Origin of the sequence: Paenibacillus sp. FSL R10-2778 (assembly GCF_038593035.1) — a bacterium.
GTDB lineage: Bacteria > Bacillota > Bacilli > Paenibacillales > Paenibacillaceae > Paenibacillus_AQ > Paenibacillus_AQ odorifer.
On the sequence record NZ_CP151956.1, the window covers coordinates 4088081 to 4145751 of the forward strand.

Sequence of the window (57671 nt, forward strand, 5' to 3'; positions counted from 1 at the left end):
AAAATCAACTCAGAAATAAACCAATTAATAATGCTGCAACAATTTATACAAAAGGTACTAAAAGAGCATGCAGATTATGGCAACATGGAGGGGGAGTATCAAATTAAACATGTGGACAATCGTTATCTGAAAAAGTGGTTGGTGCTAGAGGATAACGAAACAATAACTGCACGAAGTTTATATGAAAAAAAACCGCAGTACCATCATTTATTTGAAACAGATTTGCATTATGTATACGATTCTGAACAAGTAACCTTATGCTTTGAAACCATTGAAACCACTCCCGCCCCTGACATTGTTTTAGAAAAAGGGTGTTATCTCTATAAAGCATTTTTTGTAACAGACGATCAGGATGTAGATCATGAGATTGCCAAGCTGGAACACTTTTTAAATGGGCATCACTACATGGTATTGGGACCAATCATCATTTTGGAGAAATCGTACCTATCCATGTTTAACAACGACAAGCTTCATTATGAGCTTCAAATTCAAATCGAGCATGCCTTAGATGATACCACTAAATGAGTACAAACGAGGTTATCATCGCCCATTACCAGGAACAAGATCGTGAGGCTGTAAGCAGGCTTTTGGTAGATGCATTTCACGGGAAATTCCACTCTCTTCTCTCTCTCGAGGACAATGAAATTGCTGATCTGCTTATAAGACTTTGGGAACAAGATTCTACTTCTTTATCATCCAAACAAATAATCGCTTATGAAAACGGAGAAGTGGTTGGCACTATCTACTTAAAATGGCAGGATACGCTCTCCCTTAAAAAAGGATCAATTAAACCACTGAATCGGGCTCCCTTTTTGCAGCTATTCAAGAAATTTGGATACTTAAATGTTTGTAAGTTAATCCTTGGGTTATATTTTTTGGATTATCAACCTAGAGCAAAAGAGTGTTATGTGGCTCATTTGGCTGTTCGGTCCAGTCACCGCAATAAGGGAATTGGCAAAGAGTTGCTGGGTTGGGCGGCGGATTTTGTAAACAGTCATTCTGAGGTTGAAAAGCTAACGCTACATGTTGCTAACAAGAATAAACGAGCCATTAATATGTACCAGCAGTTGAACTTTGAGATCCATAAATCTGACTATAGCGCGGTAAGACATTTACTTTTTAAAGAGCCTGTTTGGCATTACATGATAAGAAAAACATCGCTAAAATCTGGGGGATCAATGAATGAAAAAGAAAAATAAGCTAACTGTCTGGATGATTACCATTTCGTTGTTGATTGCAGCGGTCCTGTTCGTACTACAGCAACATTCTTTTTCAATGACTGAGCAAAAAATTGAAATAGATACGCCTCAAGGTCAACTAACAGGAACCTTAGTTCTGCCTGAAAGTTACTCTGGAACCGTCGGACTGGTAGTTTTTGTTCATGGGGATGGCCCAGTTAATGATACTTACGATGATGCATATAAACCTTTGTGGGAAAAGCTCGCCTCTGCCGGATATGCTTCCTTATCTCTTAACAAACCGGGTATTGGGGGTTCTTCAGGGAACTGGCTAGAGCAAAGCATGGAGGATAGAGCGCAAGAAACTATATATGCGATTAACTGGGCTAAAGCCTTACCTATGATTGATGATCAAGCTATTGGTTTGTGGGGAGCAAGTCAGGCGGGCTGGGTGATTCCTAAGATTGTTAAAAAAGTGCCTGATCTCGCCTTCAGTATTCTTGTATCCCCCGCCATTCAATGGATTTCTCAAGGACAATACAATACCAGACAAGAGATGATTTTAGAAGGTTTTTCAGAACAGGAGATAAAAAAGAGAGAAGATTATAACGCGCAAATCCTACTGCTACTTAAAGAACAGGCGTCGTATGAAAGTTACTTGCGAATTGCACAATCGGACGATTTAATTTCCAAAGAAAAATGGGGTTTTTTCGCTAAAAATTATCAGTCAGATGCGAGCGGGGATTTAAAAAACTTCACTACACCTGTCCATTTAGTTCTTGGCGGGCAAGATATAAATGTAGATGTTGAGGAAACCGAACGTGTTTACCGTGAAAAAATTCCTGAAAATCTGCTTTCAGTCTTCTTTATTCCTGATGCTGATCACTCTATGCTCTCAAAAAAGAATGCCTCATCACCATTAAGAACATATTTGACCGCTGTCTTTTTTCCACGACATATTGTTGTTGAGCCATATTTAGATGATTTGGTTCACTTTGTAAGCCAGTTTTAATCTGTTTGCCATCCATTATGCACTCTCGCCAGCTGAACTCCCTATGTTCGGACTGTATAGCTCTTATTTGCCAATTATCTTCGTTTTCGCCACGTTATCGGACTCAGCTGCAGTTATTTACTCAAAAACACTCCTCAGATCCACTTTTTCTGCTCATTAAGAGCTATGCAGTCCGAAACTCAGGGAAAATGAGCGAATTAGCTGAAATAGCTGCGTTACGGTCCGCAACCACCACGCGGAAAGTACTTAACAACAGCACAAGCCCATGTAAAGGCTTTGATTTTTTCAGAAACTACGCATTTTATAGAATGCCTACGTCTATCACCAATGATCTCCCTACGTTCGGACTGTATAGTCCTTATTTGCTGAATTTCCTCGTTTTCGCCACGCTATCGGACTCAGTTGTAGCTATTTACTCAAAAACACCCCTCTGATCCACTTTTTCAGCTCATTAAGAGCTATGCAGTCCGAAACTCAGGGGAAATGAGCGAATTAGGCGAAATAGCTGCACTATGGTCCGTAACTCCAATCGCGGGCGTAATTTTTGCTCAAACGGTTGTGAACCTCCATTGCGAGCATACTTACCGGCAATTTCGGCGCCCGTAACCACCACGCCAGCGTACTAACCACCAGCAACAGACTCCGAAAACTCAACGTAAGTAGCAGAAGCAAAGGCATAAACCGGATGTCATTAACTCAGATTATCCCTCTCCTGCTGCATAAACAGCGTTATATGGCGTATTGATTATAGCTGTACGCTTTAGTGATAACGTATAATTTCGGATGATCAAGCTTAGCTTTGGTCAAAATCGATCATATAAGGAGAGGTTTTAATCATTGAGAAAACAACAACGTTTGTTAGCCATGCTCGTAACCTTCCTGCTTTTGTGTTCCTCTTTTCCGTTATCGATGTTTGCAGAGGAAGCACCTGATCCTTATGAAGGAATGATTAACATTCAAAGTGAATGGCAAGGCAGCGTATTTGGTGATGTTGGGGGGCAAGACAAGATTACTGCGGCCAACTTTGGCATTACGGAGAACACGGATGGATCAGCAACACTGCGAAGCTCGAACGATAGAGGTAAAGTATCGGGCAGCATGGAAGGTATCGCTTATTACTTTAAAGAAGTTGATCCAAGTGTTAATTTTGAATTGAAGGCAACGGCTCACGTGGATGCTTGGACAGCCAATAACCAAGTTTCCTTCGGAATAATGCTGCGCGGCAATGTGTGGGATAACCAATTCGGAGCCTACTCTGGAGATTATGTCGCCGTGGGTGCTTTGGATCAAGAAATGAAAGCGTTTCACAAATTGCAAAATACAAGCCTACAGAAACTTGGGTACGTGTTTGATAACGCTAATCGCCCTGCCCAAGGAGAGAATTACGAATTAAGCATCAAAAAGACCGGAAATCTGTATATTGTCCGCATCGGCAATGAAACCAAAACGATCGAAAGCTTTGACGGCTCCATTCAATATGCGGGCCTTTATACCGCTAGAAATACTACGGTTACGTTCCGAAACATTCAATTCAGTCAAGAAGGCCAAATCGAGCTAGGACCTTGGGGCTTCAGCGCCTTCGGAGGCAATACTAGTCCAGCTAAGAACCCCGAACCTATAATTGAAAGTCCAACCTCTGTAACGATAACGACTTACGGCGGCAAAATCTCCAGCAGCGATGAGGGATTATCTTTTTATTCGAAAGAGATTCCTGTGGATGCGAACTTTGAACTGAAAGCGACCGCTTCAGTGATTGCTTTTAATAGCAATAGCACTGTCAGCACACCTAACCAGAAATCCTTCGGTCTTATGCTCCGCGACAGTGTTGGAACAAACGGAGATGCAAGCACAACCACTTCTAACTACGCGGCGGTGGGTGCTTTGGATCAGGTAATGAAAGGTTTTTATAAAAAAGACACCCAAGTGAAGTTAAATCCTTTTAGCGATATCCAGGCCCCGTCCGCAGGAGCTGTATATTCGCTAAGTATTAAAAAATCAGGAGATACTTATCGATTAAGTGTGGGTGATCAGACCGAAATCATAACTCTGGACGATACGTTCACTGATACTCTTTTTGCCGGAATCTATGTAGCTAGAGATGCAACTGTTACTTTCAGTGACATAGACATCCAGCTTGAATCCAAAATCGTAACCAGCATAACCGCTGATACGAGCGCAATGACGAAAACCACTTATCTGGTTGGTGAACCCCTTGATTTGACTGGATTAGTCGTTAAGGCTATTTTTTCTGATGAGAGTGAAGCAGTTTTGTCTTCTACGGATTATATTGTTACAGGCTTTGATAGCAGCAAGGTTGGAGAAAATATCATAACCATTAACTACAACGGTGCTTTCGTGAGCATTCCTTTGCAAATCGTTCCATTAACTATGACCTCATTATCAGTGAAGTATTATCCAGCTAAAACCGTATATTACCCAGGGGATACCTTCGATCCAGAAGGTCTTGTTCTTGTTGCCAATTATAACGACGGCTTCCTGACCAAAGAGCTGACCAGTGATCTTTATTCCCTCTCCATTAACGGACAACCGGTCAGTGATTTGTTACCGTATCTATTTACGCAATCAGGCTCCACAGCGGTATCCGTTACTACAACAGAGGCGCCGGCAATCACAACGACCTTTAATGTGGAAGTAAAAGCAGCGACGTTATCCGCTTTAGAAATTCGAAATGAACCTAAACAAACACTCTACTATATCGGTGACTCCCTCAAACTAGAAGGACTTGTGGTTTATGCTCATTACAGTGATGGTACACAGATTCGGCTGTTGAACAATGAATACAAGGTCTCTCCTCTCGACACCACGACATCTGGGGATAAAAAAATCACAATTACGCATAAAGGCTTAACAACCTCTTTTCAAGTTAAGGTCAACGTTAAAAAACTACTTGGCATCGAAGTCACCAGCTATCCTAAAACTACCTTTTTTATTAACGAAAACTTTGACAGCAAAGATCTCTTCGTATCCAAAGTGTATGATAATTCAGATAGAGAGAAGCTAAACAGCTATACGCTCGACACTTCCAAGTTCAACAATCAGGCAGCTGGAGTGTATGAAATTGGCATACTCCCTACCGATTCTTCTATTATGCCCATTACGTATTCCGTTACAGTAAAAGAAAAGATGGATCCCGTTTGGAAAAGCATTCAATTCGGTCAGTCCACTTCAGCTACTAACAATCAGACGATTGTCAACGAGGATGGATCCGCCCAACTGATCGCTTTGGAAGGCGGCGGTAAAGTCACCGAAGATCATGACGGCATTACCTTCTATTACACCGAGCTAGATGCTGCGGAAGATAATTTCGTGCTGTCTGCGGATATCCAAGTGTTGGCTTTTGCAAAAAATCCATATGACGGGCAAGAATCTTTTGGCATTATGGCACGTGACGTCATCGGCACACAAGGAAATTCTAGCGTCTTTGCATCCAATATAGCTGCCATCGGTGGTTATAGCGGCGGGACGAAAAGCGATCTGGGCACACAGCTTTTTGTCCGTACGGGAGTTGAAAAAACGGATGGGACTGGCAGTAAAGGGATTCAAACCATCATGCTTCAAAAAGAACGTCCTGCACCTGCCAATACTGTTCCAGCAGCACCTTACCATTTAACCTTAGCAAAGACGAATAGTGGTTTTACAGGACAGCTCAATAATGGCCAGCAAGCTATTCATTTCACACCAGACATTCTAAGCGTACAGGATTCAAAAATGTATGTCGGATTCTATGCTGCTCGTTTAGCCACAATTAATGTAAGCAATATTCAATTAACAGTCACTTCAGCAGCTACAGATTCTCCTAAAATAGAACCACCTGCGACTCCCGTCACACCTAGCTTAAATATACTTTCACTAAGTAAAACCTCAGATCCAGCTTACCAAATGATTGTGCGCTCTAATGTCAACGGAACGGTGACGTTGAAGCAAGGTTCTACGATCATCGCTCAGGATATCGAGGCAATAGCTGGTAAACGTCTTTCTATTCCCACGAGACTTCTTGATCAAGGAGATACGAACTTCAGCATTACTTTTTTACCAGATGATACTCAGTATTTGACCTCTTATGAGAAGATCATCAGCAACTTTACCGTCACCCTAAAAAGTTATAACGAAGATGATGAGATCTACGTATCCCCCACCGGATCAAGCTCCGGAGATGGAACAATCAATCTCCCACTTGATATCGATACTGCGATTGATTTCGTTAAACCAGGTCAGCATATTATTGTGCTTGAGGGTCGTTATGTGCGGAAATCACCACTTGAGATTAAAAAGTACAATGATGGCAAAGCCTCCGCCAAAAAGTATATAGAAGCAGCACCAGGAGCAAGACCTATCTTTGATTTTGACAAAAAAACAGAAGGCGTTCTCTTGAGCGGAAACTATTGGCATGTGAAAGGACTTGATTTCACTCGCTCAGCTGGGAATACCAAGGGCTTTACGGTGGGAGGCAATTATAACATCGTTGAAAATAGCCGTTTCTATGCGAATGGTGACACTGGTCTACAAATCAGCCGAACTGATGGTACCGCGATAGAAATCAATGAATGGCCTTCCTACAACTTAATTCTCAACAGTACCTCCTTCGACAACCGTGATCCATCTGACAATAATGCCGATGGCTTTGCGGCAAAATTGACTGCGGGTGTTGGTAATATTTTTAGAGGTTGTCTGGCGCATAACAATATCGACGATGGCTGGGACTTATATACGAAAGCAGGCTCAGGTGCAATAGGTTCAGTGCTGATTGAGCACAGCGCCGCCTTCAACAATGGGTTCTTAACAGACGGAACCGTAGGTGCCGGTGATAAAAATGGCTTCAAGCTTGGTGGCGAAGGCATTCATGTCACACATACCATCCGCGATTCCATCGCCTTTGGTAATGGCGCTTATGGTTTTACAAGCAATAGTAATCCAGGTGTGATCGCCATCAACAACATCGGATTTAACAATACGCGTGGTAATATAAGCTTCACCACTTATGATCACATTACTGCAGACTTTACGATTGACGGTTTCTTATCTTACCGAACTGCCAACATTGCAAAAGACCAATATCCAGCTTCTTTAGCTGCGGACAATAATTTCATGTTTGACGGTACGCGATCGGCGAATAAATCAGGTTTAGAACTGAGTGATTCTAACTTTGTCAGCTTAAATCCTGTAGTCAATTACTCTCGGGATACTGACGGGAATATAATCTGGGGCGATTTCTTGAAGTTCATTCCTTTGGATGGGCCGGAACCAAGTCCGACGGCTTCTCCGAGTCCAACGGCTTCTCCAAGTCCGACGGCTTCTCCGAGTCCGACGGCTTCTCCAAGTCCGACGGCTTCTCCGAGTCCGACTGTTTCTCCGAGCCCAACGGCTTCTCCAAGTCCGACGGCCTCACCGAGTCCGACTGTTTCTCCGAGTCCGACCGCTTCTCCAAGTCCGACGGCTGCCGTGAGTGCAGGCAGTTCCGGAACATCGGTTGGAGATTCGGCCACTACTATACTCCATTTGGACGGTAGCGTAAGGATTGAGATACCTACTACTATGAATGGAGAAAAAGCTAGCGCAATATTGACTGAATCTTCCTTACAAAAGATTATGGCTTTAGCCAAACCTAATTCCGCAGGCCACAAAATCCTAAGAATTCAGCTCGCAGAGGAACAATCGTCAAATGTTGGCTCATTTGAAGTCACTCTCCCTGCCGCAGCATTTCTTGTTGGAGCATCCACATTGCAGCTGGAGATCAATACATCACTAGCTACCTTTGTACTTCCGGATAATCTATTCCCGGCGAAGACACTGGACAATGTGAAGACGGTTACCTTGCTCCTCAAGCCTGTCGATACAACAGGAAGTTTAAAGAAGCAATTGGGTGAAGGTTTGCTTATTGATTACGAGTTACTTTTAGATGGTACAACAGTTCAATTAGAGAGTTTAAATTCGGCCATACAAATTGGGCTTCCTTATCCAGCTGCTGTAGTTCCATTGAACAACGCCTTTATTGTAGTGTGGAACGTCAATGAGCACGGAGTCATCCAACCGGTAGTAGGCGGGAATTATGATTCAGATAAGAAGCAAGCTATTTTCTCAACAACAAATTCTTCTGGACAATACGCCGCCGTTTACAATCACAAAACGTTCAGGGACATAACTGATTCTCATTGGTCGAAGTTTATTGTAGAAGTACTAACATCAAAAGGTGTCATTAATGGTGTAACAGAAACAGAGTTTAGGCCCGACCAGACTGTTACACGTGCAGATTTCGCCCTTTTATTAGTTAGAGCTTTAGGTCTATCTGCAGCAGAAGGAAATAGCTTTGCTGATGTGTCACCTAACGATTATTTTTATGAGGGACTTATGACAGCTCAGAAATTAGGGGTAGTTACGGGCCAAACCGACGGCCTTTACCACCCTCATGACTCCATCTCCAGACAAGAAATGTTTGTTATGGCAGCTAGGGCATTGAAGGCTGCTGAGGTATGGGAATCGAATACGACCGCTTCCTCCCCCTCTGCATTAGACAGCTACACTGACCATAATCAAATTTCTAATTATGCGGCAAATGATATTGCAACGCTGGTATCAGCAGGTCTCATTAAAGGAGACTCTCAGCAGCAGCTTACACCAACTGCCCATTCCACACGTGCCGAAGCCGCCATGCTGATTTACAGAATTATGATGCAAAAATAAAAAAAGAACTCCAAGACCACTATACTCGTGGTTTTGGAGTTCTTTTTATCCTCTTCCTTCCCCCCTTAAGTCTTCTAGTTCATTTCCTTATCAGGCGGATTGGAAACCCGATACCCTTTCGGCGATTGATGGGTGATTTTCTGGAAATTCCGATGAAATGACCGTAAGTTACTATAGCCGCAAAGGTTGGCAACTTCACCAATAGTCAGATTCGAGTTTTTTAATATATAACATGCTTGTGAGATCCGATAGTGATTCAAGTAATCTGTGAAGGGCATTTTCATCAGCTGGACAAATAGCTTTGATAAATACGGGTAATCATATTGCAGATGTTTTGCTACAGCTTTTAATGTGCAATCGGCAGAATAATTTTGTTCTACAAAAAGCAGGATTTTATAGAGCACCTTTGTTTGCGGGGACTGTTTGACCGGAGCAAATGATGTCTGACAGATCAACTGCGCACATACACCATACAGGAAACTTTTCTGGCTATAAATCGAATCCAGCTTTGTACAATCAGGTTCATTCACAGCATGGAGAACATTATCATTTGGTATAAAGCTTTTATAATTCATGTGAAAATCACCTATCAATTCTGTGGAGAAGAGGATTACCATAATCTCCGAAAAATCAATCGTCTCAAATTCATGCATCTGATTAGGAAAAATAAAAACCAGATCATTTTTCTGTACCTGATAGCTTTTCCCATCAATGGAGATAGATAACTGCCCGTCGTTGACATAAATAATCTCAAATGCCCGATGAAAATGAAGTGGAAAATGATAGTTTTTCAATGGAATGAGTTTAAAGTAATCTTTTTCGCTGACACCATGTTTTTCAAAAAAGGGCCACAAGTAGATTCTCCTTCACGGAAACACTAATTTTGTCTTAAAGTGTACTATATAAAGTATAGAACTAACAACGTTATTTCCTATAATATTGGATAAAGTCAACCAAGCGGAGGTTATAGGACAATGGAATATCACGTATCAAAAACTGGTTCAGATCAAGGTCAAGGCACTCAACATAATCCCTTTTTAACCATCAATAAAGCAGCTTCAGTAGCTGTGGCTGGGGATAAGGTTATCGTTCATGAAGGGATATATCGTGAGTGGGTAAAACCAAGATACAAAGGATTAAGCGAACAAAGAAGAATTATTTATCAAGCCGCTGAAGACGAGCAGGTTGTCATAAAAGGCTCTGAGCATATACAAGATTGGCAGCAGGTTGAGAACCAAATATGGAAAGTGATCTTGCCGAACACGTTTTTTGGCAGCTTTAATCCGTATGTTGAGGAAGTGTCTGGCGATTGGCTCGTCACTATAGAGGAGACAAGACACTTAGGCGATGTATATCTAAATGGCATGTCTTTTTATGAGGTCAGTCAGTATGATCAACTGGCAGCTCCTGTCGAAAAGCTGGAGTTCAAGGATCTCTGGACACAAGAGATGGTTCCGGTCCAAAATCCAAAACAGACGACCTACGTTTGGTTTGCCGAAGTAAGCCCTGACCACACCACGATTTACGCTAATTTCCAAGGTGCCAACCCGAACAAAGAACTGGTAGAAATCAATGTACGCAGATCTTGTTTCTACCCTGAAGAAACCGGAATTGATTATATTACTGTAACAGGTTTTGAAATGGCGCATGCGGCAACACCTTGGGCACCTCCAACGGCAGACCAGCCCGGACTGCTGGGCACTAACTGGAGCAAAGGCTGGATTATTGAAAATAATATCATTCACGATGCCAAATGCAGCGCTATCAGTATCGGCAAAGAAGCTTCCACAGGCCATAATTACCGCACCCTTCGAAAAGACAAACCCGGATATCAATATCAGCTTGAATCCGTCTTTACTGCTGAGCGTCAGGGCTGGAGCAAAGAATCGATCGGTTCACATCTTATCCGCCATAATACCATTTATGATTGCGGCCAAAATGCCATCGTCGGCCACTTAGGTTGTATTTTCAGCGAAATTCATCATAACCATATTTACAACATTGCGACAAAACGGGAATTCTGGGGCCACGAAATTGCCGGGATCAAGCTTCACGCACCGATCGATACTCACATCCACCATAACCGGATTCACGATTGTACTTTAGGTTTATGGCTGGATTGGCAGACCCAAGGGACAAGAATCAGCAAAAATCTGTTCTATCAAAATCATCGGGATTTGTTTATAGAAGTAAGCCATGGCCCTTACATTGTTGACCATAATATCTTGACAGCTAAACATGCTTTAGAGAATGTAGCCCAAGGTGGAGCCTATATCAACAATCTGATCGGCGGCAGGATGGTTCATCGAAAGGTACTAAACCGGTCCACGCAATATCATCTTCCGCATAGTACAAAAATTGCCGGTTTCTCACTTATTTATGGTGGGGACGATCGGTTCTATAACAATATCATTGTTGGAAAAGACGGATGGACAGGCGTGGGAACATCACATTTCAATAACTACACCACCTCTTTGGCGGAGTATATCGAGAATGTCCATAAGTTACACGGTGATCTTGAGGAGTTTGAACTCGTTGAACAGCCTATGTTCATTAATAACAACGCTTACTTAAACAGTGCAGAGCCTTTCGAAAAAGAGAATGTAAAGCTGGTTGAAGAAAGCTTTGATCCAGACTTCTTTATTGTAGATCAAGGAGATGAGGGATTCCTTTCCATTGATCTGCCTGATAGCTTCGTTAACTTCTTAGGTGAAGTACATTCAACTGAAACTTTGCCGCGGGTGCGCATCGTGGATGCCGAGTTTGAGAATCCGGATGGCAGCAATATAATTCTGGATACAGATTTTCTGGATAAAAAGAAAGAGAATAAAAGCACTTTGGGACCTCTTACACTTTTGAATAAGGGCAAAAATTATATTAAAGTGTGGTGATCGGTAAAGCAGGTGGCTAGTCCACCTGCTTTTTTCATTGCAATCATTGAGTCTGCTACTTATTGGCCTTAATCTTTTGAATAGATACTTCGTTTTGTTCTATTATGATTTGATATTCAACAATCTCTCCTGCTTTAAATTCTTCGTTAAATTCTTTACTGACCGATCAAAGAATTGATCTGAAGGTCATGGACGATAAATAAAACGAATATAGATAAGTCTTGTGAAAAGTTATCTGAATGATACTCTAATTCAAAATAATAATCCTGCCCGTGATTACACCCTTTTCATCTCTGGAAAATTGAAGTGCCCTAGTTTCTTTATCGTCCGCACTGAAGCTTACGGAATCCGAGTAACCGATTTGCCCTTCCTCAAACATATTTTGGACAAAAAGCTTAACACTCCAGTTATCGTATTCATAATTGAAAGCCCCTTGTTCATCAACACGCACTTCCTTTACAGATTCAGGAATAATCGTGCCGGTGGAGATTTTTTTCTTTATATCCTCTATTTTTTTAATTAGTTCCTTCTCATCATCATCAATAGAGGCAGCTGCATCTATTGAAACCGCTGAATCAATTTTGCTGGCGGCAGAGGGTTCTTTCAACAGCTCCTGTAAATAGCTCTCAGCTTTGACAGGGTCAGCTTTGGTTGGGTCCAGCGGAAGTTCAAATAGAATAGCGGTTCCCTTGTAATCGTTATTAGCGCTAATTTCCCCTGTACTTTCATTATAAGCAAACGCATCTTTGCTGAAAAAAGAACTACCATTACTGACAGCTAGATATACCCCTCGGTCAGCGAATATCTCCACTCCATCACATTCAATCAGCCGGTACATAATTCCATCTATAACAGCCTCGCTATAGCCACCATTCATTGTTGTGATATTAACCTGCCATGGTTTTAGTCCCTTTATAAGCGGTGACACAAAGAATGGATCCTGGCCATACTCCGGTTCACTTGTAGCAGGCATGGGGCCACCGTCTATTCTGGCGATGGATACAACGGCATAGGATCTGTTTGGGTTAATATTCTGATCAGACTTACTCAGTTCTGAAAGACCTTCCCCCGAGACTATTCCATTCAACGTCACGTTATAATCACCAGATATAACCGATTGGTTGATTTCAACAGCATCCCTGCTTTCGAATGCTTTTGCCAGCAGTAGCTGGCCCAGATGCTCAGCAACCTGCTTGGGGCTAAATAGCTGTGTAGCTGCATAAGCCGTTAAAGACATTACAAGCGTGAATATAGCAACCATTAGTCCAATCGAAACTCTTTTTTTATAGGCTGGTTTCATTGGTTTAGTCTCCTTAAACTGTTGGATGATTCTTTCGTTTAATTCCTCTGTCGGCTCTGCTGTAGAAGCTAGCGCTTGCTTTAGCAGTTGATCCAACTTTTCGGAGTTATTCATTGGGATTCAACCTCCAAAATCTTTTTCATCGCCTTGCGGGCTTGGAAAAGTCTGCTTTTAACTGTGCCCGGTGAAATCCTTAGCGCTGAAGCAATCTCATCAACGGTCATTTCTGCGGTATAGTACAGATAGAGCGGTATTTTCAGTTTCTCATTCAGCCGGTCTGCGGCAGCATGAATCATGTGCCGAAGCTCCTGGGACAGCAATGCATCCTCTGGCATAACCTCTCCATCGGAAGTACACGCCAGATCGACCGCTTCATTATAATCTGCTGTAGGTGCAATTCTTTGCCGCCATGCCCATTTTCTGCGTTTGTTTTTGCGTAATGAGATAGCAATCGAGATAAGGAACGCTTTCGGATTTTGGTTCAGGTCCATTTTATGCCGCATTTCCATAGCTTTTAAAAAAGTCTCCTGATAGAGATCGTCCGTATCCACCCTATTCCCCGCAAGCGTAAAACAAAATGCGTAAATTGCTTTGCCATGTAATTTTATTAGGTCACTCAACTCTTCAATTTCCAAGTAGGCTACTCCTTTCTGAATGGCCATTCACCTATATATTGTCGTAACCTTAGAATCGGTTCACTATTTTGCTGTTGACTTTGACCTTAGGGTAAGGTGTTAAGTAGAGCTAGAACCAAACATCGATGTTTTGGCTTGGAAGCTTAATTAAAACGAAAAAAGGAGATGACTTTTTGCTGTCGATTGGAGAATTCTCGAAGATATGCGAAGTTTCTACGAAGACGCTTCGATATTATGATGAGATCGGATTAATTCATCCTGATGAGATTAACCCTGAGAACGGTTATAGGTATTACTCCATTAAACAACTTAAAAAAATGCTTTTTATCAATCGTCTGAAAGGTTATTGTTTCTCGCTGGAAGAAATCAAAGACATTTTACAATGGGAACAGAATCATTCAGAAGAGAAGCTCTACTCAGCCCTTAATCTCAAGAAAAAAGAAATACAGGAGAAAATAAGCGCTTATGAATACACCTTACAACAAATCAATAGTGATGTTTTAAATCTGGAGAAAGGTATTCCCATGATGTCTTACCTGAATGAGATAAAAGTAGAGCTTGTTGAAACTCAGCCTATGAATATTCTTTTTACGCGTCAGATGTTGAGCAGTGATGACTATGCGTTAGGTTATGGACATTATTTTAGCAGGCTATATGAAAAAATCGCCACTGAAAAACTCACTTTGCTCGGTACGCCAATAACGATATATCACAGCCTTGAATATAATCCAGCCGGAAATGATACAGAGTTTGCCCTCCCTATAAAAGAGAGTGTAAAAGGTACAAGAGATTTGCCTGATGCTCTTTGTGCGAGATCTGTTCTTAAAGGCGCCTATTCAGAATTGACCTCGGTCTATGCTCAGCTGAGAGAATGGATAGAAAATGAAGGTTATGAATGGGTGAACTCACCTTATGAAATCTACTTAACGGACCCGACACAGGTTGCTGTGCCTGAGGATCTGGTTACCGAGGTCTATTTTCCAGTAAAGAAAAAAAATTCATAAAGGAGTACCTTTCATGCTCAAAAACAATTATCCAACTTCAGATTGGCAAATCTCAGCCCCCGTAAACTTAGGAATGGATGCTAATATGCTTTCAGAGCTAGAATCAAGGATCAAATCCGAGTATAGCAATATCAACGGGATTGTTGTGGTAAGAAATGGAACTATTGCTTATGAAAAATATTATAATGGCGCTAGCCCGAATGATACACATCATGTGGCCTCTGTAACAAAAAGTATCATATCCGCGCTCATAGGCATTGCCATAGAGGCTGGCTTTATTAACAATGCAGATCAAAAGGTACTGGAGTTTTTCCCGGACTATGTTCCAAACGCTGCTCAAGATCAGCAAAAACAAGAAATCACCTTACGCCATCTCCTTACGATGACCGCACCTTATGCTTTTGCAGATTGGCACGAACCGCTGGAGCAAATGTGTATGCAGCCTGACTGGGTAAAATATACGCTGGATATGCTAGGCCAACAAGGAACAATTGGGGGTTTCAAATATTCAACCGCTGGAGCACATCTGCTTTCTGCCATCATCACGCGCAGCACTGGACAAAGTGCCCGTGAGTTCGCCAACGAACGTTTATTTAAACCTATCGGAATGAATGAAATCCCGGATTATGAGATGAGCTCATTTGGGTTCGATGATTTGTTTGGGGTTAATGTGAAGGGGTGGGTGGAAGACCCAAATCGTATCACCACAGGAGGATGGGGACTTACGTTGTCTCCACGCGATATGGCGCGTTTTGGTTTATTATATTTGAACCATGGACAATGGGAGAATAATCAGATCATTTCGGAGACATGGATTGAGGAATCAACAGCGATGAATCCTAATCATTACGGTTACTTGTGGTGGCTACGCGAAGAAGACGGGGTTTACACCTACTCAGCGTTAGGTGATGGTGGTAATGTCATTTGCTGCATTCCAGAAAAAAAACTTGTCGTAGCCATCGCCTCAGAATTCACACTTCGGCCTCGTGACCGGTGGCCTCTGATTAAGGATTGTATTATTCCGTCTGTTGTAGAGTAAAGAAGATAGAAAACATGCTGGTTGCCACTACTTCATTAACAACTAGGAGAGCAACCAGCTGTCTACACTCTAAATCATTTTGCTTCAAGGAAAAATAATATCGCCTTCGTTGCTGCTTACATCAAAAAATCCTACTTTGTGTTTTATAGCCAACTCCCGCATCGCCGTATAAGCTTCCTCAGCTACAGAATAAGCGAAAGCCGCATAGATGACGGATGAGCCAAGTGAGTAGTCAGTCAACCGGTTATCCGTTCCGGCTTCCTCCATCGCCTCAAAAATCTCGTCCTCTACATTCATATTAGGAAATTGCTCAGACAACTCACTATAAAAGCGTTGCAACGCCTCCGATAAAACTGATGGATCATTATAGGCATGGTCTTCCGACCACTGCACTTGCTGCTCATACCACTCCATAAATGCTGCTCTCTCTTGCGGCGCTTTAGACGTCTCGAATGCCATCAAATCATAGCTCATTTAAAATCCTCCTCTAACCCACCCTAATCGTGCATTTTCAGTTCCTATAAATTGTTGGGCTGTTTTGATTATATATTAAAAATCATCAGACCTATACTATAGAATCATGATACTTCCTCACCCGTTAAATATCATGTGAGCTCCGGTGTATCCACAAAAGTAACCACTGGCTCCATTACGCCATGTAGTTCGAATAAGATTAGCTCGTTATCACCTTGACGTAGAAGCGGCGCTGGTAAGTACAGTGTTTTAGTGGGACCTTGCTCCCAGTAGCGCCCTAAATTAAAGCCGTTTATAAAAACCTGACCTTTACTCCATCCATCCAGCTGCAAAAAAGTATCCTCAGGCTTACTGACTTGAAAGCTCCCCCGGTAAAAAGTGGGCTGCTGACGTTGCTCGCAATCTATCGGTGTGAATGATAATCCCTTAAGATGGGTTAAAGGCAAAGAACGAATCGTCCAATCATGCAGGAATTGATAGCCGAGTCTAACGCCACAGGTTATGCCTTTTGGATCACGAAGCAGCGGGCCATAATTTACACGCCCCATATTCTCCACAAGGATGTCGATCTGCAGTCCCTCCGTTGGAACCTCTAATGGAATTCCTCGCGGATCCCAGCGTTCAACTGTACCGACAAAGGCCCCATTCGCGAATACAAGCGCACGATCACGTACTTCTTGAAGGACGAGCTCCGTACTGCTGCGGGGTCCACTGATCTTCGTCGAATACAAAATGAACCCATAATTCTGATTCAGTTTCTCCATTGGCTCGGGACATGCTCTATGTACTGGGTGAGACAAAACGTCTAACTGAGTGAACAGTGGTGCTGCTTCTGTCATCAACACTTTACCATAAGCTTGTGACTTTATTAACGGCGGTAATTCCAGGGGCGGCAACGTTACGTATTTCTCAATTATTGTCCGAGCTGCATAGAATTTTGCAGTTGGCTTGCCGGATTCGTCCAGCAGCGTATCATAATCGTAGCTGGTTACGATGGGCTCATATTTGTCAAAAAGATTTGCCCCATTCATAAATCCAAAATTCGTCCCCCCATGGAACATATAGAAGTTAACAGAGGCTCCTAAAGCCAGCATTTCATCCAAAGTCTCCGCTACTTCAGATTCGGGGCGTGTATTATGCGGTTTCATCCAGTGGTCAAACCATCCATTCCAGAATTCCATACACATCAACGGTCCCGTAGGCTGATATTCACGTAGTTTAGCAAAGGCTTCCTTTGCCCGTGAACCGAAATTCACGGTGGCGAACACTCCGTCAATCATACCCCCTTGGAGCATATGATCTTCAGCTCCATCTGAAGTAAACAGCAGAACGTCCATGCCGCGGGCGATCATTCCTGCTTTTAGATCATTCAGGTAAGTCTTATCACTACCAAAGCTTCCATATTCGTTCTCTACCTGAAGAGCAAGCACAGGCCCACCGTTAGTGCTTAACAAAGGCCGCAGACGTGGAAGCAACTCATCGAAATAGGCATCCAACTTAGATAAATAGACGTTATCATTACAACGCAGCTGTATGTTATTGTCCGCAAGTAACCAAGCTGGCAATCCACCGAATTCCCATTCCGCACAAATATAAGGACTTGGCCGCAAAATCACGTGCAAACCAAGCTCTCCAGCAAGTCTAACGAAAGCCTCGATGTCAGCAAATCCAGCAAAATTGAAGCTCCCCTCTTCTGGTTCGTGTAAATTCCAAGGAATATAGGTTTCAACAGTATTCAATCCACAAGCCTTCAGCTTCAGCAAACGATCCTGCCAATATTCCGGAACGATCCGGAAATAATGAAGCGCACCAGAAAGCAACCGGATGGGTTGTTCGTCTAATGTAAAATGATCCCCTGATATGGATAACTTCCGCATATAATTTCTCCTCCAACATTGAGATAGACTATTTAATTATAGGTAATAAAAATATCAACCCATATGGACGATTCTAATGAAATATATGGAGAATTCATTGGTTGCTAGAGGCTTTTGTGATGCTATACACTATATTCATAGGGGGTTGTTACGGATGTCAAAAAGAACTCATATTTGGTTAATTACCACAGATCAAATGCGTGCGGACGCACTAGGTATCGAAAACGCTTCCGTACTGACACCTGAGCTTGACAAGCTTGCTTCGGAAGGCACACTCTTCACTGGTGCTTACTGCGCTAGTCCTGTTTGCACGCCTTCACGTTCTTCCATTTTTACAGGCAGGTATCCGCATGTTCACGGTGCCTGGAACATCGGTACCACACTCAGAGAAGACGAACTTACCTTATGCGATCATTTAAAGAAAGCGGATTATAAAACCATCGGTATAGGAAAGATGCATTTCCGCCCTCAGATGAAGGGGGACTTTTCACAAGAATATGAAGAGCCTGCTTATCGTGACCGCGGAAGAGCTTCCGATGGAACGTACTACGGATTTGATGAACATCATATTACGGAAGACAATTGTATCGGGGAATATATGGAGTGGCTTAGAGAGCGCAACCCTGAAGCGGCAGAACGTTTCAGCAAGGACCGTTACAGAGCTTCTAATGCTCAAAACGATGTGTGGGAGAGCGAAATCCCTCCAGAGCTACACCAGTCATACTGGATTGCTGAACGGAGCATCGATGTGATCCTCTCTCACAAAACCGAACAACCGCTATTTTTATGGACCAGTTTCGTCGATCCACATCACCCCTTTGACCCTCCAAAAGCTTATGCGGATATGTACGCTGACACTGACATTCCATCTCCAGCCAGCGAAGCAGACGACGTGCATCTTCGTCCTCCACATCTGCTGCGTCAGAGTCAGGGAGGATATTGGCCTGGTGGCGGTGAGGAGCATTCTCTTGATGAAGCGCATATGAAACGGCTCACCCGAAATTATTATGCGATGATTACCTTCATTGACGAGCAGATCGGACGTATTATAAAAGCTTGGCGTCAAAAAGATATGTACGATGATGTAGTCATCCTCTTCACCAGCGACCACGGAGAACTGCTCGGTGACCATGGGCTGATTTACAAAGGGCCGTGGTTTTATGAAGGGTTAACACGAATCCCGATGATCGTACGCGGTCCTGGGATTGCTTCCGGGCAACGGGTCCCTGCTTTGATGGAACATGTTGATATTGTCCCCACACTGCTTGCAGCCGCAGGTCTCAAAACTTCCTACGGAATTCAAGGTGTGTCACAGATGGAGGTGCTGGCTGGAAGAAAGTCCCATGTGCGTAATTCTGCCCTAACCGCTTATATTGCTCATGATCGCGGCATTAACGCTAAGTGTTTGCGTACAACACGCTATAAGCTGATAATCTTCGCAGGTGAGACCTACGGTGAATTGTATGATTTGAAAGAGGATTCTCATGAGAACTCCAATCGTTTTGAAGATCCCGATTATAGTGATATTCGCCATTCGATGGTTGAATTGCTCGTCCATCGAATGATTCAAGATCAGGACCCTTTGCCTGAACGCCGGAGTAGCTGGTAAATTCACTAACCTTTCTTTCTATCCTTAACAGACTTAGGGCAACCTGAAAGTTCAGGTTGCCCTAAGTTATGATTATTCCCCCAATTGGGATGCCTTTAGAATATGAGAAATTGGGCGTCCGGCAATCCATTCACCGTTGTTTACAAACCCTTCCTCTCGTCCCTCCAGCTCGTGAATAAGACGCTCTCTCCATTCTTTTATGCGCTCGAATTTATCAATACAGCCTATCGCATTAATCTTCTCAGAGGGGTCTGCCGCTAAATCAAAATACTGCTCTTCCCCTGTCTGAGAATACCAAATAAATTTCTCTCTTCCATCCGTTAAGAAGTGGTGGGACTTTTCTCCATAGGCTTGTTCCCCATGAATATAAGATCGCCATAATGTCTGATCTCCCCTGCACAGCGGCAACACACTTTGCCCTTCTACTGTAAATGGTATTTGGACGCCAGCAGCTTCAAGAAATGTGGGCATAATATCACGAAGCTCTACAATGGAATCAAGCCGGGAGCCGGCAAGAAGTCCAAGCGTTTCTCCCGGATCAAACACTATGAAGGGAATCTTAGCACTTCCCTCATAAGGAAGAGATTTGCGGAAGTAATGGTGATCCCCCATCATTTCACCATGATCAGAAGTAAATAGAATCAAAGTTTCATTTAAAACTCCATACTCCTGCAGCCCATTGATCAACCTCCCAATTTGGTCGTCAAGATGCGTAATTAGCGCGTAATACGCGGCACGGGCACGATCCAATCTGCGCTTTGGCAAATTAGTGAACGAAGAAGTTGGATCCTTAGCTGCGTTTAAGGCCGCACTCTCGTCCACCCAGTCTCCGATTGGAGGATCAGGAAATTCCAAGTCCTTGTACATATCTAGATAACATTGTGGCGGATCCAAGGGGGAATGCGGGCGAACGAAGGAAGACCATAGGAAAAATGGTTTCCCAGGATCTCTTCTTCGCAAAAAGTCTAGCGACTCGGTTACGCACCAATTCGTTGGATGCATCGCTTCCGGCAAGTGCCAGGGGCGGGCAACCGTTGAGGCGTTGCAATCGAGGCCTAAGTCAGTGATATCCGAATTGGCATCAGTTTGTCTTCGCAGCCACTGCAAATAATCGTCCACTTGATCATAGTGTTCATCATGGAACGTTTGGTTCTTATCCCGATTGTAGTGAAGATATCCATCATGAAGCACCACATTATGGAATCCACATAGATTACGTGCAGGATACACATGCATCTTGCCAACACACTGCGTATGATAACCAGCTTGAGCAAGCTCTCCGGCAATCGTATGGGCGTAATTCCATTCAACCTTATCCTGATAACCAACCCGGCCATGTGATCTTTGCCCCATTCCTGTCATGATAGCAGCCCTGGCGGGAATACAACTGGGGGTAGCCGAATACGCGTGCTCAAATAAGATCCCCCTTGATGCCAGAGCGTCCAGGTTGGGTGTCTCAACGACGGGATGTCCCATAATGCTCAGACAATCAAAACGCATCTGATCTACGGTGATAAGCAGAAGGTTAGGCTGCTTTGTGCCCTTTTGATTGTCCAGATTAGTATCAATCATAACCTCACCCCCTTCTTAAACCCCAGCGATCACGGATGGTGTTGCAATCGTGTGCCATAAATTCGCACTTATCGCCCTGGGGTTGCCCTCGTCAACAAGGCCGTCGAACGTCAGAAGCTCCTCTTCTAATTCAGCAATCTGTTCCACGTTTCCTTCGACATAACGATTAATTCGATGAATCGCCGTTCTGATTCTCTGAAGCAATCCTCCCATACGAAGATCAAAGACATCAAGACCAAACACCTTATTTTCCTGCTCCCATTGCACTCGATAGTCGGCCATGAATTGTCTGGCCAAATCAGATAATTGTGGCAAAGTTACCTTGGCAAAGTGAGCCAATTCCTCTAAATCTCCACGATGATAAGCTTCGCGTATAGAAATCCCGATTTCGCTCTTTATTTCGAGCAAGCGACACAAGCTGGCTTGTACAGAGAATAAAGATTGCCAAGGCGAATTGCGAGTGATCGCCTGTTCGAGCTTTTCTGCACTTTGCTGATAATGCTTCGAATACGCGCTAGGAATAACATGTCGATCGAACAAACCACATAAAATATCTTGATAAAGCAAGTATTTAGCCGGATTGATAGAACATCCCCCCGGTGCCGAATTACCCGGAACCAAGTTGGCCGCATCGAGTGCCATAAAGTCATCATAATTGCCTTGCACGCAGCTACTGAATCTTTCTTTGACATGGTTCTCCACGAAACATCTCGTGTAGCAGAGCTCCGCCCAAAGTTGAAGGGTAGGAAGAACCGAGAAAACGGAAGCTTCAGCGCCATTATCTCCCCATGCGGTAATCAACACTTCTTGAATTCCATACTTAACACAGCTATCATGAGCCAGCAGACTGACATGACGACTGAATTCATTGTTTGGAGCGAAGCCCATCCATTTCCAAGCACCACCTGCAAATCCAATATGATCATTCAACTGCTTATGTTTGCTTAACATCCCGTCGTATTTCTCCTGCGTTTCCGAATAATAATCCCAGTAGATCAAGGTAACATCTTCAGGAATCAGCTTTACAATATCAGGGCTAATTGGACTTTCAGCATCGTAATATTCTCCGGAACTGGCCAGACGGAAAAACATGTCGCTCCACATCATCGTCTGGAAACCATATTTTCTGGCGATCTCTATAACAGTGCTAAAGTGTTTTAACATTAATGAGGTTCGATCCTGATACCCATGCTTATCCAGGTATTTACCAAGTCCCATCATATGAGCTTCGTCCATCCCGATATTTATGCGGCGACTGCTTACATGAGCCGACATAAAAGCAAACATTCGATCAATTAACTCATAAGTTCTGGGATCATCAATAAGGAGAATATCCTGGAAATCCACAAGCGGTGCATGTGCCTGCCATTTCAACGCTTGGCCGAGATGGGCCAGGGTCTGAATACAAGGAACCAGTTCTATGCCAAATAACGCGGCATACTGATCCAGCTCCCGAATTTGATCTCCTGTATATCGGCCTCGCAAATAGCCGAAATAAGGGTATCCCTCCAGTTCGTAGGTGTCTTCTGTATACAACTGAACCGTTGAATATCCCATAAGCGCTAAACGCCGGATCAATTCCTTATATCCTTCATAGTTAAGAACCGCATTTCGCGAACAGTCTACCATGAAGCCTAACTGTTCATAAACCGGCTGTTCATTAATTTCAACTCGTTCTCCACGGCGTACGTTCTCAAGAAATCGGCTGAGTGCCCGGAACAATTGATGTTCCTGTTCATACGCAATGGTGACCTGAGCCTCATCGTAAGATATTTGAATGCCCTTCCCTTGCTTCTTACAAATCACTGGTATCCCTGAGTGTTCCATTCGAATACTCAATATTCCCGCTACTTCTGAAACAGCTGCTAACTGTTTCTCGGTTAACCCTGTCAAATGAATGCTAAGGTTCATAGACTTTACCCTCCCAATCTTATAAGTATGCGGTCAGTAGCGCCGCACAGTCTAAGCCATACTTCAAATAATTAAACGGAAGATCCGGGCTACTTCCGCCCGGATCTTCTCTATTCATCCATTATTCAATACCTTGTTCCTTGGCCTTCTCATTTACTTCCTCTATCATTTTATCAAGACCTTTAGCCTTATAATCGTTCACAATGCTATTCCAGTAACTCTCAACGGGTTCTTTGGAAAGCATGATCTTAAGCAAATCATCATGGTCAAGCACAGTAAATTTATCCTTTGTTGGGGTGGACATATAAGTTAACCGAATGTCGTATTCTGGCACCTTTGTATTGTTCTGAATCCAGTCGATGTAATCGACAGCTTCTTTGCGGATTCCTTCATTAGCAATCGTCGGGTTATCCATGTTATAGCTATCTGAAGTTTCATAAGCCACCAAATTCTTCAGAAATCTGCTAGCTGGATACTTCTCATTTAATGAACCCTTTTCAATGACAACCTTCTGCCCATTTTCGAGCTTATAATCTACACCTTCGATGCCATAAGTCAACAGATCCTTGCCTTCAGGAGACAACACATAATCATAGAGTGCCATGATGCGATCCATCTTTTTATCGTCAATCTTATTGCTGAAATAGCTTTCTGACCAGTATGTTTTAAAGATGGCATGAGAGCGTTCACCATCAGGACCGATAAGCGGCTTGAGCGCCTTCACGCTCTCCGTCATATCCTTATCCGGATAAGCTGTTTTCCAGCGTTTTTCATACATATCGCTATTTAAATTTATGAAACCTCCACCGCTTAGAAGAGCAGCTGCTTTGCCTGCTACGAAATTGTCATAGGACTCTGCTGGTTTGACGAGCGCGATGTCTGGATCGATCAACCCTTTTTCGTACATATTCTTCATGTTTTGCAGCGCTGGCAGCGCATTTTTAGAGAATACAGCAGGGATAAACTTTCCATCCTCTTTGATCCATTTAAAATCACTGCCGCTTCCATCACTAGTAGCAACCGGGTTGCCATACAACCAGAAGAATCCGCCCAGCATCTTGGTAGTTGTCGTCGTAAGACCAGTAATATGCTTGCCTTCCGGATCCGACTTTACGATTGCATCAAGCATGGCTTCAAACTCTTCCCATGTCTCTGGCTCTTTGGTGATCCCAGCCTTTTGAGCAAGATCCCAACGATAGAAGACCATACGATCCAGTGCGCTCCAATCAACACTCGGGAACATCCGGCGAGGCACAGTATAATACTTTCCATCTACTCCTAATCCTTTAATATCTGGCGATTCGAAGTATTTTGCAAGGTTTGGATACTTTGAAAGATCCGGGAGCGCTTTGACAACGCCTTGATTCACCCATTTGCGCTGATATTGCGTGCCGACGGCGTCGATCGCGAAAATGTCTGGCAATTGGCCGGAAGCGGCCCACATTTGAATCTTCTGGGTATAGTCATCCCAAGACAAATTGACAGGTTTTAGTGTGATGTTGAATTTCTCCAATACTTGTTTAGCGATCGGGTCCTTTTCGATGTTAGCAATCTCGGCATCCGCATCCCAAAACCCAAGAGAAATGGTCATTGGATCCTTGTAAGGATTATCCGTGGAGTTAGAAGAATTCGGAGATGTTTCACCGTTTGAACCAGCCTGCCCTTTGCCGTTATTGCCTCCACCGCAAGCCGTGAGTACTGAAGCCAACAAAGTTATACATAATGCCAATGTCATTATTTTCTTTCTATGCATGCTTGAAACCTCCCTTTATACTATTTTAGGATAGAATCAATCTATTTAAAATCTTTCTTATCCTTTTATTGAACCCACCATAATCCCTTTATTAAAATGCTTCTGCAGGAACGGATAAACAACAATAATCGGAATACTCGAAACTACAATCGCTGCCATTTGAAGTGCAGGTGTGTAGACCTTCCCCGTCTGCTCCTGCTCGGCCATCGTTTGTGCCATTTGGCTTAGCAAGGAATTCGAAGTAATGAGTGTCTCCCGCAGATAAATCTGAAGTGGTGCTTTTGCAGCGTCACTGATAAAAATCAGCGCATACCACCATTCATTCCATCTTTCCACAGCATAGAACAAAGCAAAAGTCGCCATGAATGGAGCAGAAATCGGAATAATGATTTTGAAAAGAATGTACAGATCATTCGCCCCGTCCAGCTTAGCCGATTCTTCCAAGCTTTCTGGAATGGTGTTGAAATAGTTTTTCATAATGATTAGATAAAACGTATTGAGACCCGCGGGGATGATCATGACGAGTATATTGTTTACGAATCCTAGATCTTTAACGACTAAGTAAAAAGGAATTAAACCGCCATTGAAAAACATAGTGAACAAGATCAAGCTGAGCATTATGTTTCTGCCGGGCATACCCCGCTTGGATAATGCGTAAGCTCCCGCCACAGAGATTGTCATACTGAACAACACGCCAACCACAGTTACGATGACAGAATTAAAGATGGAAGTCCAAAACTTCATATCCTGAAGCAAAAGCTTGTAAGCGGACAGGTCAAACGAAAGCGGAAAAATATAAAAGTCACTTTTACTAATCGCTTCGAACTTTGCCACAGAGATAATAAGAACATTATAGAAAGGAAAAAATGTTACTATTGCTAGGAGCCCCAGAACCACGAATGCGACGATATCGAAGACACTCCACTTTTTTCTCTTTTTAACCGTTGTGTCGGTCACTTGCTTCTCCCCTTTTCCTGCAGATTAATACAGCCCTTCCTCGCCCATCTTCTTAGCGAACGTATTGGCCGCCCATAAAAGGATTAGGCTGATAATGGACTTGACGACACCCACGGCGGTCATATATCCAAAGTCTCCTCCAATCGTGAAGGAAGTCCGATAAATGTAAGTATCGATCGTGTCGGCAACCGAATATACCGGCGAACTATACAGGTTGAAAATTTGCTCGAAGCTCGAACCTTGGGTTAGTAGTTGTCCAACTTGAAGGATTAACAGAACTGCGACTGTACTCTTCAAACCCGGCCATGCGATGTTTAGCAAACGGCGAAACCGGTTCGCTCCGTCCACTTCAGCCGCTTCAAACAGCTCAGGATTGATCCCTGCCAGAGCCGCCAGGTAAATGATTGAATCCCAACCGATCTCTCGCCACACATGCGTGATATACAGAACGGGTCTGAATGCATTTTCATCGACAAGAGGAGAATTCGGATCTCCACCAAACAGCATGATGATCTGGTTATAAATCCCGTCCTTGCTTAAAATATTGATAATAATCCCCGACAGTACAACCCACGATATAAAATGCGGGAACGTCAGGATCGTCTGAAAAAACCGCTTCATTTTTGTCCTGGAAAACTCATATAAAACAATCGCCAGGATAATGGGCATCGGGAAATGAGTGACCAGCTTCATCAAGCTGATAATGACCGTATTCCAAAACGCCTTGCGAAAATCGGGGTCGGTCAGCAGCGTTTGAAAATTCTCCAACCCAACCCAAGGACTTCCCAGAATCCCCTCACTGTAATTAAATGTTTTGAACGCTAGCGTTACACCGTACATGGGAGCATAGCTGAAGAGGGCATACCAGATTAACACCGGTAGAACCATGAGGTAAAAATACTTGTACTGTAAAATCGTTTTTCCTAAACTTTGCTTTGGAGCACGAGTTTTTAAGCTTCGTTTAGGCGTACGAGCGGTTACAGAATCAGCCAATCTTCTCCCCACCTTTCTGTATGAGTTTGTTATGCTTGTAAGCGATTTATATGGTAAATTATATCGGGAGTGTAAATTCTCTTGTATAGAGAATACAACTCCGATCATGTGGATTTTTCACACCTTTGCGGGAGACCTTCCTGTGGCACGTAATATCGGACATAGTGAGCGTAAGATCGTCCATACCCCCCTTGGTCCACAATCGCTAGGATAAATCTAAGAGTTCTATAAAGAGAGGGGGATTCACTTATGCGTTCAGTAATTATTGCAGATGATGAGAAGTGGATTGTAGAAGGAATTAAAGCAGGAGTGAATTGGAAGAAATACGGCTTTGAAGTGATCGACGATGCCGAAAACGGGCAAGAAGCCCTTCAATTAATTCAATCGCTTCGCCCCACCCTTGTTCTAACAGATATCAAGATGCCTGTTATGAATGGACTAGAGCTCATTCAACGTGGCAAGGCCATCGCGCCGGATACGATCTTTATCGTACTCAGCGGACATGCCGAGTTCGCTTATGCACAAAAAGCAATGAATTATGGTACTTTCGGATATTGTCTCAAACCCTTTGAAATCGAAGAAATTGAAGGAATGCTCAACCGAATAGCCCAGCAACACGATTCCAAGAAAGTTAAAGAACAACCTATCCACGACTTCGAACTTTATGAAGCGGTTTGTTCCGGAGATCTTGAACGAATTAACTTATGGTTGGATGAGAAGAAAATACCCTTGTCGAAAGATACCCCTCATATCCCCATTGTTATCCAAGGGTTAAGTTCACCTGTAGATGTCAGGCAGTTCTCTTCCCTGGTCTTCCCAATGAGCCGCCGTCGGTATGGTTACTTATTGGAAGAGTGCCAATACGAAGTCTTCCTCCAGGGTCTTGAACAAACAGAAGTTGTACAAGAGTGCGGAGTCGGGATCGGTCCTCCTATTTCGGATATACACCAATTGGATGCGTCTTTAGAGTCCGCCTCTCATGCTGCTTTCAGTATGTTCACAACGGGGATGCCCGGATGTTACCGGGTGAATCCACAGCAGGACATACCGATCGACGAGAAGCTCAAAGAGATTTCCCGGATTCTTCATAATAAAGACCGGCTCGGTTTCATAGCAGCCATGGAATCGATAAAGAAATTATTCAAAGAGGGAACGTTCACCATTAAAGAAGCCTATTTGCTCTATACATCGATCCTCTACTTATTTCCTCCGGAAGGGACTCGGGTTAGCGGCCGTTTTTTTGAAGGATATGAACAGCTCTATTATCGGTACGGCACGGCTGAAGCTATGATCGATGATCTGATTCTTATGACACTTGATATTTTTATGAACCGAAACGAATCTGATATTTCACGAATCTCAAACCACAAAGTCAAAGAAATCATGTTATACATCCGCAACCATTTCAATCAAGAAATTTCGATCCAGCAATTAGCCAATCAGTTTTTTTTAAGCCCAAATTACTTATGCCAATTATTCAAAAAAGAGGTCGGCGAGACCATCATCGAACATATCAGTCGTTTACGAATTGAATACGCTTGTAAAATGCTGATCGAAACCAACCTTTCCATTTACCAAATCGGTGAGAAATGCGGTTTTCAGGATTATTTCTATTTCACACGAATTTTTAAGCGGCATCTCAAAATGACACCTACACAATATAGGGAACTAAACAATGAAGACATTTAAGAGACTATCCATCCGTACTCAGGTTTTGCTATTCGGGTTATTTATTGTTGCCATTATCCCAATCATCGTTTCACGAGTCTACCAACTATCAAGCGAGACTATCATTAATCAAAATACGCAATACAATACGGAGCTGGTCTCCCTCCTCAAACAACGGATTTCTGACAACTATGCCAACGTCTCTTCCATGATGATGAATGTGGGTTACGATTCGACCGTCCAAAAGTTCCTAGTCGAGAATGATAAGCTTCGAGTCTACGATCTATCCCAAAAAGTTGAAGGATTGTTGAGCATCGCCCGAAATATGAACACGGATATCTTAGATATTATTGTTATCGGTAGCTCAAACACACGTATTTCCTTAGCAGGAAGAACAAAATATGCTATCGATCTTATGAAAACAGCTGAGGAGGATGGAATCGTTCATTATCGCGGATACAGTCCTCCAGACAAAGTCATCGACAAGAGAAAACTGCTTTTCGGGATGAACATCTTCGCTTCAGGTGACACGTCCCTATATGGTGAAAAAATTGGCTATCTCGCAGTTATTGTAGATATGAAAGCCATTCAAACTGAAATTTCTGAGTATCCCCGATTGGTCGGAACCAGCTTTTTTATGATGGATGATAAAGGCATGATCTACTCTAATAGCAATGAGCCGGAGGATATGCTCCAGCAGTTTCAAACTCGGGCAACTGGAAGGGATGGAGAGTCCATCGTTGAGACGGTTCATGGAAAGAAATATGCAATTCAGTCCTTTAGCTTACCGGAGATCTCTGGAAAAATCATAACCGCTGTTCCTGTCCATAATTTAATGAAAGAACTGGAGAAATTGAAGAAGGTCAGCTATGCTCTTCTAGCCTTAATCTTGCTGGTCGTCTCTATTCCCTATTCTGTGCTTATGATGAATCTCTTAAGACCGTTGTCTAGGCTTATGCGCTATATGAATCAATTAAAAGGCGGAAGTCTGGGGATATTGAATAACAAGGTCGATTTAAAGGGCTATGCTGAGATTGAAATCATCTCTCGACAGTTCAACGATATGACCACACGGATCCACGATTTGACGGACCAATTAATCGATGCTTCAACTCAACTTTATCTGACCGATCTGGAAAAGCAGCGGGCGGAATATTCGTATTTACAAAGTCAAATTAATCCGCATTTCTTAAGCAATACTTTAGATACAATCAAGGGCGTTGCGATCGTAAAAGGAAATCGGGATATCTTCGAGATGACTACCGCCTTAAGCACAATGCTCAAGTACAGCATCAAGGGCAAAGAGGAGGTAACTCTTGGGGAAGAGCTGAAAATCGCGGAATCTTGTGTGAGGATTTACCAAGGCCGTTTCCCGGACAAATTTACTTACAAGCTGTTGTGTCCACAGGAATGGCTACACATTCCCGTGCCTAAAATGATCCTTCAACCTATTGTTGAAAATGCGCTTGGTCATGGGCTTGAGGCACAAGGACAAGGAATTTTGCTGATCTCCGTAGAGAAAAACGAAGCGGGGCTGCTTGAAATCGTGGTTGAAGATAATGGTGTAGGTATCGATACAACAAGACTGGAACAACTTACGGAGTTGCTGGCTGGTAAGAATATAGAATCAGGAGATCATATCGGTCTCCTAAATGTCAATAATCGTCTAAATCTTAAGTATGGCGATCCTTGCGGCGTTCTGCTGTACAGTAAGGAGGGTAGCGGGACGAAGACCGTTTTGAGGCTTCCCGGATCTTTAATAGATCCACAAAAAGCGAGAACATAAATAGGGAGGTTGCCCATTCAGGGCAACCTCCCTTTCATATGTCTTTCATTCACCGCATTTACTAGGATATTATTAAGCATCCTATAAGGATGCGCTCAGATACTCTTTGGCATGGTAGGGTCCACCTTCCATAAGTACCGTCCATAATGGATCGATATCACAATCCATGGAGCCCATCATATGATCATGCCATTCATTCAACAGATAGACAGCCTCCATACAAACGTCTTTACGCACTTCGGCAAGATTATGTTGTTCATAAGGATCATGCTTCAAATCAAACAGCATTTCTTGCGGGAATCCATGGTGTCCGTCATGATAGGTACGTATATATAACCAATCCGCAAACCGGACGCTGCGTTGACACACATGCGCGCATTGTGAGATTACGAGATAATCACGCCCTTCCAAATTCCCCTCCAGAATAGCACCTGCATAACTTTCACCATCCCAAGAAGCAGCCGCTTTCAAATTCAAAAGGCTCGCTAATGTAGGTCCTAGATCAAGGTGATAATGTAGCCCCTCCTCCACGATTCCCTTCTTGCCCCCTGGCCAGCGAACAATCATCGGAATACGGCAAGTCGCCTCGTCTGCTGTGCCATGTTCGGAGTAAATTCCTAGTTCACCCAGACTCTCTCCATGATCCGCAGAGATCAAGATAGCCGTATCTTTCATCACGCCAAGTTCTCTCAGCTTAGAAAAAACTTTCCCGAGATGCTCGTCCAGATACTTAACTCCAGCATCATAGTTGTCAAAGATAACACGCAGGTCATCACGGTTCTCTATCTCCTGCTGATGCCTGAAATGCTGCTGATAATGCGATTTCGCGAGCGTATTCATATCTTCAATACTATGCTGCCCCTTCTTAATTCGGTGAAGCTCAAACACGTCTTCCGTGATCCAATCGGGTAAAGGCTCCTTCTTGAATGGATTACCGTAGCTCTCAGGTGTACGATAAGGCGTATGCGGATCCCAGAAATTCAGGTGCAGAAACCAATTTTCGGACTCCCCATTATCCTCAAGCCATTTAAGTGCCACTGGAAGCACCTGCTCTGCCGTCTCATGCCCTCTGCCACCAACATTAAACACTTCTTGGAACCCGGCGTTAAAGGTCCACGCCGAGTGTCGTTCGGAGAAGGTGCTGATCGATGCGGTTTTCATCGCCGCTTGCCTTAATATAGCCGGAAGGCTCTCCATCCCCAGACGGTCATTGAATTCACGTTTGGCTCCTTCTCTACGCATATCAGCAGCGGTTCCGCCATGCCCTACAATCCCATTATGAATGCCAAATCGCCCCGACATTAAAGCGGAACGAGACGGCAGGCAAGGAGCATCTGAACAATAGTAGTTGGTAAAGGTGACACCTTCTTTAGCGATTGAATCGATATTCGGGGAGGTATTCCGATGATAGCCATAACATCCCAGATGGTCCGGGCGAAGCGAATCCAAATCCAAATACAAGATTCTCATGAGTTATTCCCTGCCTTTCCTTTTCATCGAAATGGTTACGCTCGATTCGGGGAGCTTAGAATGATCTGCTCATGCTTATAAGAGTAAATGAATATGGAAAACTCCGCTATGGAGCAGCGATGTTTGTTTTTGTAAATTCGATACTTTTCCGGTACTCTGCCGGCCCCTTGCCGTATTCACCACGAAATACCTTGCTGAAGTGTGAAGCATCATAATAACCACATCTCTGGGAGATATGCTCGATTGTATAATCCGTATATTCCAGCATTTGTTTAGCTTGCTGCAGCCGCAATTTTCGCAGCATTTGCATGGGTGTCAGTTTATATATTTTCTGAAATGCCCGGCTAAAATAAACAGGATTCATATGATAGAGCTTGGAAAGCTCCTCTCTACTAATCTCCTGATCAAGCCTCTCCTCCATATATTGCAACGCTTCGTTAAAGCGGTCCATGATAAAGGGATCTCGTGAAGAGCGGCGCCCGCCAAGCTTGGTACTCTCCATAATTTCATAAAGAAGAAAAAATGCCAATGAACCGACCTGAACATTCCTGAAATCATCTTCCTCCTGCAACCACAGGCTTCGCAACTCGTCAAACCTTCGCTCATATTCGCTTCGATCCCGGACCCGAATCACCTTGCCTAAAGGGAATAACTTAAAAAAGTCATCTCCGTCTTTAACTTTAGCGTTAATATTAAACAGATAATGTATCCCATCCGTTTTGGAGATCACATTAAAAGGCTCGTTAGGACGGTGGATCATCACGTCTCCGGCAGAAGCAACATATTCTCCTTCGGAGGATGTCGTCAATACCTCACCTTTTTGGATATAAGAGACGGTATAACAAGACTGGACGTAATCGAACAGGATACGCTTCTGATATTGAATCTTTAGGACGTCCAGCACGCTGATGTCAAACTGACTATGGATGATAGAGGACAAGGAAGTTCCTCCTTCTTATGTAGTAGTCGTAAAAGTGCTCTAACTTGTATAATCAGCCGCACATCGAAAGCCAATATTTCCGGCAGAGCTGTCTGGAGTATTTTTGCTTCTAGCCGCCACCCGATAACGGTTGCAGTAAGATTTATGGCACAAATATGATCCTCCACGCATCGATCTTGCGACACCACTTACTGGACCTTTCGGATTCACGGCTTCGGAAGATAAATGATAGTCCTTAGTAAACCAATCCGCGCACCATTCCCACACGTTTCCTGACATATTATAAAGACCATAGCCGTTAGGCAGATAGGACCTTACAGGTGCGGTACCTGCAAAACCATCGCTGGCATGATTTTTATCGGGAAACTTTCCCTGCCATATATTACAGCGATGTTCTCCGTCTGGTTTTAATTCGTCCCCCCAAGGATACCGTTTCTGAACCAGTCCTCCTCGTGCGGCATACTCCCACTCCGCTTCCGTAGGCAGACGTTTACCAGCCCAACGACAATATGCATCCGCATCATGCCATGATAGGTGAATAGCCGGGTGATCAAGTCGTTCATCTACTTTGGAATCCGGACCTTCAGGATGACACCAATCCGCTCCCTCCACCACCCACCACCAAGGGGTTTGTGTGGCTACTTGGGTCACCTTTTTCCCAGTCTCCATGGAAACAAAAGAATGAAACACGTAAGACCATCCAAAACGTTCCGCATCTGTAGCATAGTTTGTTTCCTTGATAAAAGCAGCAAACTGCTTGTTCGTAACCGCCGTTGCATCCATCAAAAAGGAAGATAAGGTAACCTTCCTAGTCGGACCTTCTCCATCTGCGGGGAACCCTTCCTTATCATCCGTCCCCATAAGAAAAGTGCCTCCAGGGATAAGGATCATGTCCGAGAAATCTTTCACCCCTGTTATTCCTTGAACCGTTGTGTTCTCCTTACAAACATCAATAGATTCTTGTTTCGCGACTTGATTTCGACTAGCTGAACAACAAGCCCGTATATTCTCTGACATGATTTACCTCCAATCTGGGATTGTCCCGGCTCTGTCTAAAAAAAAGCTACCCCAAGAATGCCAGAAGCAACGATAATGGTGAGCGGATGCAGCTTATATTTCATTAAACCATAAAGTGCAGCGAATACAATGATCAACATGCCAAGAGTCTGCCAAGTAATAAAAGCATGTTCCACGCTATTTAAGCCAAAACGAATCGCAGCATAGGCAATCAAGCCTGTAATCACTGGCCGCAAACCATAAAATAACGTTTTAATCCATTGACTGTCCCTCACCCGATAAAAGAAGACGGAAATAACGATGATGATTAAAAATGAGGGCAGAACCATGCCTAATGTTGACACAATCGCTCCTTCGATTCCGGCTATACGATATCCGATCAAGGTTGCACTGTTCGTTGCAACAGGCCCGGGTGACATCCCTGCGATGGAAACTACCTCTTGGAATTCCCCTTCGGATAACCACCCCCCAGCCATAGCTTCATGCTGAATCATCGGAATGATGGCGTACCCTCCTCCAAAAGAAAGAAGGCCAATTTTTATAAAAGTGAAAAACAAACTCCAAATCACATCGCTTCCCCCTAGATGTAATACTCCGGATAATTCGATTCTTCATCAGAAGCTTTCAAGGACTCCTTCTCCGTTCGAACTTGGAGCCCTAAGAGCTGTTTAATTTGCAGATATACAAACCCAATACATAAACCAATTGCAATCACGTAAATGGGATTAATTCCGAAAACCAGTAAAACAACCGGTATAACTAACGCCGTAACAGCGGTAGTCTTGTCAATTATAGCGTTCTTGGCCATTCGATATGCAGCTACTAGGATCAAGGCAATAACAGCACCATTTATCCCTTTCATAGCGGCAATGACTTTTGGCTGGTCTGCCAGTTGGGAGTATACGGCGCTAAGCAAACAAACAATGATAAAGGTCGGAATCGTTATCCCTGCGATTGCAGCAATCGCACCCTTCACACCAGCAAGACGATAACCAATGAATGCTGCTGCATTTACACCTACACCCCCAGGTGCAGCACCAGCTAAAGATAGAATTTCATCCATCTCCTCTTCACCCAGCCATTTTCGTTTAGCGGAAATTTCCCGTTCGATCATAGGGATCATCGCATAACCTCCCCCGAAGGTTACAGGACCAATTCGAACAAATACCCAAAACAACTGAAACAGTAGACTTATCCTCAGGTCTGTATTCGGTATCATATTTGTTTTCATAGTTGTTCTCATGGAATCCACCCTTTTATAATCTGTTGTAAATTCATTATATCACTTTTTCCCAAAATGGAATTAAGTTTTTTGAACGGTAAAATACAACCAAGAGTTTATGAGTTATACTATATTCATGTTAATAAATACAAACTATATAAAAAACGATCGTACAAGTTCATCCTATATAGCTTGGAGGTATATCGTGGAAAAGCGCTCGACACATATTCCGTCACCAAAAAAACTCCTATACGACCGAATCGCCGAACAAGGCACTGTTTCCAAGTTGGATCTTTTACAGACATTTTCGCTTACCAAAAGCACAATGACCCGGATATTAGATGAGATGACGGAAGAAGGCTTGCTGATAGAAAGCGGATTTGGAGAATCTAGCGGAGGCAGAAGACCTATTTTATACCAGATCAATCCTTCCTACGGTTATATAATCGGTTTAGAGATTTCCAGGGTGTATTCTTCCCTTGGTTTATTTGATATGCAAATGAACCCAAAATCAATAGTTCACTGGCGAATGGATCAGGCATTCACACCTGAAAGATTTATAGATCATATCAGTATTCAAATACGCGCTTTCCTTAGGGACCATCAGTTAGTGGACAGTCAAATCATCGGGATAGGAATAGGGGCTGTGGGGCCACTTGATCGGGAACAAGGCTTGATCCTAAAACCGCTGCACTTCCCTTCTTCAGGCTGGAACAATCTGCCGATTTGCAAACTGGTAGAGGAACGGACGGGGTTCAAGGCATGGTTGGACAACGGTGCCAATTCTGCACTGCTTGGGGAACGATGGTCTATCCGTCACGCAAACATTCAGCATATGCTTTATGTACATGCTGGAGCAGGACTCCGCTATGCGATGATGTCGCATGGAAATATTGTTCATGGCACAATGGATATGGAAGATGCCATTGGTCAAATGATCATCCAGACAGATGGACCCCGATTAAATCATGACGGGAACTACGGGGCTCTGGAAGCATTCGTATCTGTGCAGGCACTAGAACAAAGTGCGCGCTCAGAGGCGAAAATGGACAACGATCTGATCCTCCAAAGATATAAAGTGGCGCCTGAGAAGCTGACTTATGATGTATTGGTACAAGCCTTTAGAGACGGTAATCCACACGCGCGTGAATTATTTACCCAAGCTGCCAGCCACTTCGGGATCGGACTCGCCAACATTATCAACCTGTTTCATCCAGAGACCATCATTCTAGGCGGTGCACTCATTCACTCTCACGAGTTGTTTTTCCAAACAGCGGTGGAGGTGGCACAGAGAAACACTTACCGTTATCCTGAATTCCAACCTCACTTCTCCCTAGGTATATTAAAAGAAGAAGCTGTGGTGACGGGTGCGGCAATAATGGCGAGAAATCATATGGTTCTATAGCATAACAAAAAGGTTGCTCCCAATCCTTTGCATGACTGTTGGGACAACCTTGTCTAGTCTAATCTATAATGCCTGACAGCAATTTTTGAATTTCTTCCCGCTTCCGCAGAAACATGGATCATTTCGACCCGGAAGTGGTTTTGCACTTTTCCTGTACTCCAGCATCCGCTCCGATCTAAGTCGGTTCGCCAGTAATAACATGCGTTCATAGGCGTATGAGTAGAACATTTTGTAGCTATGGCAGAAATAATCAACCTCAGTCCGATCATTAACATCAAGCCAATTCCGGTTGCGCGGACATCCCCCATTGCAAAAGCTAAGGTACTCACACTTATAGCATGATTCATTCATATTGGGCTTCATTAACAAAAAATCATCATATACTGGGCTGCTTAGCAGTGCTTCCAGGTCAGTTTGGCCGATATTTCCTAGCCTATGCTCTTCATCAATAAAGAAATCGCAAGGGTAGGCATCCCCGTTCGTTTCAAGCACCATCATCTTCGGGCAACATGAGTTGTGAACGCATAACTCTGCCTCACGATGCATGAATACAAGAAGCATATTCTCAAAAATACGAATAGGAAGCTCTGGGTACCCACCGTTGTACCAAAGGTCAAATGTATGGCATAAAAAGACTCCGTATTGTTCAGGTGTAATTCGGAAGCGTCCCGCTACATCACTTTTCTGAGAAACAAAATCCATGCAGGGGATAAACTGAATATTCGGAAAGGTATGTTCTAGATAAAATGCCATCAACTCATCTGGTTTCGTCACGTTATCTTCATGAATCACCGTCAGAATACTATACTCCACACCCTCATTCTATAAATGACGAATCCCACGCATAACTAGATCATAACTGCCTTTTCCCGAACCCGTTACACGATGAGCATCATGAATAGGCTCTGGGCCATCCAGACTAATCCCGACCAAAAAGTTATACCGTTTAAAAAATTTCGCCCATTTCTCATGGATAAGCGTTCCATTGGTCTGCAGTGCATTACTGATCATCGTATGAGGCGGAGCGTACTTAGCTTGAAATGAAATCACTTGTTCAAAATACGGAAGTCCGGCCAATAATGGCTCCCCACCCTGCCAAGAGAAAGTCGCTATCCCTGATGATCTTTTCATGTACTGAGCGATAAACCGCTCCAGAAGCTCCGTATCCATCACCCGGATCGGTTGCTGAGGATGTCCCCCGGCAGTACTGTAATAGCAATAATCACAGGCTAGATTACAATCCTCTGAGACGGTTTTCCACATGACATGAAGGGTCTCCTGCTTAGAGGTTTGTATACATGCAGTCATACGATTCTGCCCCTCCTATGTAATACTATCTTTGTAAAACCTAATTCCTATTTGTTCAATTAAATCATAGATCTGCAAGTCAACGATGAGTAAAACATCATAGCTGGTCAAATAACTGGGCACAAAAAAACTGCACTCCCCATTGTCCGTTGGGACAAAGTAATAAGGGTGTGCAGTTTCTTTGTGGATGAGTCTAACGGTAGTTAGAGACTAGTCTTATTAATTACGGACGTATTCTCTATTCGCTGTTTCCAACATGGATTTCCAATCCGCAAACTTCGTCTCCCTAACAACATGACGATCAAACAGTTCATCAGGTATGTCAGCAACATCTTCTTCTGTCTTTACTTGAAAGTTCCCTTTGGTTACAAACTCATCGAAACTTTTGTAATTGGAATACTTACTCATAAACGCTTCATTAAACAATTTCTCGAAAGAGATGTGATTGGGATCTTCTTGATACGTTTTCTGTCCTTGTAACTCATTCATCAATTCTTCCATGGTCATTGGTTTTTGTCTTCTCAAATTACCACTCCTAATTTTCTGTTATAGTTGTAGAATATCATGTTAATCCATAAATCACACGAATCCTAAGCTTACCATAATTTTGACGATTTCACCTTTCAAATTTCACTTAATATGCAAATAGTCGGCCTCTATACTTAAAATACAACAAAAAACCTTCCTTATTCATAAGGAAGGCTTCTTATTATTAGGACAATTTCACCAGGCTGTAGTTTTTCTTACCTTTACGGATAATGATAAAACGTCCGCCGATGGCTTCGCTGGCTGTAACTTCAAATGCTACATCGCTAACTTTTTCACCGTTCATGGAAATCGCGCCTTTGGTGATGTCTTCACGCGCTTGACGTTTGGATGGCTCAATTCCTAGATCTACCAGCCACTCCACGATATTTTTGGACTCCAATGTCGTTTCGTAGGTCGGCATTTCCTTGAAGCCTTGCTCGATCTCGTCAGCGGTCAGAGATTTAATATCTCCACTGAACAGAGCGGCAGTAATACGTTTAGCCTGCTCCAGCAATTCCTCACCATGCACGAATCTGGTCATTTCTTCAGCCAGTGTTATTTGCGCTTCACGTTTATGCGGTTCGGTCTGCACCTTTTCTGCAAGTGCATCAATTTGTTCTTTAGAGAGGAATGTAAAGTACTTGAGGTATTTCACAACATCACGGTCATCTGTATTCGCCCAGAACTGGTAGAATTCAAAAGCTGTCGTTTTGTTCGGATCCAGCCAAATGGCTCCGCCAGCTGTTTTACCGAATTTTGTACCATCGGCTTTCAGCATAAGCGGGATGGTAAGTCCGAATGCTACCGCCTCAGAACCTTCTTTTTTACGGATCAGATCTAAGCCACTTGTGATGTTCCCCCATTGGTCAGAACCACCGATTTGCAGCTGCACATCTTCATGCTGGAACAGGTGCAGATAGTCCAGGGATTGCAGGATTTGGTAGGAGAATTCCGTAAAGGAAATTCCGCTGTCCAATCTGCTCGCTACAACATCCTTGGCAAGCATCGAATTGATGCTGAAGTTTTTACCATAGTCACGCAAAAATTCGATAACATTGATTTTATGCGTCCAATCGTAGTTGTTCACCATGCGGATTTGATTGTCGCCATCAGTCACGAACAGTTTTTTCATCTGTGCTGTAAGTGCGTCAACGTTGGCTTGGATTTGCTCCAGCGTTTGCAAAGAGCGTTCGGATTGACGTCCACTTGGATCACCAATCGTTCCCGTAGCCCCACCAATAAGAATCACCGGACGATGTCCTGCCAGTTGAAATCTTTTGAGCACCATGAATGGAATCAAGTGGCCAATATGCATACTGTCACCTGTTGGATCTACACCGCAGTACAGGGATACCGATTTTTGATTGGTCAGTTCTCTAAGCCCTTCGGCATCTGTTTGTTGATTGATGGCATCGCGCCATTCTAGTTCGTCGATAATATTCATTGCCTTACACCCCTCAAAATTAGTAGTTATCCTATAAATGAAACATCAGTCCGCCAAGCGGAAACGGTTCGCCCTCCTGATTAGGACGGGACCGTTTCAGCGAGAAATATAAGGAGTATTGATGAAGTGAACCCTATAAATCCTTATATTTAAAAATAAAAAAAATCGTCCCCTTGTCTATTGTAGACATAGGGACGATTGAATAACCGTGTTACCACCCAGATTGCACCCATGAAACGCTTATGCTCAAGCATACCATTGATACCACTCTTGACGAGATATCGTTCGCCATTCCGCTCGGTATTACCCGAGATACTCCAAAGTGTAATTCGCAAGCTTAGTGTGTACCGGGTTTCATCAACCCCCGGCTTTCTGAAACAGGGACTAAGTTACTACTGGGCTCCTTCAACGTATATCGTATATAAGATTACAGCCAGTATAGTGAAATAATTCTTTTATGTCAACTATCTTCAGCAGAGAATGCCGTCACACACTTCTACTGTAAAGCGCTACTAGGCATTTCCACTTTTTTTCTGATACAATTACGAAAAAAGAGGTGAACGAATCCGCATGCTAGATCCTATCGATAACCATATTTTGATGCGGCTGGCCCAAAACAGCAGAATTTCCTATACTGATCTAGCTAAAGAAGTCAGTTTATCAAGTGTCGCGGTGAAAGATCGTATTGATCGGCTAGTCAATCAAGGGATTATTGAACAGTTCTCGATTGTCATCAGTGCTGAAAAGCTAGGAAAGAAAATCTCCGCCTACCTGGAACTTGAAGTAGAACCTGCTCATTTAAATCATATCGTCGATGTATTAAAGGAAAACGAACGCGTAGCTGTATTATACGAAATGACGGGACCATGTATTCTGCATATTCACATCTTGGTAGAGAATCTTGAAGAGATGGAACGGTTTATGCATGAATCAATCTACTGTCTGGATGGACTGGTACGTGTAGAAAACCAAATCTTATTAAAACGTCACAAAAATCAGGACGGATTGAATATATAAGAAAAAGAACCGCCTATAAAGACGGTTCTTTTCTCATATGGATTTTTTTAGGATTATCGAATAATTGCTATTTCGTCCTGCTCTGTCTTAGCCAGCTTAGCTTTATAAAAGTTCACGAAATATTCGCTGACCACGATCTTCCCGTTCACAACACTTATTGGGGCTGCAAGCTTCACTGTCTCTCCGTTGTAAATCCCCGTTGTCGCTCCAACCTTCATCTCCAGAACATTGCCATTGTAGCTTAGCGTAACTGTCTTAGTGGCTGGCTGCCAGCCAACCTTTGCTCCAAAGTTCTCAAAGCTGCTCCGTAAAACCACGGGCTTGCGCTCGGAATCGCCGAATTGACCTTTATCAATTAAGGCGTGTACGCCCCAGTTTCCATCCACCACTTGTGTAATTCCAAAATCAGCTGACACAGACATCAGAGAATACGCTTCATCTTCGCTCAATTCCATTCCAGCCATTAAAAAATCTTTTGTTTTATGAGCGGCATCCTTCATCGCTTTGTCGATGGACGAGTTTTTGAAGATATCCGTCTGAGCACTAGCCCCCAGCTCCTCCAAATAATTGGCGTAGCTGAATCCATGCACAACCCACTCGTTCTCATTTTCAAGTAATGGGAAGTTTAAACCTTTCAGCTTGTTGTTAAGCGATGCTTTTTTATGAAGAATGACTTGTATATCCCCAGTGACCGATGTCTCGATCGCAGTTCCGTTAATCTCCGAATCGCCTTGACCGGCATGCGGGTCACCGATCGACAGTAGTGCACCAGCTACGGATACAGGATAATACATCGTCGCACCTTCCGTAATCCGCCAATCATCTACGTTACCGCCGTTGTAAGATGGTGGAACGGAGTCAACAACATCCGCTTCTTTCGGCGCCACACCCATTGTACCAAAGTGGAGACGAACCGGAATTTTCACACCTTTTAGCACATCGAAGTTCTTATCAATCGTATTTTGGTCAACGATAACACCCGGGTAGTCAATTGTCGGGTGCACTTGACCATCTGGATCGGTTTGCGCAGACCATTTGTAGTTATATACAGCTGTTGCATAATCTGTTCCACCCTCCGTATCCATCTCGTAGATGGTTACTACCTCACGCTTTTTCGGCTCCTCCACCATATCTCCATATAGATAACCCCAGTTCGCTGCGGCATTCACGCCAAATGTTTTGCCAGCGTATTGGTCATTCCCATTTGGTCTCAGCTTCATGTCCAGAATCTTAACTTCCAGCACATCTCCTGGTTCAGCACCTTCAACAGCGATGGGACCCGTCATAATATGTACGCCTGGCCCGCGGAGCGCTTCTTTCTTCTCCCCCTCAATCCAGTGGAAAATATCCTCTACTCCCGCATCTCCTTTAATCATCCGCTCGTAATCATCACCAGAGTGATGTGTAATGGCCTCAACCGTTACGATGTCTCCCGAATGCACAGTTAGAGCTGGATCTCCCTTACCTATATTCCCCCATCGAACAGTCTCCGAATTCGCCTTCAGAACATGGGTTTTTGGTTTATATGCATCGTTTGTCGTGTTAGCATACATAACAACAGATAACGAATTCACCCCTAAAAATAGGGATAACGTGACACCTACATTACGAATTATTTGTTTTTTCATACGAAAATCCTCCATTCTTTTAATTAGTGTTAGTTTTTATAACATTTGGTGTTTCTGAGTATAACAGATGACTTGAGGATTAACAATATAAATATTTTCACGAATTTCGGTTTAAATAATAAACACGAAGGAGTCTTTCTCTTGAATTATCCAAGTTAACTCCACAATAAAAAAACGCCAACACTTATTAGCTCATAGTGTTTGGCGTTGGATTATCCAGTCTAAAGTAATGCACTAATTTTATTTTTGATCAGTAATACTTCTTGTTGCCCGGGTTACAATCCGCTTTGTTTCCTTGGTACCTGATAGGTACAACCAATCGTCACAAATTTGCTGTACCCATGCCGGATGGCTTTTACTAGCATCATTTAACCAATTGCTTACAGAATCCTGAACGTATTTTGCCGGATCAGAGTTAAGAGGTTCTAATAGCGGAAGGGCAATCGCTGGATTTTCTTTGAGCGCTGTAATATGCTTTGCCCATACCCCATGTGGGCGCGTCAATTCGATCGCAAATCTCCTAATATTCGCATCCTGATCATGAATCCAAGCCTTTAATAATTCAATGGAAGCATCCAGCTCGGCAATGACTGATTCCCTTAAAGCCATCCATGAAATCTCACGCACCCCAAAATGACCATCCGCTGCAAAAGGACGGATTGCTGTTAGTTTTTGAACTAGACTCCATTGATGATTCTGGCCCACGATATAAGCAGCCCAGCAGCGAACACTATCGGATTTATGATGAGCTAACACAGCAAATAGCCGGGAACGTTCCAGCTCTGATTTACAGTCAAATAGAAGCTGCCACTCACGTGAAATCACCGGGATGAGCTTCATGATTTTCTTTTCCGATAACGCATTCAGCCTTTGTAAAATTGGTTTAGCTTCCTGTTCAAAACCTAGCTCATTCAGTACATTTTCCAACAAGACAAGATGATCCACAGCAAGCCATTCCGTTAAATTCACGCTCTGTAAATATCCTTTATTCAGCAGTTCTACAATCTCAACGGGGATTTCAGTAACCCTCCGAGCGCCCTTCCTGTGTTCCATGGAAATCGTCCCTTCACTATGATTTGAAAGCTTAAATCACCTTCATGTCATAGCTAGGATACCGTTGTTTCTAAAAATGAAGCTGTAATCTCGTTTACAACTCGATATCTATGTTATATTTCTTTCCAAAATCTTGTCTCGCTGGATATAGATAGTTCTGAACCCTGTCTGAATAACCTCCGCTTTCACCAATTCTTGCAATGCCACTGTTACAGCTTCTCTGCTGGCTCCAATTAAATTAGCGATTTCTTGATGCGATAGAGGAACATTAATTTTGTAACAATTATCCTTATGCTCAACCCCATGCTGATCCGCCAGCTTTAAAAGAACGCACAATATTTTATCATGCAGATTTCCGATGGCTAGATTTTGAGTTAACTGACTCATACTTTTTATGCGGTCGCTCAATACTTGCAATAATGACATCATAAACCTAGGCCGGTGAGAGATGAATTCTTCAAACCTTGCAGGATCAATTGTGCAGATATGGCTTTCCTCAATCGTTTCAATATAATGTTCCTTCGTTCCAAAAGAAATCATACCCATTTCACCAAAAACATTACCCTCACTGAGGATATCCGATGTAAATTGCTTACCGTTTGCGTTTAATTGGTATAAGCGAACCTTTCCTTTTTTCACAAAAAACAGTCCTTCAGAAAAGGTTGACGGTGTTTGGATATATGTATTTTTGGGGACTACTGTTATTCGCGTTAATTCTTCCATTTCAATTAGATCTTCCAGTCCTAACGATTGAAGCAAATTGAATTGAGATAAATAATGATTTTTTTCCATTGCCCCTCCTGTATAAAACGCTATTCATTTCTTCAGTATACCTTACAAAAAAAGCCACGTCCTAAGGACGCAGCTTACTAAATTAGCGGTTACTTGCTTCCCAGCGCGCTACTTCTTCCCGCACACGTGGGGCCACTTCGGTGCCCAGCAGTCTAATCGCCTGCATAACATCCTCATGAGGCATCGTGCCGTGCGGCACATGTAAAAAGAATCGCGTAATTCCCACATGCTTGCGCAGATGAATGATTTTATTAGCGACAGTTTCTGGATCACCTACGTAAAGGGCGCCCTCTAAGCTGCACGCTGCATCATAATCTGCACGATGGTACGGAGGTGTTCCTTTTTCCTTCGCCCGCACATTGGTCCGGGCATGCGTTGAAGGGAAAAATTTCTCCAGCGCTAACTGATTAGTCTCCGCTATAAACCCGTGTGAATGCGAAGCGATTGGAAATTTTGAAATATCATGCCCGGCTTCAGCTGCTGCTTTTTTGTAAAGCTGTACATGTGACGCATAATCCAGTGGTAGAACATTCCCTATAATCGCTAAAACAAAAGGCAAACCTAGTGATCCTGTGCGGATCGCAGATTCTGGACTTCCTGCACTCCCGATCCAAATCGGTAAAGGATCTTGAACCGGACGCGGGTAAATCCCCAAATTTTCTATAGCTGCTCGGTGTTTGCCTTTCCAGGTCACTTTTTCTGACTTTTGGATGGCTAATAACAATTCCAGCTTCTCATTAAACAGTTCTTCATAATCCTTCAGATCATATCCGAATAGAGGAAAAGACTCTGTAAACGAACCCCGGCCGATCATAATCTCCGCACGTCCGTTTGAAATTCCGTCCAGCGTTGAAAAGTCCTGAAACACACGCACCGGATCGGCTGAAGACAGGATCATTACAGCACTGCTCAGCCGGATCTTAGTAGTCAACGAAGCAGCCGCAGCCAGTACAACCGCAGGTGAAGACGCCGCATAATCATGCCGATGATGCTCACCTACTCCGTATACATCTAATCCCACCTCTTCGGCAAGTACAATTTCCTCCACTACCTCACGTAGTCGTTCTGCATGACTTATTGTCTCACCCGTTTGGACATCAGGTGTGGTCTCGACAAATGTGCTTACTCCAAGTTCCACTATTCATTTCCTCCTAATATTCTGCACGATGCATTATTCTCTGGATGTAAAAAACCATAAAGGGACTACCTAATTATACTAACTAATTTAGGTCCCTTCGACTATAATCGAAGTTCATCTAATTAGATCCCCCTCACTATAGATCGGACTGAGGAGCCGTTAATTTAATAATTTCATTCATTTTGCTAAATTATCGGACTTAGATGCAGCTATTCGTGCAAAGTAGCTTCCATAATGTGTGTTTTTATGGAAATAAGCGCAATACAGTCCGAAACTATCGCAAAATGAACTAAAAAGTGAAAATAGCTGCACTACGGTCCGACAAACAAGACCTCGTGTGAACTGACCACAATACAACAATTATACTGGGACTTTACCGCCAATGCGCCACAGTGCAGCTAAGGCGTGGTAACGACGAAGTTTGTTTAATTGCATTTACCACCAACGCACAGTGCAGCTAAGGCGTGGTAACGACGAAGTTTGTTTAATTGCATTTACCACCAACGCACAGTGCAGCTAAGGCGTGGTAACGACGAAGTTTGTTTAATTGCATTTTGTGCAACTATATATGCTTTGAGGGTAGCCTTTGTGGATTTAGTTGCACTCTGTACACTTAAATACGAGCACTTGCCTCAATATGGCGGGATTCTAGAATAATAGTTGTAAAATATGCAATTAAACTGCCCTAAAGCTGCGAGCATAAGAGCTTAAATGTACTTTTTACAACTATTTTGCTTTTTTAATGAGAATTGAGAGGGTGCTGCTAGTGCGATGTAATCGCGATGTAATAGCAAATGTAATTAGCAATGTAATTAGCGAAGTAATCGCAATAATACAAAAACAAAAAAGACCACTAATCACCTTAACACAGACGATTAGCGGCCGCTCAAATCCAAGCTAGTTTGCATTCCCAATATTCGGAGTTATCGGCTTATCCAGCGATTTCGGTGGTTTGCTTGGGTTTATCCCAACGCCGATCCGACCGAATACATACGCTCCGCCAGGAATACGATTCGCTAAATTCATTATAAGTGCCGAGCCTACCACACAACCGACAAATTGCAGCAGAACACTAAATAGTCCAAGGTTTTGCAACCCAAATGAAGCTGGAAGCTTAACGAATATAGCCAATAGCAAAGGATGAAGCAAGTATATGCCAAAAGAATATCTGCTGCTCCATTCCAGTACACGTGGCACTTTCTTCATTTTCGATGCCACGGAGAAGAGCAGCAAAATCATGCTTAAGGCGAATAGAAGCATATCAATTCTTTTGGAGCTATGCGCCGTTATCCAGCCTTGACTATTCACGAACAGCACTAGCGCACCTGTCAGAACCGGGAGCGTGTATACGGCTATGCGGAACTTTTTTAATTTTTCCCGGAACCACAGCTCATTTCGTCCCAAGTAATAGGCTACTGTAAAGTAAAAAATCCAACCAGGTGCGAAAATCCAGTACATTTTATCCCAGAAATAATGGGCGGCTGCCGTATCTGCGGGCGTAGTAAAGTTGAAGAAACCCAAATAGATAACGTTAATAAGGAACGATACAATTAGAACATTGCGGGGGTTAAGCCGCTTCGCATACGTCTGAAACCAGAGGAATAAAGCATAAAACTGAAAGATAATCAGTATAAAATAGCCATGGAAATCTCCAATCAGCAAATGACGCCAGAGGTAATACCAAAAAGCCTGCAGCAAAGGAATGCCGTCACTACTCGACAGCTCCAATCCTTTTAGTCCTGCATACAAGGTCCCGAAAAAAAAGTAAGGAAATAAAATATACTTGATTCTTTTCTCCCAAAATCTCGCTGGAATTTCATTGGGATAGGCAAATGACAACACGAATTGGGAGATAAATACGAATACAGGTGTGCCAAACGTTAGCAGTAAACCCACCGACTCTACCCAAGATGTATTTCCATCGTCATAAACCCGGTAAAGAGCATGCAGCAGGGCTATACTTAAGCAGGCTACACTACGAAGAACGAACATTTCCGAGTTCATTTTGCGTTCCATGCGGAGTGCCCCTTTCAATGGGTGCTTTTAATGATCTACTGCGCTTCCTACACTTAAGCGGTCAGTAATTGTTTTTTCCAGCCCGGTATGAAAGTTATGGTTAGGGAACCAAGACAATAATTCCTGGGCTTTTTGATTGTTTAAATAGCTATGGAGAATATCCCCCGGACGGGGCTCCGCATAGGTTGTCAAGAAATCCCGACCCGTGATGTCCCCTAACATCCGAACCATCGTATTTATCGAGGTTGGTATTCCGCAGCTAATATTCATCGTCTCATTATTCACCCTGCCTTCGGTCTGAACCGCGTCAACGAACGCTTGCGCCACATCCTCCACATAGACGAAATCTCTAGTCTGCTCACCGTCCCCATAGATTACGAGATCCTTCCCTTGCTTTATGCGATCCAGAAAAACGGATACAACGCCAGCTTCTCCATGCGAACTTTGCCTTGGCCCATATACATTAGCGAGACGCAGAATCGTATATTTCAGCCCATGTAAGCTGGCAAACATCCGAATATATGACTCTGGTACACTTTTGGATACACCATAGCAGGACTCGGGATTTAAGGGATGCTGCTCATCAATGCTCAAATATTCCGGGTTCCCATAAACCGCTGCCGACGAGGCATAAACTAGCTTTTGAACCTGATGGATCTCGCACATGCGCAGTACATTCAGCGTGCCAACAATATTCACATTCGCATCAAATAACGGGTTCCGCTGTGATTCTCTGACGTCGATCTGTGCAGCCAGATGAATGACTGCATTTGGCTTTTCAAGGTTAAACACCTCATGCAAAGTCTCATCCCGAATATCGTACTTATACAGAACCGCAGCAGGATTCATATAAGTCAGACCGGAGGCTCCGGATACATTATCTACAATCACAGTTTCTATGCCCTTTTTTATTAGCCGATCAACCACATGGGATCCAATAAAGCCTACCCCCCCAGTTACCAATACCTTCAAAATAAAAAACTCCTTTCGCCCGCTAAGAGTGATCTTTGTACCGTGCATTCCCCGAAAAATTCACATAAAATACAAAATCAAAGGATAAAGGAGTGAAGTATATGGCTACTGCCCCTATTCCAGACAGCTCGGTGACTACGTCCATCCTTTCTGATGGTGCGGTCACATCTATTAAAATAGACCCTGAGACTAACGGTTATGTGAACGTCCGATCGTACGGCGCTGTAGGAAACGGTATTAAGGACGATACAGTAGCGATTCAAAATGCTATCAATGCGGGAAACGCCAAAAACAAAGTAGTAATCTTTCCTCCAGGTGTATATAAGGTATCTTCGGGACGCATGCGTAACCCCTCCATCCTCGACTGGTGGTGTCTTCGAATTCCAGCCAAAACGAATTTAAGCTTTGAAGCCGGCTCCAAACTTGTGCTTGCCCCGAACCCACCCTCAGACACTAGGGTTCTAGTAATCTTAAATGCCTCAAATATTACAATCGCGGGCACCCTTGAAATTGATGGAAGTGCATCGACTGTTAAAACAGCCGTCAACGATCAGCTTCACGGCTTGTTCATTTCTTCTTCGCAAAATATAACGATAGAGTCAGTGTACTCTCACGATTGCTATGGGGATAATATCTTCATTGGGGGGACAGAAGAAATCCCCTCCGTTAATGTGCACATCGGATATGCACGCGGTGAGACTGCTGGACGAAAGAACTTTGTGGTCCATTTTGTAGACCAGCTTCATGTCAACAGAGCGGTTCTGAATAATAGCCGCGGTGGCGCGCCTGGTTTTACTGGTGCTAACTCTCTCGATCTTGAACCCGATGTCTTTAAAGGAACGCGCAGCTTTTATCAGCGATTCGACTCCTTGACAACCATAGGTTTCGGTAACGATCTATCAGCAGGGCTTACAGATGCTATCGCTAGACTCTGGACACTCGACATCGGTTCACTAGATATGCGTGTAAGCGGATCGGTAAGTCCAGCCTTACTGTCCTATGGACTGACGTTGAAAATCAATCACTTGGCTATCCGCTCCACCGATCATAAAGCTAGCTTCGGTCTACAGACGATCTATTCACAATTTATTGATATCGCTAGCGCCAAGTTCGATGGCATCGGGGGCCCTGCGATCTATACAGCGTTTAATGCTGCCGGAGGTAAACCAAGATTGCATATCGGTTCGTTAGGAATGTACGGTTCGGGTTCCACCTTAGCAAGTGGTGTCCGAATCGACGGAGGAGATCTTTATGTGGGGACGATAGATGCACAGGATTTAACGGGCAATACCTTGCATTTATTCACAACGGAGTCTGACGCGATGGCTACTGTCGACAATATGATCGTCCGCAATAGCGGAACCAATCAGGTAGTGCTAGTCTCTTCTTACGGTGCAGCTAAACCGTCTCTGCGCCTCAATAATGTAGCGGTGTTTGATACCCGAGCAGTGAAGGTAAAGCGAATTCTAGAATTCGAAACACTAATCGGCATGCAAGGCACATCACTAGGAACCTTGTATAATCCATATTCGCTCCCTGAATGGTTCTCGACCTACGGTAACTTCAAACGGGCCATTCGCCTCACTGGGGGGGCAGTGTTGCCCGCGGTGTTCATAGTAGAGGGTTCGCCCGAGGGAGTCGTAACCGCCCCAGTTGGCAGTCTGGCCATGCGGACGGATGGCACGGCACAAGCCACTTTTTATGTGAAGGAAAGCGGATCAGCTGCCAGCGGATGGAAGGCTAAATAAGATGAATCAACGGTATTGGTTACATGTCTCTATCGCATAAACGACACGTTCCAAATCCTCATCCGATAAAGAGCTTCCAGAAGGCAGGCAGACACCTGTTGAAAATAATTTATCCGATACACTGTATTCCTCACTGTAAGGATAGTAGTAATTGCTCTCGAACAAGGGTTGTAAATGCAGCGGTTTCCATACAGGTCTAGCTTCGATATTGTGCTGTTCCAGACATGACAGGAGTTGTTGTGAAGAGAACCCCGCCACTTCTTCATCGATGGTCAGCGCACTCAACCAGTGCGTGCTGCGACAATTGCGCGCTTCCGGCATAAAATGAAGACCCGGTATGGAACCTAAACGTTCCCTATATCGCCGGCCAATAGATCTGCGACGCTCTACTCGCTCTTCAAGCAGTTCTAATTGACCGCGTCCTATGGCTGCCAACAGGTTGCTTAACCGATAGTTGTATCCCATTTCGGAATGTTGATAATGAGGGGCAGTGTCTCGGGCTTGCGTAGACCAGAAGCGCGCTTGATCTAAGGCTTCGGTATCGTCGGATACGAGCATGCCCCCACCTGACGTCGTAATAATCTTATTTCCGTTGAAAGAATAGATTCCGAATCGGCCCCAGGTTCCGCTGGCCTTGCCTTGATAGAAAGCACCTAGTGATTCGGCAGCATCTTCAATCAAGGTAATTCCATATCGGTCAGCTATTTCTACAATGGGCGCCATGTCTGCACTTTGTCCGTATAAATTGACGACAACAGCCGCTTTTGGCAGCAGCCCTTTGTCATTCAAAGCTTGGCAGGCCCGCTGAAAAGCTAGCGGACACATGTTCCAGGTCTCAGGCTCTGAATCGACAAATACGGGGGTGGCCCCCAAATATAAAATAGGATTGGCGCTAGCAACGAACGTGAGCGTAGAACAGATCACGTAATCTCCTTGTGTGACACCGGCTAGACGAAGTGCGAGATGAATCGCCGCCGTGCCAGAGCTTAACGCTAGTGCACCCTTTGATCCTGTGTAGGCGGCCATCTCCCGCTCGAACGCATCAACTTGCGGACCAATAGGAGCAATCCAACCAGAGTGTATCGCCTCCTCCATGTAGACCTGCTCACGACCACTAATATGCGGCGGGGATAACAAGATTCGTGGCAGAATGCTCGTTTGACTAATGCTCATGCGAAGCTCCTTTCTCCATTTGGACCGATTTCTTCAGATGGAATACATATCATATCGAGATCTGGATGCCGATAGAGCGGAAAGTAATTTCCTGATATTCTGGTGTCACAAAAGGATATGATCCGCTCATACAACTCTGGGTAAAAAATTCGTTTACCTAAGTAATAGTCAAGGGGTTCCAGTTGTGTCGCGAATCTGTGCTTGAATTGAAATAAGTCGTCATTCCCCTTATATCCCCCGCCAAGATGAAAACATTCAAAGCCATTTTCCATCCCCCACTTGGCTGCTGCGTGTATTAGCAATTTGGTAGGTGACCACTGCAGATAGGCGCGATCCCAACCACATAGGTGATAATGCATCCACGGTCGTTCATGTAACACGATGCTGGTCGCCACCGTTTTCTCCCCATCCATAGCTTCGAATAGCTCTACTCTCCCCTCAAGTAGATGACTAGTATCTTCTATAAATTTTTTGGGAAAATAATAAAAAGAATCCGCCTGTAAATCGTTTAGTGTTCCGTAATACAATTCACTGAAGGACTCAATACGATCCTTCAGATTCGAATTTCGAATCGTAAAGGGTGCGGACTTTAATTTATGAATATTCCGTTTATGATTGCTGCCATAATGCCGGATGAGCTCTGACTCCGAACCCACAGTCAAATCAATATAAATTGTATTCCTATTCCATTCGGTGGTCAGACCACTTTGATATTCCGTAGCGTTGCCAATCAAGGGATGAAATCTTACAAACTCGGTCATGATCTTTTTCTCTCTACAGTAATCCGTGAACGTTTCACTGAATTGCCGGTACAGCTCACTTCGTTCGGCTCCCGGAGGGAGATTCGATATCGGTCCCCCGTATCCATAGGGTGTACTAATGTCGTACCAATCGCCTTCAAGCCCCAGTTGGATTACGGCAGGAAGATGGCTTATGGAGCGAAGTAAGTAAGGATAAACTATGAGCTGGTCTCCCTGCTTAAAAACAAACAGCTCTGCCTGCTGATGCTCTCCATCCTCAAACAGCCGAAAAAACGCTGAGGAGAAATAGATATCCTTCGTCTCTAACTGGTTCAAATAGGCATCCCATTCCGCTGAACTAGAGCTGCCTAACACGATAAAGTTACTCATACAACACCTCTTGATTCTCCAATATTTTGATCATACGTATACTTTCAGTGCTTAAGATTAGCCCGGGGTCTCGCTCACGCAAATAAGCATCTGAAGAAAGCAACAATAGCCTTTTCTCCCGGTCTAAATCCATTAATACGTCTGTCAAAAGATTGCAGCCACTCCACCCTCCACTTTGCAGTTGGATACGATAATACTGTTCACCTAACCGGCCCACAACTGAAGTCTCTTCCTTCGTTCTAATCTTAAGAGAAGAGAATCCATACTTTTGATGATATGCCTCTGCCATCGGATAATCATCTATGATGTACGCCAATGCTTCTCTATCCCTATCAATCGATGGAGCCAAATCTCTTACATACCAGTAAGTCCGGCCTTCCTCTGCAAAACCAAGCCGCAAATACCAAGCATGAGCTTGCTCATTCCACGAAAATACATCAAGTGCCAGCTTCGAAATGCCATCCTTTTGGGCCAACGTCTCCCCGTACGCCATAAGCTTGCCGCCGATGCCGTCTTTTCGATAAGCTGCGTCCACATTCAAGTTATTCAGAACCAGCATCTGCTCCATTCTTCGCCATTCAGCGAATCCAATAAGAAGGTCTTCAGAATAGGCACCAATCAGCAGTGTTGCTGAATGGCTTCCGCATTTACATGCTGCTTTCAAATATTCGGGATAACCGCCACAGGCGAATATGGTTTGATTGTAGACCGACTCTGGCAAGTTGCTCTGTAAGAGCCGGCATGCAAGGTGAATATCATCTTCCTGAAGCGGACTAAACCGCAAATTCATGCCGACCCCTCCTTTTGGTTCATTCTGTACTCATCGAGCGGCAGACTATGCTCACCCGGATTGGCCACAACGTCATCTTGGCGGATCACCTTCAGCACAGTTTTGCATAAGATCAACGCATCTAATCTAAAGCTTAGCTTCTCAACATAGGTAACGTCATAGGAGAGCCGCTGTTTCCACTCCGAAGTATTACGTCCAGATACCTGCGCCAATCCCGTTATTCCGGGTCTTACAGTAAATCGCAGCCGCTCCCGTTCAGAGTAATGCGGGCTGTAACGGATGAGCAAAGGTCTTGGTCCGATCAGACTCATTTCTCCCTTCACAACATTTACTAATTGCGGGAGCTCATCCAGACTCAGCTTTCGAATCAATCCGCCGAATTTGATATAACGCCGAGCATCCGATAACGGCTGGCCCTGCGCATCATACATTTCAGCCATGGTTCGGAACTTGTAGATGTAGAAGGGTCTTTCTCCCATTCCCGGCCGCTGCTGCTTGAACAAAATAGGACTTCCCAGCTTTATCCGAAGCAGCAACGCCACCACAGCCATGACCGGACTAAACACACCTAACATAACGATCGCTCCCACCAAATCGAAGCCCCGCTTCATATGGCGATACATGGTAGTCTTTCCCCCGCCTTTCTCTTATTCCGTAAAAAGACGTTCTGTAAGTGACTTTACCTCTTCCGGATTTGCACTCCAATAATACACTTTGGTTCGGACGAGCGGATCTAGAGCAGAGCTGTTATGGCCAGGAATCTGTTCGTAAGCAAAATCTGCGGAATCCATTCCTTTGAATAGCCAAGCTAAGCTCATCAAATCACTGTCACTAAAACTCGTATCAATAATGTCTTTCTTTTCACGCAGTAGCAGTCCCGCTAGATCAGGAATATGCTCCGGACTTAATAGCTTTTTGGCTACAGCCCGAACGATATTGAATTGCTCCCGTTGGCGGCTAAAGTCACCCTCCGGAGTCGAGTAGCGCTCCCTTGCTAAATAAAGCGTGTGGGCACCATCCAGATGCTGCTCACCTTTCTTGATGGTGATCTCCGGAGTGATGGTCACATCCTGATCAATCAGCATATCGATCCCGCCGATCGAATCGATGAAATCACGAACACCGGAGAAGTTCGTCTTGATGTAGTAATGAATAGGAATATTCATAAAATCACTAACGGCTTGAATCAGTGTCAGCGTACCCTGCTGATTCCCACCCTTTGTTTCACCAACGATATGTGCATGATTGATCTTGGTATAACCGACGTTCTGCACATAAACCCGCGTGTCCCGCGGCACAGATACGATATTCACCTTCCGTTGATCCGGCATCACATGGGCAACCATGATCGTATCTGCCCGCGAGCTTTCTCCGCCCCAAGTGTCTGTTCCAATTAGCACTACATTAAAGGATGAGCTTTTCTTGTCTGTTGGAGATGTCACCGCAGTTGGAGTCTGTGTAGACGTTATAAGGGTAAGCTCATCCGTTTGCGCTTGTGGGGCTGGTGTGCTGAGCGATTGCACCATCGCTTCATTGTCCGTAACCACATTAGAGCTAGGGATCGTCAAGGGGTTAAGTATCGCCTTATTAAAACGATGGTCTGGATTCAATATCCCTCCAATCCAGATCCCCCCAACTACAACCACAACAAGAATAACAATCAGGCTGTATCGTCCCACCCGCCGCATGCGTGAACGTTTACCTGTAATTGCCTTGTCGCGCTTGCCCCATAATCTTGTCATCCATGAATGCTTAGTCGACTTCATAGGTCAGATTCCCGCATGAACTTCGGATTTAATGCGTTCAAGATCATGTGTGCCCACCTGCGGTTCTTCCTGAAAGCCCGAATAGCTTGGAATTAGCTGCTTTAGCAGTTTTTTGATCTGATGACTGCTTGGCATCAGTTCATACCGTTTGCACAAGTTCTCCAGAACCCCCAACACCAAATTCAGTTCAGATCTGGAGACACTTTGCGGGCGGCTAATCATAATACGGTAGTTGTTAGTGACCAATAACCCTTCTTCTTCAGTCAAAAGCTCCTCAAACAATTTTTCTCCAGGACGAATGCCAGTGACCACAATGGGAATATCTTTGTCAGGCTCGAGACCCGACAAGCGGATTAAATCCCTCGCTAGATCGTATATACGAACTGGCTTACCCATATCCAGCACAAACACTTCTCCCCCTTGTGCCAGCACACTTGCTTGAATAACCAACTGTACCGCTTCGGGTATCGTCATGAAGTAACGCACCATATCCATATGTGTAACCGTCACCGGGCCGCCGTTTTCGATTTGTCTTTTGAATAACGGAATGACACTGCCACGACTGCCCAGCACATTACCAAAACGTACAGCGGCAAAAACCGTCTTACTTAAGGAATTCTGATCATTAATGATCATTTCCGCGGCTCGTTTCGTGGCCCCCATAACACTGGTAGGATTAACCGCCTTATCCGATGAGATGAGGATGAACCGTTTAGCGCCATATTTAGCACTCGCTTCCGCTACATTCCTTGTGCCGATCACATTATTTTTAACTGCCTCTACTGGATTCATCTCCATAAGAGGAACATGCTTGTGCGCAGCGGCATGATACACAATGGAGGGGCGGAACTTTTGAAAAACGTTATCGATCCGCGATACATCCTGAATGTCCGCTATAATGGGATGAATGATCTGATCGGGATATAACTGTCGCAACTCTTGTTCAATAAGATAAATGCTATTTTCTCCATGCCCCAAAAGCAGCATTTCCTTCGGACGATACGCAGCCAATTGCCGGCATAATTCCGAACCAATTGAACCGCCTGCACCCGTGATGAGAATACACTCGCTTCCCAAATTCTCACGAATCTCTTCCGTATTAATTTCTACGGGACTTCTCCCCAGCAAATCATTTACGGATACTTCACGGATCATGTTAATGGCCATTTTCCCGTCCAAAATATCGGTCATACTAGGCATTAACTTGATCTGAGCTTTGGTAGATTTGCATATTTCGATGATCTCCAGTAATTCCTTTTGAGGAGCCGTAGGCAAAGCGATGATAATGAACGAAATATCCAGCTGCTCGACTGCCTGGGGAATGAAGTTACGGTTACCGACAATCGGCAACCCCATAAGCTCCAGCTTGCGCTTTGAGATATCATCATCTATGAAGGCAACTGGGTTCATGAATTTAAATCTTGAATGCTTGATATCTTTGGTAACGAGGATGCCTGCTTTCCCTGCCCCAACGATTAGCAGATTGCCTTCGGATGAACCCTTTGTTCCCAGTGTTTCGAATCTATCGTTGATGAGGCGGTTAACTAAACGTAAGCCGGCAATGCCGAGAAATACGTAACCCGCTGCAAAATAAATCGAAATCGGCAATCGATAGGAAGGGACGAATACATGCGCAGATACATTGACAGCGACCACTCCGCAGAGTGTTAAAGCACTCACTTTTAGCAGCTGCAATAACTCACCTATACCGGTGTATCGCCAAATATTGTTATACACCTTGAATCCAAATGAGAACGCTGCGTACACCATAATGTGAATGAGTATCGCCCACGGAAGCATCCACATGTACTGCTCAGGGATTTGAAAATCAAACCGAAGTAAAAACACAAGCCACACTGAAGCCGCTATAATTCCCGCATCCAACATGACTAAACGTACGATCCGCATTTTCATCACTTCTTTCTCCCTAATTAACTAATTATTCGTTTATTCGTTTATTCGTTTGTTGTCGTATATGCGAGAATGAATTATCTATCTGCTGTCAGACCCGTTTGTAATTCAGACGGAAATGGCTTTATCCCTGGTTCTTTCAGCGCTTCTATATAAATCGAGTCCATTTCACGAAGCACCGCTGGCAATCCATAGCGAATAATCCTGTCCTTGTTCGCCTTACCCATTGCTACGGTCAAAGCTGCGTCCGCTCGCAGTTGAACCAGTGCTTTTGCCGTAGCGGCAATATCATCTACTGGAACCAACATGCCCGTTGACTCATGCTCAATCAAATCGCGAATGCCCCGAATATGTGTGCCGATCACGGGTTTGCCTGCTGCCATCGCCTCCATAATCGCCCGGGGTAACCCCTCACGATAAGACACAAGTGCCGCAACATCACACGCTTGTAGCAAATCCGGTATATCTCTTCGGAACCCCAGAAAATGCACCTGATCCCTAACCTCTAACCGAGTAGCAAGTTCTATAAGGGTTTGCTCGAAAGGACCTGTACCTGCGAATGCTAGATGAATATCGCTTGCTTGATCACCCAAATGATGTAGTGCTTCGATCAACTGTTTTTGGTTCTTGTTAGCATTTAACTCAGCGACGCAGAGAACAACGAATGAAGGATTATCATTGTCACTCTTAGGTAAATCAAATAGCTGGTGACGACTTTCCCCCATCATTTTTGCAATTTCATTATCCCCCTCACCGCTACCGTATACCTGAAGATCAAGCCCGACTCCGCTCACATAAGTTACTTTTTTTCGGACAGGGAATTTCTGAGCACGCTCATAATCTTC

45 protein-coding genes (2 of these 45 running past the window's edge) are annotated in these 57671 nt (G+C 43.9%); 13 read left to right on the forward strand and 32 right to left on the reverse strand.

Going from position 1 to position 57671, the window contains the following annotated elements; genetic code table 11:
- The 4 genes from NST40_RS18470 to NST40_RS18485 all read left to right on the forward strand — a co-directional run.
- Positions 1-525 carry the 3' portion of a MerR family transcriptional regulator gene (locus NST40_RS18470; RefSeq protein WP_076277746.1) on the forward strand. The gene continues 264 nt to the left of window position 1, outside the view, so only the last 525 of its 789 coding nucleotides appear in the window; the start codon falls outside the window, past its left edge; it ends in the stop codon at positions 523-525.
- Positions 522-1199, forward strand: a complete 678-nt coding sequence (locus NST40_RS18475; RefSeq protein ID WP_342409874.1) for an N-acetyltransferase — start codon at positions 522-524, stop codon at positions 1197-1199. Before NST40_RS18470 ends, NST40_RS18475 begins: the two co-directional genes overlap by 4 nt.
- The gene (locus tag NST40_RS18480; RefSeq protein ID WP_342409875.1) at positions 1183-2190 is read left to right on the forward strand and encodes an alpha/beta hydrolase; all 1008 of its coding nucleotides are present in this window, start codon (positions 1183-1185) and stop codon (positions 2188-2190) included. Before NST40_RS18475 ends, NST40_RS18480 begins: the two co-directional genes overlap by 17 nt.
- Positions 2191-3027: 837 nt before the next feature.
- Positions 3028-8889 (forward strand): bacterial Ig-like domain-containing protein, encoded by a 5862-nt coding sequence (locus tag NST40_RS18485; RefSeq protein WP_342409876.1) that lies wholly within the window; start codon positions 3028-3030, stop codon positions 8887-8889.
- A gap of 74 nt (positions 8890-8963) precedes the next feature.
- On the opposite strand, the gene NST40_RS18490 is transcribed toward NST40_RS18485, so the two are convergent.
- The gene (locus tag NST40_RS18490; RefSeq protein WP_076218689.1) at positions 8964-9743 is read right to left on the reverse strand and encodes a helix-turn-helix domain-containing protein; all 780 of its coding nucleotides are present in this window, start codon (positions 9741-9743) and stop codon (positions 8964-8966) included.
- Positions 9744-9863: 120 nt separating this feature from the next.
- Here NST40_RS18490 and NST40_RS18495 point away from each other — a divergent pair, with 120 nt between their 5' ends.
- A complete protein-coding gene (locus tag NST40_RS18495; RefSeq protein WP_076277750.1) occupies positions 9864-11780 on the forward strand; it encodes a right-handed parallel beta-helix repeat-containing protein in 1917 nt (638 codons plus the stop codon).
- A gap of 247 nt (positions 11781-12027) precedes the next feature.
- Here NST40_RS18495 and NST40_RS18500 read toward each other — a convergent pair whose 3' ends face one another.
- Together NST40_RS18500 and NST40_RS18505 are read right to left on the reverse strand one after the other, a co-directional pair.
- On the reverse strand, positions 12028-13194 hold the full coding sequence (locus tag NST40_RS18500) for a hypothetical protein (RefSeq protein WP_342409877.1): 1167 nt from the start codon (positions 13192-13194) through the stop codon (positions 12028-12030).
- Entirely contained in the window at positions 13191-13715 is a 525-nt protein-coding gene (locus NST40_RS18505) for a sigma-70 family RNA polymerase sigma factor (protein ID WP_081398195.1), read from the reverse strand. Before NST40_RS18505 ends, NST40_RS18500 begins: the two co-directional genes overlap by 4 nt.
- Positions 13716-13888: 173 nt before the next feature.
- Here NST40_RS18505 and NST40_RS18510 point away from each other — a divergent pair, with 173 nt between their 5' ends.
- Entirely contained in the window at positions 13889-14719 is an 831-nt protein-coding gene (locus NST40_RS18510; RefSeq protein ID WP_076218685.1) for a MerR family transcriptional regulator, read from the forward strand.
- 13 nt (positions 14720-14732) lie between these two features.
- Positions 14733-15758, forward strand: a complete 1026-nt coding sequence (locus tag NST40_RS18515; RefSeq protein WP_342409878.1) for a serine hydrolase — start codon at positions 14733-14735, stop codon at positions 15756-15758.
- An 84-nt stretch (positions 15759-15842) separates the two neighbouring features.
- Here the strand turns inward: NST40_RS18515 and NST40_RS18520 are convergent, their stop codons facing one another.
- Both NST40_RS18520 and NST40_RS18525 read right to left on the reverse strand, forming a co-directional pair.
- On the reverse strand, positions 15843-16232 hold the full coding sequence (locus tag NST40_RS18520) for a hypothetical protein (RefSeq protein ID WP_076133856.1): 390 nt from the start codon (positions 16230-16232) through the stop codon (positions 15843-15845).
- A 131-nt stretch (positions 16233-16363) separates the two neighbouring features.
- Positions 16364-18109: a beta-galactosidase family protein gene (locus NST40_RS18525; protein ID WP_076218683.1), complete on the reverse strand. Its 1746-nt coding sequence runs from the start codon at positions 18107-18109 to the stop codon at positions 16364-16366.
- A gap of 154 nt (positions 18110-18263) precedes the next feature.
- On the opposite strand from NST40_RS18525, the gene NST40_RS18530 reads away from it, so the two are divergent.
- Positions 18264-19718, forward strand: coding sequence for a sulfatase-like hydrolase/transferase (locus tag NST40_RS18530; RefSeq protein WP_339243817.1), 1455 nt, complete (start codon positions 18264-18266; stop codon positions 19716-19718).
- 72 nt (positions 19719-19790) lie between these two features.
- Here NST40_RS18530 and NST40_RS18535 read toward each other — a convergent pair whose 3' ends face one another.
- From NST40_RS18535 to NST40_RS18555, 5 genes are all read right to left on the reverse strand, one after another.
- Complete coding sequence (locus NST40_RS18535; RefSeq protein ID WP_076277757.1) at positions 19791-21290, reverse strand: arylsulfatase; 1500 nt, start codon at positions 21288-21290, stop codon at positions 19791-19793.
- 15 nt (positions 21291-21305) lie between these two features.
- Positions 21306-23201 (reverse strand): family 20 glycosylhydrolase, encoded by a 1896-nt coding sequence (locus NST40_RS18540; protein WP_342409879.1) that lies wholly within the window; start codon positions 23199-23201, stop codon positions 21306-21308.
- A 121-nt stretch (positions 23202-23322) separates the two neighbouring features.
- A complete protein-coding gene (locus tag NST40_RS18545; RefSeq protein ID WP_076218680.1) occupies positions 23323-24954 on the reverse strand; it encodes an extracellular solute-binding protein in 1632 nt (543 codons plus the stop codon).
- A gap of 57 nt (positions 24955-25011) precedes the next feature.
- Positions 25012-25911: a carbohydrate ABC transporter permease gene (locus NST40_RS18550; RefSeq protein ID WP_076129726.1), complete on the reverse strand. Its 900-nt coding sequence runs from the start codon at positions 25909-25911 to the stop codon at positions 25012-25014.
- 24 nt (positions 25912-25935) lie between these two features.
- A complete protein-coding gene (locus tag NST40_RS18555; protein ID WP_076277759.1) occupies positions 25936-26904 on the reverse strand; it encodes an ABC transporter permease subunit in 969 nt (322 codons plus the stop codon).
- 249 nt (positions 26905-27153) lie between these two features.
- Between NST40_RS18555 and NST40_RS18560 the strand changes: the two genes are divergently transcribed.
- Both NST40_RS18560 and NST40_RS18565 read left to right on the forward strand, forming a co-directional pair.
- Entirely contained in the window at positions 27154-28593 is a 1440-nt protein-coding gene (locus tag NST40_RS18560; RefSeq protein ID WP_342409880.1) for a response regulator, read from the forward strand.
- Positions 28580-30358 carry a histidine kinase gene (locus tag NST40_RS18565; protein WP_036688197.1) on the forward strand — a complete coding sequence of 593 codons (1779 nt, stop codon included), beginning with the start codon at positions 28580-28582 and terminating at the stop codon, positions 30356-30358. The genes NST40_RS18560 and NST40_RS18565 overlap by 14 nt, the downstream gene beginning before the upstream one ends.
- An 81-nt stretch (positions 30359-30439) precedes the next feature.
- Here the strand turns inward: NST40_RS18565 and NST40_RS18570 are convergent, their stop codons facing one another.
- From NST40_RS18570 to NST40_RS18590, 5 genes are all read right to left on the reverse strand, one after another.
- Positions 30440-31828 carry a sulfatase gene (locus NST40_RS18570; RefSeq protein ID WP_076277761.1) on the reverse strand — a complete coding sequence of 463 codons (1389 nt, stop codon included), beginning with the start codon at positions 31826-31828 and terminating at the stop codon, positions 30440-30442.
- Between the two features lie 106 nt (positions 31829-31934).
- Positions 31935-32768 carry an AraC family transcriptional regulator gene (locus tag NST40_RS18575; protein ID WP_342409882.1) on the reverse strand — a complete coding sequence of 278 codons (834 nt, stop codon included), beginning with the start codon at positions 32766-32768 and terminating at the stop codon, positions 31935-31937.
- A gap of 39 nt (positions 32769-32807) precedes the next feature.
- Positions 32808-33785, reverse strand: coding sequence for a formylglycine-generating enzyme family protein (locus NST40_RS18580; protein ID WP_076277763.1), 978 nt, complete (start codon positions 33783-33785; stop codon positions 32808-32810).
- Positions 33786-33820: 35 nt separating this feature from the next.
- On the reverse strand, positions 33821-34354 hold the full coding sequence (locus tag NST40_RS18585) for a chromate transporter (RefSeq protein WP_076129733.1): 534 nt from the start codon (positions 34352-34354) through the stop codon (positions 33821-33823).
- 11 nt (positions 34355-34365) lie between these two features.
- The gene (locus tag NST40_RS18590) at positions 34366-35028 is read right to left on the reverse strand and encodes a chromate transporter (protein WP_254857000.1); all 663 of its coding nucleotides are present in this window, start codon (positions 35026-35028) and stop codon (positions 34366-34368) included.
- Between the two features lie 184 nt (positions 35029-35212).
- On the opposite strand from NST40_RS18590, the gene NST40_RS18595 reads away from it, so the two are divergent.
- Positions 35213-36412 carry an ROK family protein gene (locus tag NST40_RS18595; protein WP_076277764.1) on the forward strand — a complete coding sequence of 400 codons (1200 nt, stop codon included), beginning with the start codon at positions 35213-35215 and terminating at the stop codon, positions 36410-36412.
- A 63-nt stretch (positions 36413-36475) separates the two neighbouring features.
- Here the strand turns inward: NST40_RS18595 and NST40_RS18600 are convergent, their stop codons facing one another.
- The 4 genes from NST40_RS18600 to tyrS all read right to left on the reverse strand — a co-directional run bounded on the left by NST40_RS18600 (position 36476) and on the right by tyrS (position 39692).
- Positions 36476-37225 (reverse strand): SPASM domain-containing protein, encoded by a 750-nt coding sequence (locus NST40_RS18600; RefSeq protein ID WP_256719083.1) that lies wholly within the window; start codon positions 37223-37225, stop codon positions 36476-36478.
- 9 nt (positions 37226-37234) lie between these two features.
- Complete coding sequence (locus NST40_RS18605) at positions 37235-37720, reverse strand: radical SAM protein (RefSeq protein ID WP_256719084.1); 486 nt, start codon at positions 37718-37720, stop codon at positions 37235-37237.
- Positions 37721-37939: 219 nt separating this feature from the next.
- On the reverse strand, positions 37940-38227 hold the full coding sequence (locus NST40_RS18610; RefSeq protein WP_036688213.1) for a hypothetical protein: 288 nt from the start codon (positions 38225-38227) through the stop codon (positions 37940-37942).
- Positions 38228-38432: 205 nt separating this feature from the next.
- Positions 38433-39692, reverse strand: coding sequence for a tyrosine--tRNA ligase (gene tyrS, locus NST40_RS18615; protein WP_076129736.1), 1260 nt, complete (start codon positions 39690-39692; stop codon positions 38433-38435).
- A gap of 570 nt (positions 39693-40262) precedes the next feature.
- Between tyrS and NST40_RS18620 the strand changes: the two genes are divergently transcribed.
- A complete protein-coding gene (locus tag NST40_RS18620) occupies positions 40263-40709 on the forward strand; it encodes an Lrp/AsnC family transcriptional regulator (protein ID WP_038571749.1) in 447 nt (148 codons plus the stop codon).
- A gap of 53 nt (positions 40710-40762) precedes the next feature.
- On the opposite strand, the gene NST40_RS18625 is transcribed toward NST40_RS18620, so the two are convergent.
- The 6 genes from NST40_RS18625 to NST40_RS18650 form a co-directional block, all read right to left on the reverse strand.
- Complete coding sequence (locus NST40_RS18625) at positions 40763-42337, reverse strand: acetamidase/formamidase family protein (RefSeq protein ID WP_256719085.1); 1575 nt, start codon at positions 42335-42337, stop codon at positions 40763-40765.
- Between the two features lie 240 nt (positions 42338-42577).
- A complete protein-coding gene (locus NST40_RS18630) occupies positions 42578-43390 on the reverse strand; it encodes a DNA alkylation repair protein (protein ID WP_076219533.1) in 813 nt (270 codons plus the stop codon).
- A 108-nt stretch (positions 43391-43498) separates the two neighbouring features.
- Positions 43499-44182 carry a Crp/Fnr family transcriptional regulator gene (locus tag NST40_RS18635; protein WP_076129738.1) on the reverse strand — a complete coding sequence of 228 codons (684 nt, stop codon included), beginning with the start codon at positions 44180-44182 and terminating at the stop codon, positions 43499-43501.
- Between the two features lie 82 nt (positions 44183-44264).
- Positions 44265-45320: an LLM class flavin-dependent oxidoreductase gene (locus NST40_RS18640; protein WP_076219534.1), complete on the reverse strand. Its 1056-nt coding sequence runs from the start codon at positions 45318-45320 to the stop codon at positions 44265-44267.
- Positions 45321-46217: 897 nt separating this feature from the next.
- Positions 46218-47336, reverse strand: coding sequence for an acyltransferase family protein (locus NST40_RS18645; protein WP_076277765.1), 1119 nt, complete (start codon positions 47334-47336; stop codon positions 46218-46220).
- Positions 47337-47363: 27 nt separating this feature from the next.
- Entirely contained in the window at positions 47364-48308 is a 945-nt protein-coding gene (locus NST40_RS18650) for an NAD-dependent epimerase/dehydratase family protein (RefSeq protein ID WP_076277766.1), read from the reverse strand.
- A 101-nt stretch (positions 48309-48409) separates the two neighbouring features.
- Between NST40_RS18650 and NST40_RS18655 the strand changes: the two genes are divergently transcribed.
- Positions 48410-50056: a glycosyl hydrolase family 28-related protein gene (locus tag NST40_RS18655; RefSeq protein ID WP_076277767.1), complete on the forward strand. Its 1647-nt coding sequence runs from the start codon at positions 48410-48412 to the stop codon at positions 50054-50056.
- A 6-nt stretch (positions 50057-50062) separates the two neighbouring features.
- Here the strand turns inward: NST40_RS18655 and NST40_RS18660 are convergent, their stop codons facing one another.
- The 7 genes from NST40_RS18660 to NST40_RS18690 form a co-directional block, all read right to left on the reverse strand.
- Positions 50063-51229, reverse strand: coding sequence for a DegT/DnrJ/EryC1/StrS family aminotransferase (locus NST40_RS18660; protein WP_076277768.1), 1167 nt, complete (start codon positions 51227-51229; stop codon positions 50063-50065).
- Complete coding sequence (locus NST40_RS18665; RefSeq protein ID WP_076219539.1) at positions 51226-52359, reverse strand: GNAT family N-acetyltransferase; 1134 nt, start codon at positions 52357-52359, stop codon at positions 51226-51228. The genes NST40_RS18660 and NST40_RS18665 overlap by 4 nt, the downstream gene beginning before the upstream one ends.
- On the reverse strand, positions 52352-53149 hold the full coding sequence (locus tag NST40_RS18670; RefSeq protein ID WP_076277769.1) for a GNAT family N-acetyltransferase: 798 nt from the start codon (positions 53147-53149) through the stop codon (positions 52352-52354). The genes NST40_RS18665 and NST40_RS18670 overlap by 8 nt, the downstream gene beginning before the upstream one ends.
- On the reverse strand, positions 53146-53772 hold the full coding sequence (locus NST40_RS18675; protein ID WP_076129746.1) for a sugar transferase: 627 nt from the start codon (positions 53770-53772) through the stop codon (positions 53146-53148). Before NST40_RS18675 ends, NST40_RS18670 begins: the two co-directional genes overlap by 4 nt.
- Before the next feature lie 24 nt (positions 53773-53796).
- On the reverse strand, positions 53797-54915 hold the full coding sequence (locus NST40_RS18680; protein WP_256719086.1) for an LCP family protein: 1119 nt from the start codon (positions 54913-54915) through the stop codon (positions 53797-53799).
- A gap of 3 nt (positions 54916-54918) precedes the next feature.
- A complete protein-coding gene (locus tag NST40_RS18685; protein ID WP_076194875.1) occupies positions 54919-56829 on the reverse strand; it encodes a nucleoside-diphosphate sugar epimerase/dehydratase in 1911 nt (636 codons plus the stop codon).
- A 74-nt stretch (positions 56830-56903) separates the two neighbouring features.
- Positions 56904-57671: the 3' portion of a glycosyltransferase family 4 protein gene (locus tag NST40_RS18690; RefSeq protein ID WP_081387637.1), read on the reverse strand. 543 nt of this gene lie beyond the right edge of the window; the window shows 768 of its 1311 coding nt (coding positions 544-1311); its start codon lies beyond the right edge, outside the window; its stop codon occupies positions 56904-56906.

Coding starts and splice junctions, on each gene's coding strand:
- NST40_RS18475 (WP_342409874.1), top strand. CDS start 522: ATGAGTACAAACGAGGTTATCATCGCCCATTACCAGGAACAAGATCGT.
- NST40_RS18480 (WP_342409875.1), top strand. CDS start 1,183: ATGAAAAAGAAAAATAAGCTAACTGTCTGGATGATTACCATTTCGTTG.
- NST40_RS18495 (WP_076277750.1), top strand. CDS start 9,864: ATGGAATATCACGTATCAAAAACTGGTTCAGATCAAGGTCAAGGCACT.
- NST40_RS18500 (WP_342409877.1), bottom strand. CDS start 13,194: ATGAATAACTCCGAAAAGTTGGATCAACTGCTAAAGCAAGCGCTAGCT.
- NST40_RS18515 (WP_342409878.1), top strand. CDS start 14,733: ATGCTCAAAAACAATTATCCAACTTCAGATTGGCAAATCTCAGCCCCC.
- NST40_RS18520 (WP_076133856.1), bottom strand. CDS start 16,232: ATGAGCTATGATTTGATGGCATTCGAGACGTCTAAAGCGCCGCAAGAG.
- NST40_RS18525 (WP_076218683.1), bottom strand. CDS start 18,109: ATGCGGAAGTTATCCATATCAGGGGATCATTTTACATTAGACGAACAA.
- NST40_RS18530 (WP_339243817.1), top strand. CDS start 18,264: ATGTCAAAAAGAACTCATATTTGGTTAATTACCACAGATCAAATGCGT.
- NST40_RS18535 (WP_076277757.1), bottom strand. CDS start 21,290: ATGATTGATACTAATCTGGACAATCAAAAGGGCACAAAGCAGCCTAAC.
- NST40_RS18540 (WP_342409879.1), bottom strand. CDS start 23,201: ATGAACCTTAGCATTCATTTGACAGGGTTAACCGAGAAACAGTTAGCA.
- NST40_RS18545 (WP_076218680.1), bottom strand. CDS start 24,954: ATGCATAGAAAGAAAATAATGACATTGGCATTATGTATAACTTTGTTG.
- NST40_RS18560 (WP_342409880.1), top strand. CDS start 27,154: ATGCGTTCAGTAATTATTGCAGATGATGAGAAGTGGATTGTAGAAGGA.
- NST40_RS18565 (WP_036688197.1), top strand. CDS start 28,580: ATGAAGACATTTAAGAGACTATCCATCCGTACTCAGGTTTTGCTATTC.
- NST40_RS18570 (WP_076277761.1), bottom strand. CDS start 31,828: ATGAGAATCTTGTATTTGGATTTGGATTCGCTTCGCCCGGACCATCTG.
- NST40_RS18580 (WP_076277763.1), bottom strand. CDS start 33,785: ATGTCAGAGAATATACGGGCTTGTTGTTCAGCTAGTCGAAATCAAGTC.
- NST40_RS18590 (WP_254857000.1), bottom strand. CDS start 35,028: ATGAGAACAACTATGAAAACAAATATGATACCGAATACAGACCTGAGG.
- NST40_RS18605 (WP_256719084.1), bottom strand. CDS start 37,720: ATGACTGCATGTATACAAACCTCTAAGCAGGAGACCCTTCATGTCATG.
- NST40_RS18610 (WP_036688213.1), bottom strand. CDS start 38,227: ATGACCATGGAAGAATTGATGAATGAGTTACAAGGACAGAAAACGTAT.
- tyrS (WP_076129736.1), bottom strand. CDS start 39,692: ATGAATATTATCGACGAACTAGAATGGCGCGATGCCATCAATCAACAA.
- NST40_RS18620 (WP_038571749.1), top strand. CDS start 40,263: ATGCTAGATCCTATCGATAACCATATTTTGATGCGGCTGGCCCAAAAC.
- NST40_RS18625 (WP_256719085.1), bottom strand. CDS start 42,337: ATGAAAAAACAAATAATTCGTAATGTAGGTGTCACGTTATCCCTATTT.
- NST40_RS18630 (WP_076219533.1), bottom strand. CDS start 43,390: ATGGAACACAGGAAGGGCGCTCGGAGGGTTACTGAAATCCCCGTTGAG.
- NST40_RS18635 (WP_076129738.1), bottom strand. CDS start 44,182: ATGGAAAAAAATCATTATTTATCTCAATTCAATTTGCTTCAATCGTTA.
- NST40_RS18645 (WP_076277765.1), bottom strand. CDS start 47,336: ATGGAACGCAAAATGAACTCGGAAATGTTCGTTCTTCGTAGTGTAGCC.
- NST40_RS18655 (WP_076277767.1), top strand. CDS start 48,410: ATGGCTACTGCCCCTATTCCAGACAGCTCGGTGACTACGTCCATCCTT.
- NST40_RS18660 (WP_076277768.1), bottom strand. CDS start 51,229: ATGAGCATTAGTCAAACGAGCATTCTGCCACGAATCTTGTTATCCCCG.
- NST40_RS18665 (WP_076219539.1), bottom strand. CDS start 52,359: ATGAGTAACTTTATCGTGTTAGGCAGCTCTAGTTCAGCGGAATGGGAT.
- NST40_RS18670 (WP_076277769.1), bottom strand. CDS start 53,149: ATGAATTTGCGGTTTAGTCCGCTTCAGGAAGATGATATTCACCTTGCA.
- NST40_RS18675 (WP_076129746.1), bottom strand. CDS start 53,772: ATGTATCGCCATATGAAGCGGGGCTTCGATTTGGTGGGAGCGATCGTT.
- NST40_RS18680 (WP_256719086.1), bottom strand. CDS start 54,915: ATGAAGTCGACTAAGCATTCATGGATGACAAGATTATGGGGCAAGCGC.
- NST40_RS18685 (WP_076194875.1), bottom strand. CDS start 56,829: ATGAAAATGCGGATCGTACGTTTAGTCATGTTGGATGCGGGAATTATA.